The 57,671-nt window shown below is 44.6% G+C and carries 51 protein-coding genes and 3 tRNA genes (1 of these 54 running past the window's edge); 32 read left to right on the forward strand and 22 right to left on the reverse strand.

The window, feature by feature from the left end:
- The first annotated feature begins 6 nt into the window (after positions 1–6).
- The 4 genes from AB4558_RS00740 (at position 7) to AB4558_RS00755 (ending at position 1,563) form a co-directional block, all read left to right on the forward strand.
- Positions 7–91: transfer RNA gene (locus AB4558_RS00740), tRNA-Leu, on the forward strand.
- A gap of 50 nt (positions 92–141) precedes the next feature.
- Positions 142–218, forward strand: a tRNA-Met gene (locus AB4558_RS00745).
- Positions 219–273: 55 nt separating this feature from the next.
- Positions 274–358 (forward strand) — tRNA-Leu (locus AB4558_RS00750).
- Positions 359–516: 158 nt separating this feature from the next.
- The gene (locus tag AB4558_RS00755; RefSeq protein WP_372157673.1) at positions 517–1,563 is read left to right on the forward strand and encodes a lactonase family protein; all 1,047 of its coding nucleotides are present in this window, start codon (positions 517–519) and stop codon (positions 1,561–1,563) included.
- A 68-nt stretch (positions 1,564–1,631) separates the two neighbouring features.
- Here AB4558_RS00755 and AB4558_RS00760 read toward each other — a convergent pair whose 3' ends face one another.
- A complete protein-coding gene (locus AB4558_RS00760; protein ID WP_017064167.1) occupies positions 1,632–2,807 on the reverse strand; it encodes a 2-octaprenyl-3-methyl-6-methoxy-1,4-benzoquinol hydroxylase in 1,176 nt (391 codons plus the stop codon).
- A gap of 308 nt (positions 2,808–3,115) precedes the next feature.
- Between AB4558_RS00760 and miaB the strand changes: the two genes are divergently transcribed.
- The 5 genes from miaB (at position 3,116) to lnt (ending at position 8,848) form a co-directional block, all read left to right on the forward strand.
- Positions 3,116–4,540, forward strand: coding sequence for a tRNA (N6-isopentenyl adenosine(37)-C2)-methylthiotransferase MiaB (gene miaB, locus AB4558_RS00765; protein WP_017062326.1), 1,425 nt, complete (start codon positions 3,116–3,118; stop codon positions 4,538–4,540).
- 163 nt (positions 4,541–4,703) lie between these two features.
- On the forward strand, positions 4,704–5,825 hold the full coding sequence (locus AB4558_RS00770; protein WP_017064169.1) for a PhoH family protein: 1,122 nt from the start codon (positions 4,704–4,706) through the stop codon (positions 5,823–5,825).
- Positions 5,826–6,287 carry an rRNA maturation RNase YbeY gene (gene ybeY, locus AB4558_RS00775; protein ID WP_372157675.1) on the forward strand — a complete coding sequence of 154 codons (462 nt, stop codon included), beginning with the start codon at positions 5,826–5,828 and terminating at the stop codon, positions 6,285–6,287.
- A gap of 120 nt (positions 6,288–6,407) precedes the next feature.
- Complete coding sequence (corC, locus tag AB4558_RS00780; protein ID WP_012603382.1) at positions 6,408–7,298, forward strand: CNNM family magnesium/cobalt transport protein CorC; 891 nt, start codon at positions 6,408–6,410, stop codon at positions 7,296–7,298.
- 32 nt (positions 7,299–7,330) lie between these two features.
- Positions 7,331–8,848, forward strand: coding sequence for an apolipoprotein N-acyltransferase (lnt, locus tag AB4558_RS00785; RefSeq protein ID WP_372098219.1), 1,518 nt, complete (start codon positions 7,331–7,333; stop codon positions 8,846–8,848).
- A gap of 90 nt (positions 8,849–8,938) precedes the next feature.
- On the opposite strand, the gene AB4558_RS00790 is transcribed toward lnt, so the two are convergent.
- A complete protein-coding gene (locus AB4558_RS00790) occupies positions 8,939–9,409 on the reverse strand; it encodes a zinc ribbon-containing protein (RefSeq protein WP_017062329.1) in 471 nt (156 codons plus the stop codon).
- Positions 9,410–9,672: 263 nt separating this feature from the next.
- Here AB4558_RS00790 and leuS point away from each other — a divergent pair, with 263 nt between their 5' ends.
- The 12 genes from leuS (at position 9,673) to lipA (ending at position 22,423) form a co-directional block, all read left to right on the forward strand.
- Positions 9,673–12,249, forward strand: coding sequence for a leucine--tRNA ligase (gene leuS / locus AB4558_RS00795; protein WP_137002402.1), 2,577 nt, complete (start codon positions 9,673–9,675; stop codon positions 12,247–12,249).
- Between the two features lie 165 nt (positions 12,250–12,414).
- On the forward strand, positions 12,415–13,053 hold the full coding sequence (gene lptE / locus AB4558_RS00800) for an LPS assembly lipoprotein LptE (RefSeq protein ID WP_137002403.1): 639 nt from the start codon (positions 12,415–12,417) through the stop codon (positions 13,051–13,053).
- A gap of 12 nt (positions 13,054–13,065) precedes the next feature.
- Positions 13,066–14,091 carry a DNA polymerase III subunit delta gene (gene holA / locus AB4558_RS00805; protein ID WP_017068505.1) on the forward strand — a complete coding sequence of 342 codons (1,026 nt, stop codon included), beginning with the start codon at positions 13,066–13,068 and terminating at the stop codon, positions 14,089–14,091.
- A gap of 66 nt (positions 14,092–14,157) precedes the next feature.
- Positions 14,158–14,475 (forward strand): ribosome silencing factor, encoded by a 318-nt coding sequence (rsfS, locus tag AB4558_RS00810; RefSeq protein ID WP_004735247.1) that lies wholly within the window; start codon positions 14,158–14,160, stop codon positions 14,473–14,475.
- A gap of 3 nt (positions 14,476–14,478) precedes the next feature.
- On the forward strand, positions 14,479–14,949 hold the full coding sequence (gene rlmH / locus AB4558_RS00815) for a 23S rRNA (pseudouridine(1915)-N(3))-methyltransferase RlmH (protein ID WP_017068506.1): 471 nt from the start codon (positions 14,479–14,481) through the stop codon (positions 14,947–14,949).
- 6 nt (positions 14,950–14,955) lie between these two features.
- A complete protein-coding gene (gene mrdA, locus AB4558_RS00820; protein WP_017068507.1) occupies positions 14,956–16,848 on the forward strand; it encodes a penicillin-binding protein 2 in 1,893 nt (630 codons plus the stop codon).
- Positions 16,848–17,969: a rod shape-determining protein RodA gene (gene rodA / locus AB4558_RS00825; RefSeq protein ID WP_017062334.1), complete on the forward strand. Its 1,122-nt coding sequence runs from the start codon at positions 16,848–16,850 to the stop codon at positions 17,967–17,969. The genes mrdA and rodA overlap by 1 nt, the downstream gene beginning before the upstream one ends.
- Before the next feature lie 3 nt (positions 17,970–17,972).
- Complete coding sequence (locus AB4558_RS00830) at positions 17,973–18,812, forward strand: septal ring lytic transglycosylase RlpA family protein (protein ID WP_136974115.1); 840 nt, start codon at positions 17,973–17,975, stop codon at positions 18,810–18,812.
- A gap of 93 nt (positions 18,813–18,905) precedes the next feature.
- Positions 18,906–20,087, forward strand: coding sequence for a serine hydrolase (locus AB4558_RS00835; RefSeq protein ID WP_017068508.1), 1,182 nt, complete (start codon positions 18,906–18,908; stop codon positions 20,085–20,087).
- A gap of 232 nt (positions 20,088–20,319) precedes the next feature.
- The gene (ybeD, locus tag AB4558_RS00840; RefSeq protein ID WP_026084358.1) at positions 20,320–20,598 is read left to right on the forward strand and encodes a DUF493 family protein YbeD; all 279 of its coding nucleotides are present in this window, start codon (positions 20,320–20,322) and stop codon (positions 20,596–20,598) included.
- A gap of 195 nt (positions 20,599–20,793) precedes the next feature.
- On the forward strand, positions 20,794–21,453 hold the full coding sequence (lipB, locus tag AB4558_RS00845; RefSeq protein ID WP_004737632.1) for a lipoyl(octanoyl) transferase LipB: 660 nt from the start codon (positions 20,794–20,796) through the stop codon (positions 21,451–21,453).
- A gap of 4 nt (positions 21,454–21,457) precedes the next feature.
- On the forward strand, positions 21,458–22,423 hold the full coding sequence (lipA, locus tag AB4558_RS00850) for a lipoyl synthase (protein WP_372157678.1): 966 nt from the start codon (positions 21,458–21,460) through the stop codon (positions 22,421–22,423).
- 204 nt (positions 22,424–22,627) lie between these two features.
- On the opposite strand, the gene AB4558_RS00855 is transcribed toward lipA, so the two are convergent.
- The 3 genes from AB4558_RS00855 to AB4558_RS00865 form a co-directional block, all read right to left on the reverse strand.
- A complete protein-coding gene (locus AB4558_RS00855) occupies positions 22,628–23,989 on the reverse strand; it encodes a sodium-dependent transporter (protein WP_017059919.1) in 1,362 nt (453 codons plus the stop codon).
- A gap of 289 nt (positions 23,990–24,278) precedes the next feature.
- On the reverse strand, positions 24,279–25,055 hold the full coding sequence (locus AB4558_RS00860; RefSeq protein ID WP_137001977.1) for a YggN family protein: 777 nt from the start codon (positions 25,053–25,055) through the stop codon (positions 24,279–24,281).
- A gap of 88 nt (positions 25,056–25,143) precedes the next feature.
- Positions 25,144–25,617 carry a GreA/GreB family elongation factor gene (locus tag AB4558_RS00865; RefSeq protein WP_372157680.1) on the reverse strand — a complete coding sequence of 158 codons (474 nt, stop codon included), beginning with the start codon at positions 25,615–25,617 and terminating at the stop codon, positions 25,144–25,146.
- A gap of 145 nt (positions 25,618–25,762) precedes the next feature.
- Between AB4558_RS00865 and AB4558_RS00870 the strand changes: the two genes are divergently transcribed.
- A complete protein-coding gene (locus AB4558_RS00870) occupies positions 25,763–27,697 on the forward strand; it encodes an ATP-dependent DNA helicase RecQ (RefSeq protein WP_017059916.1) in 1,935 nt (644 codons plus the stop codon).
- A 64-nt stretch (positions 27,698–27,761) separates the two neighbouring features.
- Here the strand turns inward: AB4558_RS00870 and dinB are convergent, their stop codons facing one another.
- A complete protein-coding gene (dinB, locus tag AB4558_RS00875) occupies positions 27,762–28,838 on the reverse strand; it encodes a DNA polymerase IV (RefSeq protein ID WP_372157683.1) in 1,077 nt (358 codons plus the stop codon).
- Between the two features lie 164 nt (positions 28,839–29,002).
- Here dinB and AB4558_RS00880 point away from each other — a divergent pair, with 164 nt between their 5' ends.
- Positions 29,003–30,241 (forward strand): response regulator, encoded by a 1,239-nt coding sequence (locus AB4558_RS00880; protein ID WP_102333772.1) that lies wholly within the window; start codon positions 29,003–29,005, stop codon positions 30,239–30,241.
- A 135-nt stretch (positions 30,242–30,376) separates the two neighbouring features.
- Here AB4558_RS00880 and nqrM read toward each other — a convergent pair whose 3' ends face one another.
- The 9 genes from nqrM to bolA form a co-directional block, all read right to left on the reverse strand.
- Positions 30,377–30,631 carry a (Na+)-NQR maturation NqrM gene (gene nqrM, locus AB4558_RS00885; protein ID WP_009848378.1) on the reverse strand — a complete coding sequence of 85 codons (255 nt, stop codon included), beginning with the start codon at positions 30,629–30,631 and terminating at the stop codon, positions 30,377–30,379.
- Positions 30,632–30,647: 16 nt separating this feature from the next.
- Positions 30,648–31,652, reverse strand: coding sequence for an FAD:protein FMN transferase (locus AB4558_RS00890; protein WP_017059913.1), 1,005 nt, complete (start codon positions 31,650–31,652; stop codon positions 30,648–30,650).
- A 174-nt stretch (positions 31,653–31,826) separates the two neighbouring features.
- Positions 31,827–33,053, reverse strand: coding sequence for an NADH:ubiquinone reductase (Na(+)-transporting) subunit F (gene nqrF / locus AB4558_RS00895; protein ID WP_017059912.1), 1,227 nt, complete (start codon positions 33,051–33,053; stop codon positions 31,827–31,829).
- A 29-nt stretch (positions 33,054–33,082) separates the two neighbouring features.
- Positions 33,083–33,679, reverse strand: a complete 597-nt coding sequence (gene nqrE, locus AB4558_RS00900) for an NADH:ubiquinone reductase (Na(+)-transporting) subunit E (RefSeq protein WP_009848375.1) — start codon at positions 33,677–33,679, stop codon at positions 33,083–33,085.
- Between the two features lie 7 nt (positions 33,680–33,686).
- On the reverse strand, positions 33,687–34,319 hold the full coding sequence (locus AB4558_RS00905; protein WP_008223083.1) for an NADH:ubiquinone reductase (Na(+)-transporting) subunit D: 633 nt from the start codon (positions 34,317–34,319) through the stop codon (positions 33,687–33,689).
- Positions 34,319–35,086 (reverse strand): Na(+)-translocating NADH-quinone reductase subunit C, encoded by a 768-nt coding sequence (locus tag AB4558_RS00910; protein ID WP_017059911.1) that lies wholly within the window; start codon positions 35,084–35,086, stop codon positions 34,319–34,321. Before AB4558_RS00910 ends, AB4558_RS00905 begins: the two co-directional genes overlap by 1 nt.
- A complete protein-coding gene (locus AB4558_RS00915; protein WP_017110204.1) occupies positions 35,076–36,320 on the reverse strand; it encodes an NADH:ubiquinone reductase (Na(+)-transporting) subunit B in 1,245 nt (414 codons plus the stop codon). The genes AB4558_RS00910 and AB4558_RS00915 overlap by 11 nt, the downstream gene beginning before the upstream one ends.
- Before the next feature lie 5 nt (positions 36,321–36,325).
- Positions 36,326–37,666 carry a Na(+)-translocating NADH-quinone reductase subunit A gene (locus tag AB4558_RS00920; RefSeq protein ID WP_017080319.1) on the reverse strand — a complete coding sequence of 447 codons (1,341 nt, stop codon included), beginning with the start codon at positions 37,664–37,666 and terminating at the stop codon, positions 36,326–36,328.
- Positions 37,667–38,187: 521 nt separating this feature from the next.
- Entirely contained in the window at positions 38,188–38,496 is a 309-nt protein-coding gene (gene bolA, locus AB4558_RS00925) for a transcriptional regulator BolA (RefSeq protein WP_017064186.1), read from the reverse strand.
- Between the two features lie 174 nt (positions 38,497–38,670).
- Between bolA and AB4558_RS00930 the strand changes: the two genes are divergently transcribed.
- The 4 genes from AB4558_RS00930 (at position 38,671) to AB4558_RS00945 (ending at position 42,418) form a co-directional block, all read left to right on the forward strand.
- Entirely contained in the window at positions 38,671–39,822 is a 1,152-nt protein-coding gene (locus AB4558_RS00930) for a methyltransferase (protein WP_017068516.1), read from the forward strand.
- Between the two features lie 66 nt (positions 39,823–39,888).
- Entirely contained in the window at positions 39,889–40,458 is a 570-nt protein-coding gene (locus AB4558_RS00935; RefSeq protein WP_017059907.1) for a YajG family lipoprotein, read from the forward strand.
- Positions 40,458–41,006 carry a peptidylprolyl isomerase gene (locus AB4558_RS00940; protein ID WP_372157687.1) on the forward strand — a complete coding sequence of 183 codons (549 nt, stop codon included), beginning with the start codon at positions 40,458–40,460 and terminating at the stop codon, positions 41,004–41,006. The genes AB4558_RS00935 and AB4558_RS00940 overlap by 1 nt, the downstream gene beginning before the upstream one ends.
- 53 nt (positions 41,007–41,059) lie before the next feature.
- A complete protein-coding gene (locus AB4558_RS00945) occupies positions 41,060–42,418 on the forward strand; it encodes an AmpG family muropeptide MFS transporter (protein ID WP_372157689.1) in 1,359 nt (452 codons plus the stop codon).
- A 66-nt stretch (positions 42,419–42,484) separates the two neighbouring features.
- On the opposite strand, the gene AB4558_RS00950 is transcribed toward AB4558_RS00945, so the two are convergent.
- The gene (locus AB4558_RS00950) at positions 42,485–43,831 is read right to left on the reverse strand and encodes a DUF4397 domain-containing protein (protein WP_372157692.1); all 1,347 of its coding nucleotides are present in this window, start codon (positions 43,829–43,831) and stop codon (positions 42,485–42,487) included.
- Between the two features lie 586 nt (positions 43,832–44,417).
- Between AB4558_RS00950 and AB4558_RS00955 the strand changes: the two genes are divergently transcribed.
- From AB4558_RS00955 to csdA, 3 genes are all read left to right on the forward strand, one after another.
- On the forward strand, positions 44,418–45,233 hold the full coding sequence (locus tag AB4558_RS00955) for an outer membrane protein OmpK (RefSeq protein ID WP_102320250.1): 816 nt from the start codon (positions 44,418–44,420) through the stop codon (positions 45,231–45,233).
- Between the two features lie 110 nt (positions 45,234–45,343).
- Positions 45,344–46,237, forward strand: a complete 894-nt coding sequence (panE, locus tag AB4558_RS00960; RefSeq protein WP_102333770.1) for a 2-dehydropantoate 2-reductase — start codon at positions 45,344–45,346, stop codon at positions 46,235–46,237.
- Positions 46,238–46,324: 87 nt separating this feature from the next.
- Positions 46,325–47,536, forward strand: coding sequence for a cysteine desulfurase CsdA (csdA, locus tag AB4558_RS00965; RefSeq protein ID WP_372157695.1), 1,212 nt, complete (start codon positions 46,325–46,327; stop codon positions 47,534–47,536).
- A 69-nt stretch (positions 47,537–47,605) separates the two neighbouring features.
- Here the strand turns inward: csdA and csdE are convergent, their stop codons facing one another.
- The 4 genes from csdE to AB4558_RS00985 all read right to left on the reverse strand — a co-directional run bounded on the left by csdE (position 47,606) and on the right by AB4558_RS00985 (position 50,666).
- Entirely contained in the window at positions 47,606–48,034 is a 429-nt protein-coding gene (csdE, locus tag AB4558_RS00970; protein WP_229647796.1) for a cysteine desulfurase sulfur acceptor subunit CsdE, read from the reverse strand.
- A gap of 41 nt (positions 48,035–48,075) precedes the next feature.
- Positions 48,076–48,885 carry a tRNA cyclic N6-threonylcarbamoyladenosine(37) synthase TcdA gene (gene tcdA, locus AB4558_RS00975; RefSeq protein WP_016768337.1) on the reverse strand — a complete coding sequence of 270 codons (810 nt, stop codon included), beginning with the start codon at positions 48,883–48,885 and terminating at the stop codon, positions 48,076–48,078.
- 113 nt (positions 48,886–48,998) lie between these two features.
- A complete protein-coding gene (gene mltA, locus AB4558_RS00980; RefSeq protein WP_372131423.1) occupies positions 48,999–50,111 on the reverse strand; it encodes a murein transglycosylase A in 1,113 nt (370 codons plus the stop codon).
- An 81-nt stretch (positions 50,112–50,192) separates the two neighbouring features.
- The gene (locus AB4558_RS00985) at positions 50,193–50,666 is read right to left on the reverse strand and encodes a DUF2850 domain-containing protein (protein WP_017064193.1); all 474 of its coding nucleotides are present in this window, start codon (positions 50,664–50,666) and stop codon (positions 50,193–50,195) included.
- A gap of 161 nt (positions 50,667–50,827) precedes the next feature.
- Here AB4558_RS00985 and argA point away from each other — a divergent pair, with 161 nt between their 5' ends.
- Positions 50,828–52,165, forward strand: coding sequence for an amino-acid N-acetyltransferase (gene argA / locus AB4558_RS00990; protein WP_017064194.1), 1,338 nt, complete (start codon positions 50,828–50,830; stop codon positions 52,163–52,165).
- 283 nt (positions 52,166–52,448) lie between these two features.
- Positions 52,449–52,640 (forward strand): hypothetical protein, encoded by a 192-nt coding sequence (locus tag AB4558_RS00995; RefSeq protein WP_004735192.1) that lies wholly within the window; start codon positions 52,449–52,451, stop codon positions 52,638–52,640.
- A 79-nt stretch (positions 52,641–52,719) separates the two neighbouring features.
- Here the strand turns inward: AB4558_RS00995 and recD are convergent, their stop codons facing one another.
- Positions 52,720–54,930, reverse strand: coding sequence for an exodeoxyribonuclease V subunit alpha (gene recD, locus AB4558_RS01000; protein ID WP_371714494.1), 2,211 nt, complete (start codon positions 54,928–54,930; stop codon positions 52,720–52,722).
- Positions 54,930–57,671, reverse strand: partial view of an exodeoxyribonuclease V subunit beta gene (recB, locus tag AB4558_RS01005; protein ID WP_372157699.1) — the 3' portion only. 933 nt of this gene lie beyond the right edge of the window; the window shows 2,742 of its 3,675 coding nt (coding positions 934–3,675); the start codon falls outside the window, past its right edge; it ends in the stop codon at positions 54,930–54,932. Before recB ends, recD begins: the two co-directional genes overlap by 1 nt.

Here is a 57,671-nt window from a genome sequence, read left to right on the forward strand (position 1 = left end):
TTTGCTGCGGTCGTGGCGGAATTGGTAGACGCACCAGATTTAGGTTCTGGCGCCGAGAGGTGTGAGAGTTCAAGTCTCTCCGACCGCACCATTATTTCTCTTTCATTAGAGAACAAATAGTGAATCGATTAGATTTATTATGGCTACTTAGCTCAGTTGGTTAGAGCACATCACTCATAATGATGGGGTCGCAGGTTCAAATCCCGCAGTAGCCACCACTTATACAACGTCTTATTGAAGCACCAATATTCGATATGACTATAAAGATTTGCTGCGGTCGTGGCGGAATTGGTAGACGCACCAGATTTAGGTTCTGGCGCCGAGAGGTGTGAGAGTTCAAGTCTCTCCGACCGCACCATCATTAAATAGAACCCAGCTTTTTAGCTGGGTTTTGTTTTATCTGGAATATGCAAATCTGCTAGCCAAGTCACCAAGTATTCTCTTCTATAACCTCACTTTTAATACGATTTTATAAGACAATGTCAGCTCCATTTTCTAATTGAGTATGACTAGCCTATGAAACCCCTCCCCTTAACGATCGGTTGCTACACAGATACACCAAGTAAAAGCCAAGGTGTTTATCAAACTCAGTTAGATCTAGAAACAGGAAAACTATTACCTCTAGAGCTGATCATCAAATGTACTAACCCCTCTTTTATTACTGTAACAAAGACTGGGATCTATACTGCATCGGAAGTGGACCAGCAAAAACAGCCCCAGCTCATTCATATACCTAATGTTGATTCACAGCTAACACACAATACAAGCCTCATCTCGGGAGATCACCCTTGTCACGTCGCGATAGATCCACACAATAAGTTTGCTATCACGTCGCAATACTCATCAGGCACATTCGATATTTTTAGCTTAAGTATCAACGGCAGCATCGATAAACGACTCAAAACAATCCAGATGGTTGGTTCCGGGCCAAACAAAGAGAGACAAACTAGCCCACACGCCCATCAATGCCTGTTCTTACAAAACTCACCACAGTTTGTGACTGTCGATCTCGGCACCGATCGCATCAACTTCTATTGCTTTGATGAAGAGCAAGAAGAGTTCCTTGATGAGCCAATGCAGTCTATTAAGGTGCCCGCCGGCAATGGACCTCGCCATTTAATCTTTAACAAAGCTGAAGACAGAGCCTATGTGGTCTGTGAACTCTCTGAAACGTTGCTGACTTTGGAAAAGGTTTTAGGCATTTGGAATGTAGTGGAAGAGATTGATGCATTGCCTAATATGGAGAAGGGAGAAGCCGCAGCTGCGATTAAGCTATCGCCTGATGAGCAATTCCTTTATGTGTCATGTCGACACCAATCAAGAATCAGTAGCTTCAAAATCGACTCTGAGACTCAAAGGCTGACTTTCATTGATAGCTACGACACTGAAGGCAAATTCCCAAGAGACTTCCATATAACGAACGATGGGAAATGGCTTATCGCCACAAACCAGCACACTAATAACATCACGTCATTCAAGCGAAATACAGAAGACGGATCTCTGGTTTACACAGGCTACTCATTAGAGCTAGATGCGCCAGTTTGTGTGACACAGCAGCGATAGACATCATCGAATACAAAAAAGGAGAGCATTCGCTCTCCTTCTTTTCATAAGCAGTCTTAAACGCTCAATTAGAGACCCAAAGCGTATTTCAATACTTGAGCTTTAATCGGGCCTGAATTTTCAGCTAGTTTTAGAGCAGCATTACGTACAAATTTCAGTGGGCCAATGTCGTTGCTGAATGTCTTGTAGAAGAAATCCATGCCACTTTGCATCATTAGATTGTCGCCTCTTCTTATCACTTCATAGCGTCTTGCTACAGACTGGTTCAATTCACCCTTTTCTTTGGTGACATCCAGCAGTACTGATACATCTTTGAAGCCTAAGTTAACACCCTGCCCAGCCAAAGGGTTGATGGTATGCGCAGAGTCTCCGACCAAAATACAGTTATTCTTCGAGTATGATTGAGCATGACGTCGTGTCAGAGGAAAAGAACCCGAATTCAAGACTTTGATATCACCTAACTCTTTAGGAAAGTGAGTAAGTACTTCGTTACGTAGTTTTTCAGGGGCCATTGCTGACAGTTGCTTAATACGCAGTGGAGAATCATACCAAACTAACGAGCCCAGCCCGACTTCTTGACCGTCAGAGGTTAGAGAACACAAAGGCAAAAATGAACGAGGGCCACTTGGTAGAAATTGCTGCCAAGTAATATCTTGCTGAGGTTGTTCTGTTTCTACATTGATAAGCATACAGTGTTGTCGATAATCCCAAGCCGTGATGCCAATTCCAGCTTGTTGGCGAACGGCTGAATTCGCACCATCAGCACCAACCACCCACTTCGCAGACAACTCAGCCCCTGATTGAAGCTTTACGATATTGATTTCACCAAACTCAATCACATCGAGCTTTTCTGGGCATAACAGTTCGAGATTGTCGTAGGCATCAAATTGAGACCATAAACCTAATTGAATGAGTCTGTTCTCAACGATATAGCCCAAACGAGGAAGGTCTAGTGAGGCAGCATCAAATCGAGTACGACACTCTGGGTGCTCCCACGTCTCTAAACGTTTATAAGAACACACTCGCATTGCTGCAATACTTTGCCATGCACCAAGATCTTCAAGCAAATCGACCGATGCTTGAGAAATCGCTGACACACGAATGTCCATCGCTTGCGATTCATCAAAAGCTTGTGGGGCAAAACCTTCGATCACCGCAACACTCAGACCTTGCTTTGCAAAACCGATTGCTGTTGCTGCGCCAACCATGCCGCCACCGACTACTACAATATCGTAACTGTTCATATTTCGTACTTATCAGTTTGATTCTTTGACTGTTTTTGATTGTACTTTTTCATAACTAACTTGTAACCAAAAACCTTATTCGAAAAAAGGGTTATCCCTTATGGCATATGGCGTTAACGATAATAAAAACCACTACATAAGAGATTTGTTCAGACTACTAGTCAGTCGGTTTTGAAACCAGTACAATACGCCGCTTGCCGCTAGAGCCTGTCATAAAATTGAATACCGAATTATGACAAACGGGGCTAGCGGATAAATAATGGGCGATTTGCTCCCTTAAATTAAACTAACGATCGAGCGAACATATAATGAGTAAGAAACTGCTAATTAAAACTTGGGGCTGTCAGATGAATGAATATGATTCATCAAAAATGGCCGACCTGCTTAACGCTGCAAATGGCTATGAGCTAACTGAAGTACCTGAGGAAGCAGACGTACTACTATTGAATACTTGTTCTATCCGCGAAAAAGCGCAAGAAAAAGTATTCCACCAGCTTGGTCGTTGGAAAACGCTTAAAGATAAAAAAGAAGGTGTGGTGATCGGTGTGGGTGGCTGTGTAGCGACTCAAGAAGGTGATCACATTCGTCAACGTGCACCTTACGTAGACGTTATCTTTGGCCCACAAACATTACACCGTTTGCCAGAGATGATTAAATCATCACTGTCTAACGAAAAGCCAGTAATGGATATCTCTTTCCCAGAGATCGAAAAGTTCGATAACCTGCCAGAGCCAAAAGCTGAAGGCGCGACGGCGTTCGTTTCTATCATGGAAGGTTGTTCTAAATACTGTACTTACTGCGTTGTACCATACACACGTGGCGAAGAAGTTAGCCGTCCAATGGATGATGTACTTTTCGAAGTTGCTCAACTTGCAGAGCAAGGCGTACGTGAAGTTAACCTGCTAGGTCAAAACGTAAACGCATACCGCGGTCCAACACACGAAGGCGATATCTGTTCATTCGCAGAACTGCTTCGTCTTGTTGCTTCTATCGACGGTATCGACCGTATTCGTTTCACAACAAGCCACCCGCTTGAGTTTGGTGACGACATCATTGAAGTTTACAAAGACACACCAGAGCTAGTGAGCTTCCTTCACCTACCAGTACAAAGTGGTAGTGACCGTATTCTTACGATGATGAAGCGCCCACATACGGCTATCGAGTACAAATCTATTATCCGTAAACTGCGTAAAGCTCGCCCTGACATTCAAATCAGCTCTGACTTTATTGTTGGTTTCCCTGGTGAGTCTAAGCAAGACTTCGAAGATACAATGAAGCTAATTAAAGACGTTGATTTCGATATGAGCTTCAGCTTTGTTTTCTCTCCACGTCCAGGTACGCCAGCGGCAGATTACCCATGTGATGTACCAGCACAAGAGAAGAAAGATCGTCTGTACGAACTGCAGCAAACGGTAAACACACAAGCTATGCGTTTCTCTCGTCTAATGTTAGGCACAGAGCAACGTATCCTTGTTGAAGGCCCATCAAGAAAGAACCTAATGGAACTTCGCGGCCGTACAGAAAACAGCCGTGTTGTGAACTTCGAAGGTTCTGCAGACCTAATCGGTCAATTCGTAGATGTGAAGATCACTGAGGTTTACACCAACTCACTACGTGGTGAGCTAGTTCGCACAGAAAAAGACATGGGTCTACGCGTTGTTATGACTCCAGCAGAAATGATGGAAAAAACAAAACGTGAAGACGAGCTAGGTGTAGCGACATTTACGCCATAGGCAATACAACTGTTTGAGCACAAAGCGCAAACACAAAGCTTGAAATTACCTAACTAAGTGACCATCTTAGAAATAGGGATATCACCATCAGAAGCCCGGTCTAAATCGGGCTTTTTGCTCTTTGTTTTATTTAAGAGTGAGTGGCACAAAATGAGAGGCTAATTTGAGCAATAAAATCGTTACCTTAGAGATAAATCTAGAACCAGCAGACAACAAGCGCTTGGCAAGTTTATGCGGACCATTTGACGACAACATCAAGCATCTTGAGCGTCGTCTGGGCGTTGAGATTAATTACCGTAGCAACTTTTTCACCATTGTTGGTAAGCCTCACACTACAGCCGCAGCTTTAGACATCATCAAACACCTCTATGTTGAAACGGCTCCAGTTAAAGGCAACATAATCGATATCGAACCAGAGCAAATACATCTGGCGATCACCGAGTCAGGCATTTTGGAGCAACACGTCGAGTCTGAAATTGACTACGGCAAAGAAGTGACCATTAAGACTAAAAAAGGCGTCATCAAACCTCGAACGCCAAACCAAGCACAGTACCTAATGAACATGGTGACTCATGACATCACCTTTGGTATTGGGCCAGCAGGTACAGGTAAAACCTACTTAGCCGTTGCTGCAGCAGTTGATGCACTTGAACGCCAAGAGGTTCGCCGAATCCTACTGACTCGTCCTGCTGTTGAAGCCGGTGAGAAGCTTGGTTTCCTACCGGGTGATTTAAGCCAAAAAGTAGACCCATATTTACGTCCACTTTACGATGCGCTGTTTGAGATGCTTGGCTTTGAGCGAGTTGAGAAGCTGATTGAACGTAACGTAATTGAAGTTGCGCCACTGGCTTACATGCGTGGTCGTACATTGAATGATGCGTTTATCATTCTTGATGAGAGCCAAAACACCACGGTAGAACAGATGAAGATGTTCTTAACCCGTATCGGTTTTAACTCACGCGCTGTGATCACAGGTGATATTACGCAAATCGATTTACCTCGTGGTGCAAAATCAGGCTTACGCCATGCGACTGAAGTGCTCAATGAAGTCGACGACATTAGCTTTAACTTCTTCATGTCTGAAGACGTCGTTCGTCACCCTGTAGTTGCTCGTATCGTCAACGCATACGAGAAGTGGGAAGCAAAAGACCAGAAAGAGCGCAAAGAGTTTGAAAAGCGTAAACGTGAAGAGCGTGAAGCCAAACTTCTTGAGGCTCAGCAGGTAGTTACGACACAATTAGCAACACAAAATAGCTCTGTAATTGCAGAACAAGGTGATAAATAGATGTCTATTGAACTAGACCTGCAATTAGCGGTCGAAAATGAGCAAGGTCTTCCAACTGAGCAAGATATTCAGCTTTGGTTGGACAAGACAATTCCTCAGTTTCAAGAGAACGCTGAGTTGACGGTTCGTATCGTTGATACACAAGAAAGCCACAAGCTCAATCATGAATATCGTGGCAAAGATAAGCCAACTAACGTGTTGTCTTTTCCATTCGAGGCTCCTCCAGGGATCGAGTTAGATCTACTGGGCGACCTCATTATCTGCCGCCAAGTTGTCGAAAAAGAAGCAGAAGAGCAAAGTAAGCCTCTGCTAGCACACTGGGCTCATATGGTTGTACATGGCAGTCTGCATCTGCTAGGTTATGATCATATCGAAGATGATGAAGCTGAAGAGATGGAGTCACTCGAGACAGAAATCATGCAATCTATGGGGTTTGAAGACCCTTACATTCTAGAAAAGTAAATTGATTCTAGTAAAGTAGGTTGCAGAGAAACAATAACTCATCGAACCTGTGATTTTCACAGGAATCTGAGTTGTAACGTGTGCTATCACACTTCTGATAGCGTTATTTTTTGAGAAATCATGAACGAAGGTAACCCCCCCACTTCTGAGGGAAGTAAAAAATCTGAAGGTCCGAGTAGAAAGTCCTTCTTTGAACGCCTAGGCCAACTATTTCAAGGTGAAGTAAAAGATCGCCAAGAGCTCGTAGATGTAATCCGCGACTCAGAAATTAATGACCTAATTGACCACGACACACGCGACATGCTCGAGGGTGTTATGGAAATTTCAGAGATGCGAGTACGCGATATTATGCTGCCTCGCTCTCAAATGGTTACAGTTGAACGCACAGATGATCTAGATACATTGATTGCGCTCATTACTGATGCTCAACACTCTCGCTACCCAGTGATCAGTGAAGATAAAGACCATGTTGAAGGCATTCTATTAGCGAAGGACCTACTTAAGTATTTGGGTTCAGAAAGTGCTCCATTTGATATCGAACAAGTGATTCGCCCTGTCGTGGTTGTTCCTGAAAGTAAGCGAGTTGATCGCCTGCTTAAGGAGTTCCAAGAAGAGCGTTACCACATGTCTATCGTTGTCGATGAGTTTGGTGGAGTTTCTGGCCTGGTAACCATTGAAGATATCCTCGAAGAAATCGTTGGTGAAATTGAAGACGAGTTCGACGATGAAGAAGAGCTAGATATTCGTAAGCTGAGTAAGCATACCTTCTCTGTAAAAGCTTTAACCACTATTGAAGAGTTCAACGATACGTTTAACACTGCCTTTAGTGACGACGAAGTGGATACGGTAGGCGGCATGGTTATGACAGCACTCGGCCACCTGCCGGTTCGTGGCGAAATTGTAGAAATCGAAAACTACCATTTCAAAATAACATCAGCAGATAACCGTCGTGTGATTCAGCTACAGGTAACCATTCCTGACGAACAGCCTCTTCCGACTATCGAAGAATAACAACTTCTCTCTAAAGAGATGACAGAAATTAGATGACTAATACCTTTATTCATCGCCTATTACGGCCGCTTGCGGCCGTTTTTGTTGGCGCTATAACCACCCTTTCATTCGCTCCATACTCTATATGGCCTCTTGCTATTCTCAGCCCAGCTTTGTTGCTGTTACTGATCCACAACCGCTCTCCTAAAAGTGCGCTTTGGATTGGCTACGCATGGGGTTTAGGTCAATTCACCACAGGTATCAGCTGGGTATACGTCAGCATTGATGGTTTTGGCGGCATGCCACTGGCAGCCAACCTATTTTTGATGGCATTGCTTGTTGGCTACCTAGCCGTTTATTCAGGGCTATTTACCTGGGGTTTGAATAAATTCTTCCCTGCCAATAACCTAAGCCGCTTTTTCCTCGCAGCTCCTGCATTGTGGTTAGTCAGCGATTGGCTGCGTGGATGGGTAATGACGGGCTTCCCTTGGCTTTGGTTAGGCTACAGCCAAATCGATTCGCCATTAGGTTCATTTGCACCGATTGGCGGCGTAGATCTAGTAACTTTAGCGATCATTGTTTCAGCCTCTGCATTCACTTATGCGATTGTTAACCGAGCTTGGAGCATCGCTCTCATTCCCGCCGTCGTATTTAGTGCAGGCTTTGGTATTCGCAACATCGACTGGGTCACGCCGAACCCTGAAAAAACCACGTCAGTCGTCTTAATCCAAGGCAACGTCGATCAAGACAGCAAATGGCTGCCGAGTCATCGCTGGCCGACCATGATGAAGTACACCGACCTAAGCAGAGAAAACTGGGGAGCGGATATCATCATCTGGCCTGAAGCGGCTATTCCAGCATTCGAAGTTGAGATCCCATCTTTCCTACGTAACTTGGATAGCGCAGCGAAGATGAACAACAGTTCGATCATTACCGGTGTGCTGAATCAGTCTGAAGATAAGAAATACTACAACAGTGTTCTTTCTCTCGGTGTGAATCCATACGGTGAGTACAGCTACGATCCAGACGAACGCTACCATAAACACCACCTGTTACCATTTGGTGAGTTTGTGCCGTTTGAAGATATCTTGCGTCCATTAGCACCTTTCTTTAACTTGCCAATGTCATCATTTAGCCGTGGCGACTTTGTTCAACCAAACATAGTGGCAAATGGTCGTCACTTAGCGCCGGCACTGTGTTATGAGATCATCTTTAATGATCAAGTTAGACAGAACGTAACCGACGAGACTGACTTTATTTTAACGCTCTCTAACGATGCGTGGTTTGGTCGTTCGATTGGCCCTCTGCAACATATGGAAATTGCACAGATGCGTGCTCTGGAGCTTGGTAAGCCGGTTATTCGCTCGACCAACAACGGTGTGACGGCAGTTACTGATTACAAAGGCAATATAATCAAGCAAGTGCCTCAGTTTGAAACGGCAGTGTTAAAAGCTGAACTCATTTCAACGGATGGTCAAACGCCTTATCACACAGTAGGTACTTGGCCACTGTATATCTGGGCGATGCTCAGCTTGGTGATTGGTTGGGTAATTAGAAAGCCAAAAAGCTAGATTCGACGAAAAGTGATTTGAGGGTTGACTGATCGGGTCAACCCTTTTTCATTGCTGTGGTTTTGCGTTGATACGCTATGGTTCAGAAGCTTACGGTTTAAGGGCTTTACGACTAAACCCTTTAGAACCACATTTAATGCATGGAATGATATTGGTTGGGTGGTTATATTCGGTTTGGTGACCACACTCGTCACATACTAAGGTTCCCAAGCCAATGACTTCACCCGCTTGATACAAGCCTTGGTGTTCTAAGTCTTGGAACAGTTCAACCCATTCCACCTTAGTACGATCAGTAATATCCAACAGCCCTTGCCAAATAGAGTCCGCAATCATCAAATAGAATGGACCGCTTTTACTCTCTTCATAGCTTTCGGAAAACTCTTTTAAGTCCGACTTCACGTAGGCAGAGATCAATGAAAGCTCATCTTTAGTCATATCATTAGCTGCTTTCGCAAACTTGCCCGACGTTTCGATTTTGTTGTTGAGCTCTTCAGGGCTATGCTTCAGCGTTTCAATCACCTCTTCGACGACTTCTTCATAGAGCGCTTTTTTCTTCGGCATAACAACCTCCTTAAGATAACCAACCTTTTAGTGAGCAAACGGATGCGCTGCAATGCACTCCCGCTTACAAACAAATGCAATTCATACTCTTAAGTATAGTTGCCCTGCGAAATTCAGTGAAAATTACACAATCTACTAAGCGGCAACTGCAAGTATGAAGGGTATAACTATTGTTGTACTCAGCTCCTTTAGGTATTCTATGACGATCTGTAAGATTCTGTTCTAACCGAACTCACAAATTCCAAGATAACCGGATACCATCGATGCAAGAACAATATAACCCGCAAGAGATTGAACAAAAGGTTCAACAACACTGGGATAACAGCGAGACTTTCGTTGTAAGTGAAGACCCAAACAAAGAAAAATTCTACTGTCTTTCTATGTTCCCTTACCCAAGTGGCCGACTGCACATGGGTCACGTGCGTAACTACACCATCGGTGATGTGGTATCTCGTTTCCAACGTCTACAAGGCAAAAACGTAATGCAGCCAATTGGTTGGGATGCATTCGGCCTACCTGCAGAAAACGCCGCTGTTAAAAACAATACAGCACCTGCACCATGGACTTACGAAAACATTGAGTACATGAAGAACCAGCTTAAGCTTCTAGGCTTTGGTTACGACTGGAACCGTGAATTCGCAACGTGTACTCCAGAGTACTACCGTTGGGAACAAGAGTTCTTCACTAAGCTTTACGAAAAAGGCCTGGTTTACAAGAAGACATCTTCAGTGAACTGGTGTCCAAACGACCAAACAGTACTGGCAAATGAGCAAGTAGAAGACGGTTGTTGCTGGCGTTGTGACACTCCAGTAGAGCAAAAGAAAATTCCACAGTGGTTTATTAAAATCACTGAGTACGCTCAAGAGCTACTAGACGATCTAGACAACCTTGAAGGTTGGCCTGAAATGGTTAAGACCATGCAGCGCAACTGGATCGGCCGCTCTGAAGGTGTTGAGCTATCTTTCGCTGTTAACGGCGAAGAAGCACCATTAGAAGTGTACACAACACGTCCAGATACACTAATGGGTGTTTCTTACGTTGGTATCGCTGCAGGTCACCCTCTTGCAGAGAAAGCATCGAAGAACAACCCAGAGCTTGCTGCATTCGTTGAAGAGTGTCGTAACACTAAAGTTGCTGAAGCTGAACTCGCAACGATGGAAAAGAAAGGTATGGATACTGGCCTAACGGCTATCCACCCTCTTAACGGTCGTGTTGTTCCTGTATACGTAGCAAACTTCGTACTTATGGATTACGGCACAGGTGCGGTAATGGCGGTTCCTGCTCACGATCAACGTGACTACGAATTCGCAACTAAGTACGGCATCGACATCATCCCAGTAATCAAGCCTGAAGACGGTTCTGAGCTAGACGTTTCTGAAGCGGCTTACACAGAGAAAGGTGTATTGTTCGATTCTGGTGAATTCGATGGTCTTGCTTTCCAAGAAGCATTCGATGCAATTGCTGCGAAGCTAGAAGCTGAAGGCAAAGGTAAGAAGACAGTAAACTTCCGTCTACGTGACTGGGGTGTATCTCGTCAACGTTACTGGGGTGCACCAATCCCAATGGTTACCACTGAAGACGGTGAAGTTCACCCAGTACCAGCAGACCAGCTACCAGTCATTCTTCCAGAAGACGTGGTAATGGATGGTGTGACCAGCCCAATCAAGGCAGACAAGTCTTGGGCAGAAACAACATTCAACGGCGAACCTGCTCTACGTGAGACAGATACATTCGATACGTTCATGGAGTCTTCTTGGTACTACGCTCGTTACTGTTCACCACAAGCTGACGATATTCTAGACCCAGAGAAAGCAAACTACTGGCTACCAGTAGACCAGTACATCGGTGGTATCGAGCACGCTTGTATGCACCTATTGTACTCTCGTTTCTTCCATAAATTGCTACGTGATGCAGGTTACGTAACGTCTGACGAACCATTCAAGCAACTACTATGTCAAGGTATGGTTCTAGCTGACGCGTTCTTCCACACGAATGAAAAAGGCACCAAAGAGTGGATTGCTCCTACTGACGTGACTATCGATCGTGACGGTAAAGGCCGTATCGAAAAAGCTGTCGACAACCAAGGCCGCGAAGTTGAACACTCAGGCATGATCAAGATGTCTAAGTCGAAAAACAACGGTATCGACCCACAAGAGATGGTAGACAAGTACGGTGCTGACACAGTACGTCTATTCATGATGTTTGCATCTCCTGCAGACATGACACTTGAGTGGCAAGAGTCTGGCGTTGAAGGCGCAAACCGCTTCCTTAAGCGTGTTTGGAAACTGGTTCACGCTCACTCTTCTAAAGGCGCTGCTGAATCTGTTGATGCTTCTGCTCTGTCTGGTGACCAAAAAGCACTTCGCCGTGATATCCACAAGACTATCGCGAAAGTAACGGACGATATCGGCCGTCGCCAAACGTTCAACACAGCAATCGCTGCGATCATGGAATTGATGAACAAGCTAGCGAAAGCACCTCAAGAGTCTGTACAAGATCGTGCAATCCTTGATGAAGCGCTAAAAGCTGTTGTTCGCATGCTTTACCCAATGACGCCACACATCTCTTACGAAATGTGGATTGCACTTGGTGAATCAAACGTAGACTCAGCAACATGGCCAACTTTCGATGAGAAAGCGCTAGTTGAAGACGAGAAAACTATCGTTGTTATGATCAACGGTAAGCTACGTGCGAAACTAACCGTTGCTGCTGATGCAACAGAAGAGCAGGTTCGTGAGCTTGGTCTGAACGATGAGAACGCTAAGAAGTTCCTAGATGGCTTAACGATTCGTAAAGTTATCTTCGTACCAGGTAAGCTTCTAAACATTGTTGCTAACTAATCTTAGTAGACTAAAACGAACTTAATTCGTTTTTTGCAGTCTTTAGACAGGGTAATGACATTGCCCTGTCTACTTATTTAAACGCTTTACTTTCAGTGACTAACCTCACTTCAACAAGCTAAAGCCTTTAAATAAGTATTCTACCTTCATGAGAGCCATCAAATAATGCGCCTGATTTCACTATCTTCATTGAAAGTTACTATTGTTGTTCTAACCGTGAGTCTACTCAGTGCCTGTGGTTTTCACCTGCGCGGTGACTACTCGGTACCAGAAGAACTCAATAAGATCTCGGTAACCAGTTACGACCAATACAGTACGTTTACACGTATGATGAAAGGCCAACTGCGCATGAATGATGTAGAAATTGTGCCACCAGCTGAAAATACCCCTAACCTGCACATCATTAGCGAGAGTGTTGGTGAGCGTACTTTATCGCTATACCAAAATACTCGTGCCGCCGAAATTGAACTAACATTTAACGCTTCATACCGAGTAACGATCCCAGATCTTGGCTCAAAGACGTTCTCAACCAGCGTAACCCGTAGTTACCTAGATAACCCGCTAACTGCACTTGCGAAGTCGGTTGAACGAGACATGATCGAAGATGAGATGCGTAAGTTGGCAACAAGCCAAATCCTTCGTCAGATGGCTCGACTAAAAGCGAACATTGCAGCTGATAGCATGGACCTAGATGCACTAGAGCACGTTCAAGTGAAAGAACTCGAAAAGCAATACAACATCAAGAATGTTGAGATCGTACCAGCTTCAGAAGAACAACCAACACTTAGCGATTCGGCTGAGTAATAGGTTTATTTGATGCGTATTTTTGCTGACCGCTTATCAGAGCAACTTATTAAACAGTTGAGTAATGTTTACCTAATTTTTGGTAACGAACCGCTACTGTTGCAAGAGAGCCGAGAAGCGATTCAAAAGGCTGCAAAACAGCAAGGCTTTGAAGAACGTCACCGCTTTGCGATTGATAGCAGTCTCGACTGGAATCAAGTCTACGACTGCACTCAAGCACTGAGCCTATTCTCTAGCCGTCAGGTCATCGAGCTTGAACTGCCAGAGTCAGGCGTCAATGCTGCAATAGCGAAAGAGCTACTCGCAATCTCCGAGCATATCCACAGTGATATCTTGTTAATCTTGGTGGGCACTAAGCTCACCAAAGCTCAAGAAAGCGCTAAGTGGTTTAAGGCTCTTTCGAATCAGGGTCACTGGGTCAGTTGCCTAACGCCAGATGTCAGTCGGTTACCTCAGTTTGTCCAAGCGCGTTGCCGTCAAATCGGTTTAACGCCAGACCCTGAAGCGATTCAAATGCTGGCGCAATGGCATGAGGGTAATCTATTTGCTCTCACCCAAAGCCTAGAAAAACTGGCTCTCCAATACCCAGATGGAAAACTCACGTTAGTACGCTTAGAAGAATCGCTGAGTCGACACAACCATTTTACTCCATTCCATTGGAGTGATGCGTTATTGGCAGGCAAAGGTAACCGAGCACAACGAATCCTGCGTCAGCTAGAAGCTGAAGGTGTCGAACCCGTCATTTTATTACGTAGCATACAACGAGAGCTTGCTCTGCTATTACAAATGCAGCAACAAATGAAACAGATGCCGATTGGTCAGGTCTTCGAAAAACACCGTATCTGGCAATCTAAAAAGCCTCTTTATAACGCCGCGCTAACAAGAGTTTCGATTTCTCAATTACACTCTTTGTTCGCGTTGCTCACTCAAGCTGAATTGATGACAAAAACTCAATATGAGCAGTCGCCTTGGCCACTAATTCATCAGTTAAGCGTAGAGTTTTGTATCCCTTCAGCTTCAATACCATTCCACGCATAAAAGCGTGTTATATTCTAGGGTCAACAAGCCCTAAACAAAGCTAAATTCAGATTAAAGGAACACCCAGTGTTACGTGAAGAACTAAAAGATTTTCTTGCAGACAAAGCCGACGACATGAAAGCAGAATCGATTGTAACTATCGATGTAGAAGGCAAATCAAGCGTTACTGATTACATGATTGTTTGTACTGGCACCTCTAAACGCCATGTTGCCTCTATTGCACAGCATGTTGCTGATGAAGTGCGTAAAGCGGGTATGCAACCTCTAGGTATGGACGGTCAGCAAGAAGGTGAATGGGTTGTTCTAGATATGGGCACAAGCATGCTTCACGTTATGCAAGAAGAGCATCGTGAGCTGTACCAACTAGAAAAACTTTGGGGCTAAGCTTTGAAGATCCAGTTAATCGCAGTTGGCACAAAAATGCCAAAGTGGGTTGAAGAAGGGTTTCAAGAATACAAACGCCGCTTCCCTCACGATATGCCATTAGAGCTCATTGAAATTACTGCAGGAAAGCGCGGTAAAAATGCAGATATTGCACGCATTCTTCAAAAAGAAGGTGAAGCGATGCTGGCTGCAGTTCCAAAAGGCAACCGTATTGTCACGCTCGATATCCCAGGTAGAAAGTGGGATACACCTCAACTTGCTGAGCAATTAGAAAGTTGGAAGCTGGATGGACGTGACGTATCTATCCTAATTGGCGGGCCTGAAGGATTAGCACCTGCATGTAAAGCGGCCGCAGACCAAAGTTGGTCTCTGTCTGCGCTTACTCTCCCTCACCCATTAGTACGCGTTATCATGGCTGAAAGCTTGTATCGAGCTTGGAGCATCACTGCTAACCACCCTTATCATCGAGAATAAGCGTTAATGTTACGTAAACGTAGCCAAATCCGCGATTACAAAGCAGAAGCACGACTATTTACTAGCCGTGCTTTTGTTGCGTTTGCGGGGATCATAGTCATGATGTCGATGTTGGTTGTTAACCTGTACAACATTCAGGTCAATCAATACCAAGACTATAAAACTCGTTCTAACGACAACCGTATCAAGGTCGTTCCGATCGCCCCTAACCGTGGTTTGATTTACGATCGCAACGGTATACTTCTTGCCGAAAACCGTCCTGTTTTCAATCTAGAAATCATACCCGAAAAAATTAAAGATATGGATGACACGCTTGCTCGTCTGCAAGCATTAATTGAGATCCCGCCAGAGCGTATCGAGCGCTTTAATCGTGATCGTCGTAATTCACGACGCTTTAAATCAGTACCTATTCTTAATCAACTGTCTGAAGAACAAGTTGCCGTCTTCTCTGTAAACCAACACAAATTCCCAGGTGTTGAAGTTACGGGAACTTTGAAGCGTTTCTACCCTTACGGTGATGTGCTCACTCACGTAATAGGCTATGTATCGCGCATCAATGACCGTGATATGCAGCGCTTGATGCGAGAAGAAAAAGACGCCAATTACCAAGCTACACGTGATATCGGTAAGTTGGGTATTGAGCGTTATTACGAAGATATGTTGCACGGTACAGCTGGCTACCAAGAAGTCGAAGTTAACAGTCGTGGACGAGTGATTCGTACCCTTAAATTTGTCCCTTCGGTTCCAGGCAAAGATATCGTACTTAACTTAGATATCAAGCTACAGCTATACGTACATAAGTTACTTGATGGCCGCCGTGGTTCAGCTATCGTTCTCGATCCGAAAGACAATGGCGTGTTAGCCATGGTATCGAGCCCAAGCTACGACCCAAACGCATTCGTGCATGGTATCTCGTCTAAAGGCTATAACGCGCTACTTCAAGACAAAAACCGCCCTTTGGTTAACCGTGCCACGCTAGGGATTTACCCACCAGCATCGACGATCAAACCCTTCATTGCTGTTGCTGCTCTGCAAGAAGGTGTTATTACACCAAACACTACGCGCAATGACCCAGGCTATTGGAAGATACCAAACTCAAAAACGAGACCATTCCGTGACTGGTTGCGTTGGGGACACGGTGTCGTTGATATAGAGAAAGCGATTGAAGAGTCAGTGGATACTTTCTTTTACCAAATTGCTTATGATCTCGGCATTGATCGCATATCCAAATGGATGATGATGTTCGGCTTTGGTGACTATACAGGCATCGATATTTATGAAGAAAGCAAAGCCAATATGCCAACTCGTGATTGGAAGATGGCAAGACACCGTGTGCCTTGGTACCAAGGTGACACCATCCCAGTTGGTATTGGCCAAGGCTACTGGACTGCAACACCCATGCAGATTGCAAAAGCCACATCAGTTTTGGTCAATGAAGGTGAAGTAACCGCACCTCACCTACTTCGTTCAACCATTGATAACGGTCGTCCATTCGATGAACAAATCATGTCGGACATTGAAACTTACCCACCGCTAACCGGGGTTAAGAAGAAGTATTGGGATATCGCTCAGGAAGGTATGAGGCTGGCTAACCACGGTAAGAAAGGTACGGCAAGACGTTCATTCCAGAAGATGTCTTACCAAACCGCTGGTAAATCGGGTACCGCACAGGTATTCGGCTTAAAAGAAGATGAAGAGTACAACGCGGATGAAATCGCAGAGCACTTACGCGATCACGCCCTCTTTACGGGTTACGCGCCTTTTGAAGATCCTGAAGCCGTCGTGACTATCGTTCTAGAGAACGCAGGTGGCGGTTCTTCTAACGGCGGCCCAGTAGTAAGAAGGATTTTAGACCATATTATCCTTGCAGAAGATTATCAAAGTGAGCCAATTAAATAATGAAACTTGATCCTTCAACTGGACGAAATAGAGCCCTATTCGAAAGGCTGCATATCGACCTGCCGCTTTTGCTTGGCATTCTGGTTTTAATGGGCTTTGCCCTGCTGATCATGTACAGCGCAAGCGGACAAAGCCTTGCGATGATGGACCGCCAGGCGATGCGCATGGCTCTGTCTTTAGGTGTGATGATCTTCCTAGCGCAAATCTCACCTCGTACTTATGAAACCTTGGCACCACTGCTATTTGTAGGTGGTGTCATCTTGCTATTGGGCGTGTTGTTCTTTGGTGAAGCCTCTAAAGGCGCCCAGCGTTGGTTAAACTTCGGCTTTGTTCGATTCCAACCGTCAGAGCTATTAAAGCTCGCGGTGCCTTTGATGCTGGCACGATTTATCGGTAAGCGCTCACTTCCACCAACATTCCAAACATTAGCGATCTCGCTAGTGATGGTGTTTGTACCGACGATTCTAATCGCAAAGCAGCCTGACCTAGGTACATCTATCCTTATCGCCGCATCTGGTATCTTCGTGATATTCCTGGCTGGTATCAGTTGGAAAATCATTGCTAGCGCCGCAATCGCATTAGGGGCATTTATCCCAATCCTATGGTTCTTCTTGATGCGTGAATATCAAAAAGTGCGTGTTAGAACCCTTTTTGATCCTGAATCAGATCCATTAGGTGCGGGTTACCACATCATTCAAAGTAAGATTGCGATAGGTTCGGGTGGTATATCAGGAAAAGGTTGGCTGCAAGGCACTCAATCTCAATTAGAATTCATTCCAGAGCGCCACACCGACTTCATTTTTGCGGTCATCGCCGAAGAGTGGGGCATGATTGGTATCTTGTTCTTGCTTGCTATCTACCTGTTTATTATTGGACGTGGCTTAGTGCTTGCGAGCCAAGCTCAAACCGCATTCGGTCGAATGATGGGCGGCAGTATTGTACTGAGCTTCTTCGTTTATATTTTTGTAAACATTGGCATGGTAAGTGGCATTCTACCTGTGGTTGGTGTTCCTCTTCCTTTAGTCAGTTATGGTGGTACTTCAATGGTTACCCTTATGGCTGGTTTTGGTATTTTAATGTCGATCCATACACACAGAAAAGCATTCTCAAAGGCGACCTAATCGATGTCTATTACAACGTTTCCAAAAAAAGCATCCTTGGTTGATGAGCTGCCAATCAAAAAAATAGCCTCTATCTTAGGGCTAGCGATTTTAATCAATGGTTGTTCTTCAAAGCAGCCAACAGGCCGCTACGATATTGATTCAGATATTGCACCAGACGCACCTATCTCAGTAGAGCATCTCGAGGATGCTCACCCTCAGTATGAACCTTATAGTTTAGGTGGTAACACGGATTACACTTTACGTGGCGAAGACTACAAGATCGTAAAGAAGACCGAAGGGTTTACTGAGAAAGGCAAAGCCTCTTGGTACGGTAAGAAATTTCATGGTCACTTAACGTCTAACGGCGAGATCTATGACATGTATTCGATGTCTGCGGCGCACAAAACATTGCCAATTCCAAGCTATGTAAAAGTGACGAATACCGACAATAACAAAACGACGATTGTTCGTATCAATGACCGCGGCCCATTCCATGAAGGCCGAATCATTGACCTTAGTTATGCGGCAGCTTACAAGCTCGATGTGTTGAGAACCGGCACGGCAAATGTTGAGATTGAAGTCATTACTGTGGCTATGCCAACCGACGCAAATAAAAAGGCTGCTTTACCGCAATTTATTATTCAAGTCGCAACATCTCCACATGAAGATAGAACAGAGAAGTTAGCGAAAGATCTAGCCGAAAAGCTAGAAGTAGCAACGTTCTTGCAGCCAAATGATGACAACTACCGTCTGATGATTGGGCCATTTCATGACTATGCTCTGACTCAAGAGAAATTAGAACAAGTTAAGCTAATGGGTTACCCGTCAGCTTATATAAAAAAACACACCCTAACTCGCTAATTAATCTAACAGTTACTTCTGGTAATCAGCGCTCTGGTGTGACAGAGTGATTCTGTTAATATATGAATAGTTCACCAAATAATTGCATTCAAAATGATTAAATCTAATAAACTTGTTAAATCGATTTTTGCTACTTCTGTTGCTCTTTCTGCAACGATAGCTACATCGTCATTCGCCGCTCCTATTGTTGTTCCTGATGCTCCTCAAATCGCCGCTAAAGGTTTTGTTCTGATGGATTACCATTCAGGCAAAGTACTAGCAGAGAAAGAGATGAATACTCAGCTTTCTCCAGCAAGTTTAACCAAGATGATGACGAGCTACGTGATCGGCCAAGAGCTCGACCGTGGCAACATCAACCTAAACGACGATGTTGTAATCAGTGAAAATGCTTGGGCTAAAAACTTCCCAGATTCATCTAAGATGTTCGTTGAAGTGGGCACTACGGTTAAAGTTGAAGAATTAAACCGCGGTATCATCATTCAATCAGGTAACGACGCATGTGTTGCTATGGCTGAACACATCGCTGGCTCTGAAGATGCATTCGTTGACCTAATGAACGCTTGGGCAAGCTCTATCGGCATGAAAGACACGCACTTTGCTAACGTGCACGGTCTAGACAACCCGAACCTATACTCAACGCCTTACGATATGGCGCTACTTGGTCAGGCGCTGATTCGCGACGTACCAGACGAGTACCGTATCTACTCAGAGAAGAAATTCACATACAACGGCATCACCCAATACAACCGTAACGGTCTGTTATGGGATAAGAGCATGAACGTTGATGGCATCAAAACGGGCCACACAAGCAATGCAGGTTACAGCCTAGTAAGCTCAGCGACAGAAGGCAAAATGCGCCTAGTGGCTGTAGTTATGGGCACCAAGAATGCGAATGCTCGTAAAACAGAAAGCAAAAAACTGCTTAGCTACGGCTTCCGCTTCTTTGAAACAGTGGCACCACACACAGCCGGTGAAACCTTCGTAGAAGAGAAGATCTGGATGGGTAGCAAGGACACAGTTGCACTGGGTGTCGACGAAGATACTTTCGTAACGCTACCTCGTGGTCAAGCTAAGAACCTGAAGGCAAGCTTCGTTCTTGAGAAAGAGCTAGAAGCGCCAATCAGCAAAGGCGATGTAGTTGGTAAACTATTCTACCAAGTAGACGGTGAAGACGTTGCTGAATACCCACTACTAGCACTTGAAGATGTAGACCAAGGCAGCCTATTCAGCCGTCTATGGGACTACCTAGTTCTTCTGTTCAAGGGTTTATTCTAAACAAGCAAAAGGTTTGTTCTAGGTAAAACCCAAGCTTGTTGTATAGCTAACCTAATGAGTAAGTTCATGATTTACTCATTAGCGAACCAAAAGCCGCCATGTGCGGCTTTTGTTGATCTTGAGTTCGGTGATATTTACACGTAATATTCCGCCTTATTACTCGTGTCTGTTGACCGAACACGCTTTTTATCGACATTTCGCCAATTTGCGAGAGTCTAGCCTTTTGGAGCTAATCATGAACATCAATTCTGATGCAAAACTAAAAGACCTCTTAGAGTTCCCTTGTTCATTCACTTACAAAGTAATGGGCCACGCTAAGCCAGAACTGACTGAGCTAGTACTAGAAGTGATCCAGCGTCATGCTCCTGGTGACTACAGCCCAACGCTAAAACCAAGTGCGAAAGGTAACTACCACTCTGTTTCTATCAATATTACTGCGACTTCAATTGAGCAAGTAGAAACTCTTTATAAAGAACTGGGCGAGATCGAAATCGTTCGTATGGTTCTGTAATCTCCGATTACACATGAAAAACAGCGGCTTATTGCCGCTGTTTTTGTTTAAAGCACCCTATCTAGCTCAAATTCATTCAACTTAATTTTCAATAAATACAAAGAAAGTTGAAAAACCTTGCAGTCCGTCTGTAGTTAGAATCATGTTTCGCGTTTATAATGCGTTCACTTTATTAATCCTTGAGGGAGTGCAGCTTTGCAAAATAAGCTAATCGTAAAAAAATTAGGCCGTCAGGATTACGAACCTGTATGGAAAGCCATGCATAAGTTCACAGACGAACGCACGGAAGAAGACGTAGACCAAGTTTGGTTGGTTGAACACAACCCTGTCTTCACTCAAGGACAAGCAGGCAAAGCTGAGCATGTATTAAATGCTGGTGATATCCCTGTAATACAAAGCGATCGCGGTGGCCAAGTGACTTATCACGGCCCAGGCCAATTAGTGGCTTACTTTCTGATTAACATCCGCCGCAAGAAATTCGGAGTACGTGATTTGGTTACTCATATCGAGAACCTCGTAATCAATACTCTGAAAGCTTACAATATAGATTCAGCTGCCCGACCTGACGCTCCTGGTGTTTATGTCGATGGCAAGAAAATCTGTTCACTCGGATTACGTATTCGACGTGGCTGCTCGTTCCACGGGCTAGCACTCAACGTCGATATGGACCTGTCTCCATTCCTACGTATTAACCCATGTGGTTACCAAGGTATGGAAATGGCGCAGGTAAGCCAACTCGGCGGACCAAGTGAACTAGAAAACGTTGAGCAACAGTTAATACAAGAGCTCGTAGAGCTACTCGGCTATGACCAAGTAGACATTCAAGCCACCAGTAACATTACAGCAGAAGCATAAAATCATGAGCAAACCAATCCAAATGGAAAAAGGCGTTAAATATCGTGACGCTGACAAAATGGCATTAATTCCCGTAAAGAATATGCCTGCTGAACAGAAAGAAGTTCTACGTAAGCCTGAATGGATGAAGATTAAACTTCCTTCAGACAGCCATCGTATTCAAGAAATCAAATCAGCAATGCGCAAAAACAACCTGCACTCAGTTTGTGAAGAAGCGTCTTGTCCTAACCTAGCCGAGTGTTTCAACCACGGTACGGCAACGTTTATGATTCTTGGCGCTATCTGTACTCGTCGCTGCCCGTTCTGTGATGTTGCCCATGGTCGTCCTGTTGCTCCTGAAGCTGAAGAGCCGAAGAAACTGGCTAAAACAATTCAAGACATGAAACTGAAGTACGTTGTAATCACTTCAGTTGACCGTGATGACTTGCGTGACGGCGGTGCTCAGCACTTTGCTGACTGTAACCGTGAGATTCGCGAACTCAACCCAAATATTCGTATCGAAACACTGGTTCCAGACTTCCGCGGTCGTATGGACGTTGCGCTTGACCTAATGAAAGACAACCCGCCAGATGTTTTCAACCACAACCTAGAGACAGCGCCACGTCTATACCGTAAAGCGCGTCCAGGTGCGAACTACAAGTGGTCTCTTGATCTACTGAAGAAATTCAAAGAGCAGCACCCTGATATCCCAACAAAATCAGGTGTGATGATGGGTCTTGGCGAGACAAAAGAAGAGATCGTTCAAGTACTGAAAGACCTTCGCGAACATGGTGTGACTATGCTGACACTAGGTCAATACCTAGCACCAAGCCGTCACCACTTACCAGTAGAACGCTACGTGCCGCCTTCTGAGTTCGATGAGCTAAAAGAGATTGCTCTAGAGCTAGGCTTTACTCACGCAGCGTGTGGCCCGTTTGTACGTTCTTCTTACCATGCGGACTTGCAAGCTCAAGGTATGGCAATTAAGTAATCACGATTGCTTAACGAACAATGCAAAGGCGCTGAATATTATGTTCAGCGCCTTTTTTCTATCTTGTTCGTGCCGCTATAGCTTTATATTTCGTGCCACTAAGCTTTATATAAAAACAACAAAGCCACTCTTTATGAGTGGCTTTGTGCTTAATATTTCAAGTTCAGAGGAGGTAATTTCAAAAAGCCCAGATAGGGTTCTGCATTAACCGAAAGATGCCCAGATAACCGTTGCTACCAAAATTGGGCACACAAACTTCACATACATTGGCCAAACCTTACCAAACCAACCAAGTTGAAAATCAGGACTGCCTTGTTCAAGCTCTTTCACTTTTGAAGCTCGGCTCCATACCCAACCACCAAACACACAGAACATCAGTGCAGCGACTGGTTGAAGATACTGAGTTGCAATCATCGCTACCATGCCAAACATCGCAGCAAAGTTGTAAACAATCACCACACTAAACAGCGCGATAGCACCACCAATCACCCAGCTTGTTGGCGTTCGTCTAGTATTGAAACGCTCACTCACTAGCGCAACCGGGCCTTCAAGCATCGAAATCGAAGAAGTCAGTGCAGCAATCGTTAGTAGTAAAAAGAACACAATCGCAAAGATCTGTCCAAGCACACCTAAACTATCAAACATCAACGGCAAAACCGTGAATACTAGAGTGTCAGAGCTTAATAGTGAGCCGTCTTCAGCGTAGATTTGAACGCCTTTTTGCATCGCAACAAACATTGCTGGCATCACCACTAATCCAGCAATAAAAGCGACAGCAGTATCCACCAGAGTTACGTTCATCGCCATTTTTGGTAGGTTCTCTTTCTTGCTTAAGTAAGAGCCATAAACCAACATCGAGCAACCGCCAATAGTGAGTGAGAAGAACCCCTGTCCCATTGCCGCCAGAATCAGTTTTCTATCCCACACTTTCTCAAAGTCTGGAATAAGGTAATGTTTTAGGCCTTCCATCGCGCCAGATTGCGTCATGATGTAAACAAACAATAAGCCAAATAAAACAAACAGCGCAGGCATCAAACGAGTCGACCATTTCTCGATGCCTTGCTTAACACCGCCCTGCACAATCAAGATAGTCAGTACATAGAACGCGACGGTACCAAATACGTTGCGCTCAACACTGAAGCCCTTAAACCAATCAGCAATCGCTTCTAGGCCGATAAGATCCGCGACCGCACCAATTAGGAAACAGATCAACCAGCCACCAACAATACTGTAAAACGCCAACACTGCGCTTGGTACACTCAGTCCAACCCAACCGACAAACTCACCGACTTTCTTACCCAAAGGGTTTGTCGTCAAAGATCGCATGCTATCAACTGGGTTTGCTTGGCCGTGACGGCCGATAGCCATCTCTACCACCAGCATAGGGAAAGCAACCACGAAGATCATGATCAAATAGACCAAAAGGAAAGCACCGCCACCGTTGCTGGCAACTTGAGTCGGGAAACCCCAAATATTACCCAAGCCAACCGCTGCACCAGCCGCTGCTAAAATAAAACCTAAACGAGAGCTAAAGTGCTCTCTTGAAGAGGAAGATTGTTGGTCCATATCGCCCGCATTAAAAATCAGTGAACTAGTTGAGAAGTACAGTAATAAAAAGCAATGATAGGCACAACCAATAAATGAACAATTCTCTGATTTTTACAATCAATGCGCTATTTAGAACAACAAAATTAACAAAAAACCAGTCTTATCGTTCAATTATAAGCAACAAAGCGAAGCAGTAGGCTTAAGAAGGAAATGGATTGAATTGAGATAAATACTCGCCGTGTGGTTCCATTGATACAAACAAAAAGAGCACCAACCGGTGCTCTTACTATTCATCACTAGACTCGAATTAAATTGTGAAGACTTGGTAATCTTTTAAGTTCGGAATGATTTCATGCAGTTCTTGCTCTTGTTCTGCCATCTCATCAAGTGAATCACAGAACTCATTCGCTTCCTCCTGTACTTGTTGAGAGTGTTCTTTCATTCGCTCTTCAACTTTCAGCTTTAATTCAGCCATACTGTCAGCCAGTTCAGTCAGGTTTAGGCCACCGTCTTGTTTCATTTTTTCTGACATCGCATTAAAAGCGCTAGAGATAAATTCTTGGTTAAAGATTTCTTTCGCCTTCTCGAAATCTTCAGACCAGCCATTGGCCATCGAATCAAAGCTTTCTGCAGGCAACACTAATTCGCCATCTTTGTAGTAACGCGCTTCCAGTTCTGCAAAGTAGGTTTTCATTGATTCTTTTACATTATCAAATGACTCAGGTGAATCCAGGCTAGCCGCGATATCATCAATCACGTCATTGGCTAACGCTAAGCTATCGTTGGCCATTTGTTTCGCTCGAGGTAAGTACTCACTCATGTTTTCGCGATATTTCTCAATCGCCGCTTGTTGGTCGGCATCAAGCTCAACCTTCTCACCATGAATATAGAGGTCGTTGTTATCATCAAAAACGGCCGTATCACCATTCACTTGATGGATTTCGACTTTTTGGTCATCAATTCGTAGTTCATTCTTCAAATCAACTCGACACTGAGCAGCAAACGTTGGCAAGCTCACAACAGCGATAACCGCTGTTAGTGATGCAATTAATACACTGTTTTTCATAAATACATTGTTTTTCATAACATCCTCTCATCAATCTGACAGATTACTATACCCTTGGTATATGCTCCTTTGTCAGAGAAACGTTTTATATCTATTAGTCAGTTAGTTAGTCGATAGAGATAACTTCGTAGCAAAACTGTTTATCTGCGACCTTAAACTCAATCTCATCACCAACTTCTTTACCCATTAGAGCCTGGCCAAAAGGTGCATTTGCCGTCACGATGGCAATCTCATTCTCATTCCACGTGACAGAAAGTCCTCCGACTCTTGGCCCAATGAAAAAGTGTTTACATTCATCATTTTCGTCAATAACCACAACATAGCTGCTTACTGCAATCTTTTCACTGTCTCGTAAGACGAGATTCCGGTAGCACTGGATATCATCTTCACACTCCTGCACTCGCATCGCTTGACCATGGGCAAGATATGAAGCTTCTAGTGCCAATGTATCGTACTTATGCTCAGGTACTGTCTCTTCATCTGTCGCAGCGTCAATGGCGCGTTGAGTCGCAGATTGTGCGATACGTAATCGGGATTCAAGTTGCTCTATGATTATTTGTAGAAGCTCAGACTTATTCATACTTTTGAAGTGCTTTTCTATAGGAGCTACAGAATAGAATTAGGTACAATCAGGTGCAAGACATTTGATTCATAAAGCAGCGCTATCATCGAGAGGTGACCGCTTTAGCATCAATACGACACTTAATAACTCAGGTAGAACATAAATGATTGAGCAGAAGTTAAAACAAGTATTCGGATTCGACTCACTGCGCAATGGGCAAAAGCAAGTCATTGATAACGTTCTATCTGGTCACTCGACTGCCGCGATATTCCCGACAGGCTCAGGTAAATCGCTGTGCTATCAATTACCAGCATTAGAGTTACCGCACTTAACCTTGGTGATATCGCCACTGTTAGCCTTGATGAAAGACCAACTCGCTTTCCTGCACAGTAAAGGCATTAGCGCAGCGGCAATCGAATCAAGCCAAGACCGACAAACCACACAACAGGTTATGCAGTCAGTGCGTAACGGTGACACCAAGATCCTCATGATCTCCGTCGAGCGCTTGAAGAACGAACGCTTTCGTCAGTTTATCTCCCAAGTGTCGATCTCACTGCTTGTGGTCGATGAAGCGCACTGTATTTCAGAATGGGGACACAACTTCAGACCCGACTACCTGAAGCTTCCTCAATACCAAAAACAGCTCAATATTCCTCAGGTTCTACTACTGACAGCCACTGCGACTACAGCGGTTATCCAAGATATGAAGTCAAAGTTTGAAATTGATGAGGAGCGCGTTGTGGTTACGGGTTTCTATCGTCAAAATCTCGATCTGTCGATTCAACCTTGTGAACAAACCAGTAAGCTAGAAACCTTGTGCAATGTGGTTAACCAAGCTTCTCTCGCTCCGACTATTGTTTATGTCACCCTTCAACAAACGGCAGAGATGGTGGCTCAGCAGCTTCGCAATGCTGGCGTTAATGCAGTGGCTTACCATGCGGGTCTTAAGCCTGAAAATAGAGATGCTATTCAACACCAATTCATGAATGATGACGTGAGCTGTATCGTCGCAACTATCGCGTTTGGTATGGGCGTGGATAAGTCCAACATTCGCCGAGTGATTCACTTTGACTTACCAAAATCGATCGAAAACTACTCACAAGAGATCGGCAGAGCTGGTCGAGATGGGCAAGCGTCTGAATGTATTTTACTGGCTAACAAACACGGTTTAAGCACACTCGAGAACTTCGTTTTTGGTGATACGCCAGACAACATATCGATCCAAGCGGTATTAAAAGAGATCTACGAAAATCAAAACATTGGCGCTTCTGGCTCGAATCAATGGGAGATCATGCTTAATCAACTATCACGTGAATCCAACATTCGTCAGTTACCGCTAAAAACACTACTGGTGTATCTCGAAATTGAAGGTGTGATTGAGCCCAAGTACAGCTACTTCGCAGACTACAAATTTAAGTTCATTCGTCCGAAACAGCAGATCACAGAGCAATTTCAAAGTGAACGTCGTCAATTTGTCGAAGCGATTTTCCAATGCTCTCCTCAAGCAAGAGTGTGGTGCCAAGTCGACTTCGATGCGCTTTGGACACACTTCCAAGCCGATCGTCAGCGTGTGATTGCGGCTATCGACTACTTCAATGAACAAGGTTGGATTGAACTAGAAAGCAAGCAGATCACCGATGTCTACGCGATCCACAATACTTCTGAAGATATGATGCAACTGTCAGAGCGTCTAACTGAGTTGTTTAAAGCAAAAGAAAACAGCGAGATAAACCGCCTTAACCAAATGCTGAATTTCTTTGAGGCGGATACTTGCCTAAGCTCACGCCTTGCGAGTTATTTTGCCGATGATAAAGCACCAACAAACTGCGGTCACTGCTCTGTATGTCGAGGAGAAGTGGCAATCTTACCAACCGTTGATGTTGAACCTATCGATGATGAGACGGTGATGACATGGATACATGAGTTTATTTCGGCTAGCCAACAACTGATTACCGACGAGGCAATTACTCGCTTCTTATGTGGAATCGCCACCCCGCTTTCAACCAAACTCAAAGCCAGTAAAATGGTCGGTTACGGCAAGCTAGAGCAGCAACCGTTCAGTGATACCTTAGCGCGAGTAAAACAACTTCCTAGGTAATTCTTACTTATAAAAAACCGACTAGGCTATGAAGCGTAGTCGGTATTCATCTCACTCATTATCTTTAAAAGAAGCTCAACTGACGCATTTGGTCTTTAGGTTGCAGCATTACGCTTAAACCAAGCAGGCGTATTTCTCGCCCCTGTTGTCTTTTCAGTATTTCACTAAGCAGCTCTTTGAAGTGTTCACGATCGAGAGAGGCATGGATGTGTTCAATCGTGGTTTGTTGAAAGTCGGCGAACTTGAGCTTAATGCCCTGCTTGATGATCGCTTTACTTGGGCTAGCCTTTTCTAAGCGAGTTTCGAGTTCAGGAAATAGCTTATCTTCGATTACCTGCCAACATTCTGCGTAGCTTGAAATGTTTTGGGTAAAGGTGCGCTCTACACCTACCGATTTTCGCTCGCGCTCGATGATAACTTCTCGATCATCAATGCCATGACTGCGCTTCCAGAGTGATGCACCTTGACGGCCAAACTTGAGTAGCAGGTCTCGATAGTCAGACTCTTTGATATCCTTACAAGTAAAGAAACCCGCTTGGTGCAGCTTTTCTATGCTCACTTTGCCGACACCGGGAATCTTTTCAAGTGGTAGCTCATCGATCACTGATTGCACGTCTTGTGGAGAGATAACAAACTGACCATTGGGCTTATTCAGATCTGAGGCCACTTTCGCCAAGAATTTAATCGGTGCAATTCCTGCAGAAGCTGTCAGGTTCAGTTCGTTCCAAATATCACGGCGAATAGACTCGGCAATAAGTGTTGCTGAACCGTGACACCGCTTAGAATCGGTGACATCAAGGAAAGCTTCATCCAAGGAAAGTGGTTCAATGATTGATGTGTATCGAGAGAAGATTTCACGGATCTTTTTAGATATCTCGACATAGACCGACATTCTTCCCGGCACAACCAATAGATTAGGACAAAGCTGCAGGGCTTTTCCGGTCGGCATTGCAGAGCGAACACCAAACTTGCGGGCTTCGTAATTACAGGTACTCAAAACACCACGTTGCTTTTCATGCCCACCAACAGCTAACGGGCGATTTCGGTAAGCAGGGTTATCACGCATTTCTACAGCAGCGTAAAAACAATCCATATCAACATGAATTATTTTTCTTACTTTCTCTTCACCCGCACTACACATCTAGGAATCACTCGACCTTACAACTGTATCTATAAACAGTATAATCCAATTATTATCAGATTTAAAACGATCTCGAGTCCAGCTAAAGAGGTTTCTCTTCAATAGCCATGAGCTCTTCTGATACTATTGTTAACGAGTATTTAGTCTATAAGTAGGGATAGCTTTTGAGTGAAAAAATACTAGTGGTAGAGGATAGTCGCGCATTCAGAAACTATCTTTACCAACAATTTAAGAACGATGGCTATGAAGTTGCGTTGGCGGAATCTGTAGAAGAAGCCAAAGCGATCTTAGAGCAAGAAACGGATTTCTTGTGTGCAGTCCTCGACTACTGTTTACCTGACGGCCAAGACGGCGAGATCATTGATCTCGTCTTAGGCTATCAACAGAAAATCATTGTCCTGACCGGGATGTTCGACAATCAACTGCGAGAGCAAGTCCTAGCCAAAGGCGTTATCGATTACATACTTAAAGACAGTATGTCATCAGTAAGCTACCTACTTCCCCTGGTTCAAAGAATTTCGAATAATCGCCATCACAAAGCATTGGTTGTCGATGATTCAGCGGTCGTTCGCCGTTACATAGCTCAACTTCTAGAACACCAATATATCCAAACTATCCAAGCCGAAGATGGCGAACAAGCATTAAAGCTCCTTCATAACGATCCCGATATTACGTTCGTTGTTACAGACCATGATATGCCGAAGAAAGACGGTATAGCGATGATCCGTGAGATACGACGCGATCACGACAGAAACCAGTTGGCTATTCTAGGGTTATCAGGCAGCGATGATCGCACCATGACAGCTCGATTCCTTAAAGCGGGGGCTAACGACTTCCTTTACAAGCCTTTTAACCAAGAAGAATTTTTTTGCCGTATCCATCAACTGCTTGATATGAAAGAAGCGGCCAACGAGCTATTTCGACATGCCAACGAGGATGCTCTTACTGGCTTATGGAACCGTCGTTACCTGTTCAATCAAACATGTAAAGGTTGTGAGCAGCGCAGTATAGCCATGATGGATATCGACTTCTTCAAGAAAGTGAACGACACCTACGGTCACGATGGTGGTGATGCAGTCCTCGTGGAAGTCGGCAAGATCATCAAAGACCATTTTAAAGATGATGTTGCTGTACGCTTCGGTGGCGAAGAATTTTGTATTCAGTCGTGTGGTTCGTTTGAGAGCTTTGTTGACAACTTAGAGTCCATGAGAGAAGCCATTGAAAGCCATGTTGTTGAGCATGACTCTCAAAGAATCAAGGTCAGTATCAGTATCGGCGTAACCGATTTAGACGCGAAGCTAGATGAGCAGATCAAAGCCGCTGATGAGCTTCTTTATACGGCAAAAGAGCAAGGTAGAAACCAACTAGTGTTTGCGCGTAACAGCATGCAAATCGAACAATAGTCATTCGCCTCTGTTTCCATTTTTGGTATACCAAGATTAATTGCTAGACCTCAAAACTAAAAAAGCTCAAGACGATAATCTTGAGCTTTTCAATTTGAGGGCATAGATAACTCTATCCCCTATGACTGTCACCAATTAAGCGATACGGTCTTTACTCCAAGCCGCTTCTTTTTGTTGACGCTCAGCCAGCTTCTCTTCACGGTAAGCTTCACGTGCTTCACGCTTCTTACGCGCGTCACAAGGTTCAGGGCAGTTACATACTTTATCAATACCAACAGCACCTAAACCGCCACAGCTACCTTTCACAACTTTCTTTTGGATAATGTAGCCAATTGACATCGCTGCGATTACTGCAAGAAAAACACCAAATGTAATCAGAAATGTATTCATAATTATCTCGCTTACCTTATTTACCTAAGTATGGCTTAAATGCTTCAGAAGCAATTTCTTTAAAGCCATCTGCTGTTTTTACCACCATGAACACTGGGATGTTATGTTGGTTTGCGACTTCCATTCCTTTTTCCTCACCTAAGACCATAAGGCCCGTAGATAAGCCGTCTGCAGTCATTGAAGACGGGTTTAAAACAGTCACAGAAACCACTTTATGGTGAAGAGGTTTTCCTGTTTCAGGGTTGATGATGTGTGAGTAACGAACACCATCACGTTCAAAATAGTTACGGTAATCACCAGAGGTTGCGATAGCCATATCACCCGGCTCGATGATCTCTTGGATATTACGCTCATCAACGCTTGGTTTCTCAATCGCGATACGCCAGCCCACGTTCTCACGGTTTAAACCTTTCAGACGAATTTCGCCACCGACTTCAACCATGTAGTTGTGAATACCGATAGAATCAAGGTAGTCAGCGACGACGTCAACACCCCAACCTTTTGCAATCGTGGATAGATCGACATACAGGTTAGGTAGGTCTTTCTTCAACATGTTGCCTTCAACACTAAGATGATGGATACCAATCTTAGCCTTGCGAGCCGCCAGCTCTTCATCTGATGGCACAACTTCAGGACGAGCTTCAGGACCAAAACCCCATAAGTTAACTAACGGACCAACCGTTACATCCAGAGCTCCTTCAGTAAGACCGTTCAAACGAATCGCTTCTTTCACAACCGTCGCTGTTTGCTCAGATACTTCGAACGCATCCGCACCTTTATGCTGGTTGAAACGGCTTAATTCGGAATCTTCACGGTAAGTCGACATCTGGTCGTTTACTTCTTCAAGTAGACGATCGATCTCTGTATGAACTTCATTAGACTCAGGAAATTCATCACCATTGATGTATTTAATATTGTAACTCGTGCCCATCGTTGGGCCACTCAAATGCACTTGCTCTCTTGACTGCTCACAGCCCGCAAGAAAAATCAAAGAAGTTAATGCAACAAGCCAAATTCTCACTTGCTTACTCCTGTCTAATGTTGAGGATTTATATAAGGAAAAATAAGAGTAAAAAATAGGTATTTTGAATGCCTTACTCTTTCTTATATAAGCCAGTATGTTGTCAAAAGCTGTCTTAGAAAAACAAATGGCTGACTCGTAGGAGTCAGCCATAATATCAATCACTTAAGTGGATTAACCACCGAAGTCATCTAGTAGGATGTTTTCATCTTCTACACCAAGATCTTTCAGCATGCCGATAACAGCAGCGTTCATCATCGGTGGACCACACATGTAGTACTCACAATCTTCAGGAGCTTCGTGATCCTTCAGGTAGTTTTCGTACAGTACGTTGTGGATGAAACCAGTGTAACCGTCCCAGTTGTCCTCTGGTTGAGGATCAGACAGTGCACAGTGCCACACGAAGTTTTCGTTTGCAGCCGCTAGGCCATCGAAATCTTCAATGTAGAACATCTCACGCTTAGAACGCGCGCCATACCAGTAAGACATCTTACGAGTAGACTTAAGACGCTTAAGTTGGTCGAAGATATGAGAACGCATAGGCGCCATACCTGCACCACCACCGATAAATACCATTTCATTGTCTGTGTCTTTAGCAAAGAACTCACCAAATGGACCAGAAATAGTACATTTGTCGCCTTCTTTAAGAGACCAGATGTATGAAGACATAACACCAGGAGCTACGTCAGGGTTGTTTGGCGGCGGAGTTGCGATACGCACGTTAAGCTTGATGATGCCTTTCTCTTCTGGGTATGAAGCCATAGAGTAAGCACGGATCGAATGCTCTTTAACGATAGACTCATAACGGAACAAGTTGAACTTATCCCAGTCACCACGGTATTCCTCAGGAATATCGTAATCTGCGTATTTCACGTGATGTGGTTCAGCTTCAATCTGAATGTAACCACCCGCGCGGAACGGAACTTCTTCACCTTCAGGGATCGCTAGAGCAAGTTCTTTGATGAAAGTAGCTTCGTTGTTATTCGAGATAACAGTACATTCCCACTTTTTAACACCAAAGATATCTTCGTCTAGTTCAATCTCCATGTCAGTTTTCATAGCAACTTGACATGCAAGACGTTCGCCTTCGCGAGCTTCACCTTTTGTGATGTGATCAAGTTCAGTTGGAAGGATGTCGCCACCACCAGACTTAACTTTTACACGACACTGACCACAAGAGCCACCGCCACCACAAGCAGAAGATACGAAGATACCAGCGCCAGCCAGGGCACCAAGTAGCTTGCTACCAGGTTGAGTAACGATCGCCTTTTCAGGGTCGCCGTTTACTGAAATAGTGATGTCACCTGATGGTACTAACTTAGACTTAGCGAAAAGAATCACTAGTACTAGAGCCAGTACAATAATGGTAAACATCGCTACGCCAAGAATAATACTAAACATTTGTTATTCCTTATTACTGGGTGCTTACCCTACAGTTGAACACCAGAGAAAGACATAAAGCCTAACGCCATCAGACCAACAGTAATGAACGTGATACCAAGGCCACGAAGACCTGGAGGTACGTCAGAGTACTTCATCTTCTCACGGATACCCGCAAGAGCAACGATAGCTAACATCCAACCCACACCAGAACCGAAGCCGTAAACAACAGATTCAGCAAAGTTGTAGTCACGAGTTACCATGAAAGATACACCACCAAAGATTGCACAGTTAACTGTGATCAGTGGAAGGAAGATACCTAGTGCGTTGTACAAAGGTGGGAAGAAACGGTCTAGAACCATCTCTAGGATTTGTACAAGTGCCGCGATAACACCGATGAATGCGATGAAGTTAAGGAAACTTAAATCGACACCTTCAACAAGCGCGTTTTCTTTCAGGATGTGTGTGTAAACAAGGTTGTTTACAGGAACAGCGATTGTAAGTACTACAACTACCGCAACACCAAGACCAAAAGAAGTTTTAACTTTCTTAGATACCGCTAGGAATGTACACATACCTAGGAAGAAAGAAAGCGCCATGTTTTCGATGAAAATCGATTTAACTAGCAGACTAATATAATGTTCCATGACTACCTTACCCCTTCGCTTCTACTTGTTCTGGTTTGAACACACGAATTGCCCAAATCAAGAAACCAATTAGGAAGAATGCAGAAGGTGCTAGAAGCATCAAGCCGTTTGGCTGATACCAACCACCGTTGCTCACTAGAGGTAGTACTTCCATACCAAATAGTTTGCCAGAGCCTAGAAGCTCACGGAAGAAACCAACAGTGATAAGAACGAAACCGTAACCAAGACCGTTACCAAGACCATCGATTAGAGATGGGATTGGCGCAGACTTCATTGCGAATGCTTCAGCACGACCCATTACAATACAGTTAGTAATGATTAGGCCTACGAATACAGATAGCTGCTTAGAGATATCGTATAGGTATGCTTTAAGCACTTGGTCTACCACGATTACTAGTGATGCGATAATTGCCATCTGAACGATGATACGCACACTGTTAGGAATGTGGTTACGGATCAAAGAAACGAAGAAGTTAGACAGAGCAGTAACGAACATTACCGCGATAGTCATAACAAATGCTGTTTCTAGCTTAGTGGTTACCGCAAGAGCAGAACACACACCAAGAACCTGTAGCGCGATTGGGTTGTTGTCCAACACCGGCGCTAAGATGCTCTTTTTAATTTCTTTTGCACTAGACATTAGTTCAGACCTCCGTCACGAACTTTTGCTAGGAACGGACCAAAGCCCATATCACCTAACCAGAAGTCAAATGTATGTTGAACACCAACGCTAGTCAGTGTTGCACCAGAAAGGCCATCTACACCGTGCTCAGAACCTTGAGGAGCGCCACCTTTAACAACCTGAATAGCAGGTTTGTGGTTTTCGTCGAATAATTTCTTACCAACGAATTGAGCGCGCCAAGATGGGTTCTCAACTTCACCACCAAGTCCAGGAGTTTCACCTTGCTCGTAGTAAGTGATACCAGAAACTGTGTTGCCATCAGTTTCTACCGCAACGAATGCGTACATCATTGACCATAGACCGTTACCGTGAACAGGGATGATAACTTTAGAAGTTTCAGCGCCATCTTTCACAAGGTATACAGTACCCGTGTTAGCACGACGAAGGATCTTAGCGATGTCATCTTCAGCTGAAAGCTTGATTGACTGAGCTGGATCTTTTGCCGCTTTACGTTGGTCGTATGCAGCAGCATCGCCGTCAACGAAATCGCCAGTAGCGAAATCAACTAGACGAGGTTCAATGTTCTCTGCGTACAGTTCAGGGATATTACCCGCAAGTTCAATGCCCGCAACTTCAAGGATCTTAGTTTGCTGATCTAGAACCGCGTTAGCTTGTTGCTTAGGTTTAAGAACAACTGCAGCTGTTGAAACGATGATTGAGCACACTAGGCTCAATGCGATAACAACAAACAGCGTCTTTTTAATGCTATCGTTATTACTTGCCATAGCGCGCTAGTCTCCGCTTAATGTTCTTCTCGATTACAACGTGGTCAAACAGAGGAGCAAATAGGTTTGCGAATAGAATCGCAAGCATCATGCCTTCTGGGTATGCAGGGTTAACTACACGAATCATTACACACATTGCGCCGATTAGGATGCCGTACCACCACTTACCTTTGTTGGTAAATGAAGCTGATACTGGGTCAGTCGCCATGAAGAACATACCGAATGCGAAGCCACCTAGAACTAGGTGCCAGTGCCAAGGCATGCTGAACATTGCGTTAGTATCAGAACCGATCACGTTAAACAGCGTAGACACAGCAATCATACCGATCATTACACCCGCAATGATGCGCCATGAAGCAATGCCCATGTAAACAATCATTGCTGCACCAATCATAAGTGCAAGCGTTGAAACTTCACCGATAGAACCTGGAATGTTACCAATGAATGCGTCCATCCAAGTGATTGCTTCACCTGATGTTACGTTCATTAGTGCACTACCGCCGCCTTGAGCCCATTGGCTAAGAGCAGTTGCACCAGAGAAGCCATCTGCAGCAGTCCAAACTACGTCACCTGAAATCTGTGCAGGGTATGCAAAGAACAGGAACGCACGACCAGCAAGAGCAGGGTTCAAGAAGTTACGACCCGTACCACCGAAGATCTCTTTCGCAACAACAACACCAAAGGTAATACCTAGTGCTGCTTGCCATAGAGGAAGCGTTGGCGGAACGATAAGCGCAAATAAAATAGAAGTAACAAAGAAACCTTCGTTGACTTCGTGCTTACGCACCATACAGAACAGTACTTCCCAGAAACCACCAACGATAAATACCGTTGCGTAGATAGGTAAGAAGTAAGTCGCACCCAAGAGCATCTTACTGCCCCAACCTGCATCGGCCCCTAAGGAGGCTCCAAGCATTTCGGTTAGCCAGTAATGCCAGTTACCATCAATGATAGAAACTAGTTCTGCACCTGAATACATGTGGTTTAGTGCTGCGATAGCCTGACCACCTGCGTTGTACATACCCCAGAACATTGCTGGGAATACCGCAAGCCAAACCATGATCATGATACGTTTTAAATCAACGCTATCACGGACATGCGAGCTTTTCTTTGTAACAGTACCTGGTGTGTAGAAAAGTGTTGCTGCTGCTTCGTAAAGCGCAAACCACGTTTCGTGTTTACCACCTGGTTCAAAATGATGCTCGATGTCTTCAATAAACTTTTTAAGGCCCATGAAAATTACCCTTCCTTCACAATTGTATCTAGGCATTCACGAAGTAACTGACCGTACTCGTACTTACCAGGACATACAAAGGTACACAGTGCTAAATCTTCTTCATCTAGCTCTAGCGCACCAAGTGCTTGTGCACTATCAACGTCGCCAGCGCATAGATCGCGAAGCAGCAAAGTAGGCTCCATATCTAATGGCATTACTTTCTCGTAGTTACCAATTGGAACCATAGAGCGATCACTACCGTTCGTTGTCGTTGTCATGTTGAACAACTGACCTTTAAACACGTGACCAAGGAATGAACGAGTAACAGAGAACTTGTTCTTACCAGGCATAGCCCAGCCGAATAGCTCTTTATCACGACCTTCACGAAGAACCGAAACTTGTTGATGGTAACGGCCAAGGTAAGCATGTGGACCTGAAGCGTGAACACCAGATAGCACTGAACCTGAGATCAGGCGAACTTCACCTGGCATCAACTCGCTGTCCGTCAACTCTTCAAGGCTAGCACCAATTTGAGTACGAACTAGACGAGGGTTGTTAACTACTGGACCAGCCAGAGAAACAACGCGCTCAGAGTAAATCTCACCAGTAAGGAAAAGCTTACCGAATGCGATCACGTCTTGGTAGTTAATGCTCCACGCTACATTTTGTGCATTTACCGGATACAGGTAATGCATATGCGTGCCTGCAAGACCTGCAGGGTGTGGGCCATCAAAAACATGTTCTTCAACGTTAGACTGAGCTGAACGAGGTAAGCTAGTACCTTTTTTACAAACGTACACTTTACCGTTAGTCAGAGTTGAAAGAAGATCTAAACCAGCAACGAAAGCATCAGACTGCTCGTTAATGATTAATTCTGGCTCAGCTGCTAGCGGATTAGTATCCATAGCAGTAACAAAAATAGCCTGAGTTTCAGAATCAACTGCTGGAACCTTGCTGAACGGACGAGTTCGCAAAGCGGTCCATGCGCCAGACTCAACTAATTGAGCTTTAACCGTTTCACGGTCAAGGCCTACTAGTTGGTTAGCTTCATAGCTATTGAACGTGATTTGCTCATTGCCTGCTACTTCAATCACTACTGATTGAAGAACACGCTTAGCACCACGGTTCACTTCAATAACTTTACCGCTTGCTGGAGAAGTAAATACAACACCTGGGTTCTTTTTATCTGCAAAAAGAACTTGGCCTTTCTTCACTTCATCACCAACGCGAGCATGCATCGTAGGACGCATACCAACGTACTCTTCGCCAAGCAAGGCGACTTTAGTGATGGACTTACCATCATTAATCACCTGGGATGGAGTTCCTGCGATAGGAAGATCCAAACCCTTCTTTATTGTAATCATACGCACTTGCACTACTTTATCGGGAAAAAGATTCTTTTAATTGCGTAAATTCGGGACGTTTTAAAATCGCCCTTAGACACGACATTACAGTGTCCGGTTTTGGTAAATTTGAGATACCAAAATCGCAACATTACATTAATAAACTCATCACAAAGATTATGTGAGATTTATCAGGTGCCGTATTCTAGCATTTTTTGACAACTTGATGCCATGACCAATAACTTGAATACGGCCTTTATTTGGTGAGATTTGAAGCATATGGACTCTCAAATATGTATAAATTTGACGAGCCGCACAGATAAAATGGCTTTTGAAACGTGTTTTAAACAAGAGATTAATACTCTGTCACAAACTATTATTTTAAGATTTATGTTGAAACACTGTTAATAAAAACATTACTCATTGTAGGTATATTTAGTCGTTCAAATTGCCATCAGTTTGAGTGATATAACAACGAAAAACACATAGGTTTGGCGACAAAAAAGGCGGCATAGCCACCTCTTCTATATTCGTAAGCTTTCTTACTTACCGCCACCCATGCACATCGGGCTATCTGGCACGTTATCGAGCTGCTTCATCCATTCATCTTTTGTATAAGTGTGAATGGACAGTGCGTGAATATTGTTCGCTAACTCTTCTGAAAGAGCTTTATTTACCGCTCGATGACGAGCAATAAGACGCAATCCTTCAAACACATCACTGACAACAATCACTTTAAAATGACTCTCAGAACCGGCCGGAACATTGTGCATATAGCTCTCATTAACCACGTTTAAATGACTTGGTGAAAACTCATTGTGCAATTTTGTTTCGATAACTTCTTGGATCATTGTGATTCCTTAATAACGTATTGGCATTATCCGTGGGATGAGTATAAACCCTAAGCGGTCGACTGTCTGAGTATTTGATAGCGAATGGCGTAGGTTTGCTTGAGTTTTTTCTATCTTGTTCAGCCTGCATTTGAGACAATATCTTTGTTATTTCTTACATAAGTATCTCAAGCAATGAAAACCGAACTTACCCTTCACGATAGAACTTTAACCTTACATCGTTTCCCGAAACGTTCAAATGAAACCCTTCAAGCTTGGGATGCGGGCGACGAATACCTGATCAGTCATGTTGAAGAGATGAACCTCGAACCTGGCAAACACATCCTGATCATGAACGACAGCTTCGGTGCCCTATCCGCTTGGTTCTCGAAAGATCATGATGTCACTATGATGAGCGACTCATTTATCTCTCACCGTGGTGCCCTGAAAAACTTGCAGCGCAATCAAAGTAACCGAGTGAACTTCTTGAACACGATGGATGATATCCCACACGGTATCGATCTTGTGATCATGCAGCTGCCAAAAACAAATCGTCACCTAATCTGGCAATTGAGTCAGCTACGCCAAGCATTGCCTGAAGGCTGCCAAGTGATCGGCGTCAACAAGGTAAAAGAGATTCACACCTCTACGCTTAACCTGTTCGAAAAATACCTAGGCGAAACCAAAACATCACTAGCGAAGAAAAAACACCGCTTAGTCTTCTCATCTCCAAACTGCCAGCCAATTCAAACGGTAGAGCCTTTTGTTGAATGGGATGTAGACGGTGAAGATATCCGCCTGAAAAATTTACCAAATGTTTACTCAGGGGAAGCACTCGATCAAGGCGCTCGCTATATGCTAGAGCACATCCCACAAGATCCTGAGCTACGTCATATCATCGATCTTGGTTGTGGCAACGGTGTATTGAGTGTAAAGGCAGGGCAATTGAACCCACAAGCCCGTATCACCTGTGTGGATGAAAGCTTTATGGCGGTGGAATCGGCGCGCCAAAACGTCAAAGATAACCTTGGTGAAGAAGGCAACTTCCAGTTCATCGCCAACAACTGTTTAGATGGCTTCAAGAAAAACAGCACCTACTTAGTGATGTGTAATCCTCCATTCCATCAGCAACAAGCGATTACGGATCACATTGCGTGGCAAATGTTCTGTGATGCAAAGCATGTTCTAAGCAATGGAGGCAAATTAATTGTTATTGGCAACCGACACCTCGGATACGATGTCAAACTAGCAAGACTATTTGGTGAAGCTAACGTTGAAACGCTTGAACTAAACCAAAAATTTGAGATATTACAAGCAACAAGAGAACCTGCGAATTTTAATAAATGAGCAGAAACGACTTCACAAGAATTTAAGATACCGAGCTTCTGGTGTGAATTTAGAAAGGATAAAGGAATGAAAAAACTGATTTTGGCTGCTTCTATTATGGCTTTGACAGCATGTTCAGCCCCTCAGCAAGAACAGATCAATGTAATGCCAGAAGCTTCACTAAGCTCAAGCAACCTTGTACAAGGCAAAACATACACACTAACCAGTAAAGATGTTCGTGCCGCTCAATATGTTGCATTGGTTGATAGTGGCCGTTCAAACATTCAGCCAATTCACGCTAAGCAAAACATGCGTATTTCTCTAGAAAATGCTGTTGCACAGCAGTTAGAGTCTCAAGGTTTTCGTGCGAGCGTAAACAGTGAAAACTCGATTGTTTTAGAGATTCAAGAAGCACTCGTTACCGTAGAGCACACCATTATGGAAAACAAAATGGACGGTAAAGTAACGCTTGAAGTTACCGCTGAAACGCCTGAAGGCAAACTAGTTAAAACATTCAACGGCACTGCAACACGCACTGGTGCATTGAGTGCATCTAACGACGACATCTCTATGGTTCTTAATGACGTGATCAACTTGGTTCTTACTGAGATCGCTAACGACCAAGAGCTACAAACTTACATGAAGGAACGTTTCTAATGGGTCGTATTTTATCTTCTATCGCATTAATGCTAGTGAGCGTGAGCGTTTGGGCTGGTCCTAAAGTAAACGTGGAAACAACATTAGGCGACTTCACTATTGAGCTAAACCAAGAACAAGCACCGGTTAGCGCGGAGAACTTCCTAAAATACGTTGCAGACGGCAGCTACGAAAGCACTATCTTCCACCGTGTTATCCCTGGTTTCATGGCACAAGGTGGCGGCTTCGATCAAGACATGAATCAACAAGCGACTTATGCTCCTATCAAGAATGAAGGCAGCAACGGCCTGAAGAACGATACAGCAACAATCGCTATGGCTCGTACTAATGCGCCAGATTCTGCAACTCGCCAGTTCTTCATTAACTTCTCTGATAATGATTTCTTGAACGAAAAAGGTGGTAACCCAGGCTACGCTGTATTTGGCAAAGTAACTGAAGGTTTTGATGTTGTTCAAAAGATGGCAACGATTCCAACCAAGCGAATGGGCCGCATGTCAGACATCCCAGTCGACCCAATCGTCATCACTAAAGTGACCCTTCTTAAGTAATCCAATGTAACGCCCTTATTTCTTAAGGGCGTTTTTCTATACAAGGACGCCCTATGTCATCAGGCACTCCCTCTCTTTCTTGGATGCAGACTTTTCGCAGCTACCTAGATAAACGTCTACTTTGGGTGTTTATGCTCGGCTGTTCGAGTGGCTTCCCATGGGTTCTTATTGGATCCAACATGTCTGGCTGGCTAAAAGATGCAGGTTTAACGCGTGCTGCCATTGGCTACTTTGGTAGTGTGTTTGCCGTGTATGCGATTAACTTTTTATGGGCACCATTGGTAGACCGAGTAAAACTGCCGGTGCTTCACGCAATACTCGGCCAGCGCCGCAGTTGGATCTTTTTCTGCCAAACCATTGTTTTAATCGGTACCTTATTCATCGCAGGCGTCAATCCCGCAGAGAACTTGGCGTTTACTTCAATGTTGGCGCTCGCTATTGCCATTGCCTCAGCCACGCAAGACATCGCGATTGATGCATTTCGTATTGATACCTTCCCAAAATCCGAAGCATCAAAACTGCCGCAAGCTTCTGCAATGGCCGTAATTGGTTGGTGGACGGGGTATTCTCTACCAGGCTACCTTGCCTTTATTAACGCAGACTCAATCGGTTGGAATGGCGTGTATTACGGAATGGCAGGCGTCGTTGTCGTACTAATGCTGTTTACTCTTTTTGTCGGAGAGCCAAATACACAACGCGAAGCCCTGCAAGAACAGGCTCAGCAACGCCACAATAAGGTTGTCGGTTCGAAAGTCGTGGCTTGGTTCAGTGTTACCGTGTTAGAACCGTTTTATGACTTCTTCAAACGAAACGGAGTTCAAGTTGCCATCACCCTACTGCTGTTCGTATTCCTATTTAAGATAGGTGAAGCCTTCCTAGGTCGCATGTCGATCACCTTCTATAAAGAGATAGGTTTCAGTAACGAACAGATCGGCCACTATTCGAAGTTAATTGGTTGGGGCGCAACCATATTCTTCACTTTGGTAGGCAGCGTCTTCAATGTAAAATTCGGCATTGTACGCGGACTGATGATTGGCGGTGTTGCCATGGCAGCCAGTAATCTAATGTTTGCATGGATCGCTCAAGCAGGCCCAAGTGAAACACTGTTCTTGGCAACGATTATTGTCGATAACTTCACGACCGCCTTTTCAACAGTAGCTTTTGTCTCTTTCTTAACGTTATTAACTGGGCAGGCCTTCTCTGCAACCCAATATGCATTACTCGCATCCTTGGGTAACTTCGGTCGAACAACACTGGCTTCATTTAGTGGTGAATTGGTCGATTACCTCAATGATTGGTCAACCTTCTTTATACTGACCGCACTTATGGTGATTCCAAGTTTGATCATGCTCTACTCGTTACGCCACTTTTTCACGGATTTATTAGAGAAAGCCAAAACTAACCAAGAATAGAGTCAAAGAAAACAAATAAGAAGAGGGTAGCATTGATCTACCCTCTTCTACGTTCTGTCTTCAGATCTAGTCTGTTGTTTCACTGACAATTAGGTTAAAACCCGTACCCATCGAATCATCAATCGCCACGACTTGATACACCACACCATCAGCTAAGGTTGCGGGCGCAGAGTCGATAGCCACAACTGACGGCTGACCCGCTACAGTAATCGTCACAAAGTAAGACCCCGCCGCAACATAAATGCCATTCGCATAATCTCTGAATTTCACATCACTTAGCGCCGGAGTGCTACCAGAGATCCCCGCGTTTTCTGTTAAGTAGATATCCACCGATGCCGCAATTGGGTTAGCAGCGGCGTGGGTAATGTTTAACACCGCACTGGTCGCAACCGGACGACGGTTTTCAGGAACAACCAAAGGTTCCAAATTCAGTGGACTTACTGTCCCTACCGCATAGATGCTGTAATCCATACCAGCAAATACCGCGACTCCATCTGCATCAATCAGTGCATTGGTTGTAGTGCCATCAGCAAAGATGTCAATATCATAACTGTCTGCTGCTAAATCTAAGAAACCGCGAATTTCTTTAAACATTAAACCATCAAGAGGAGCAAACTTAGCAGAATTAACAAATACATCTACAGCTGGTGCGCCATCGACCAAATGCCCGACTCTTACTTCGGCAGTTTCTGCCATGTCGTATATTAACGATGATCCACTACCGTCCATCACCATCAACTTCACCGGAGATACACTGTTTGAGTCAGCTCTTGATACCGCTGCAATAGTTAGCTCGCTACCGCCAGCCAGAGTTATTTCTCCGGAGTCAAAAGCAATAGCATTGCCGCTCACGGTTTCTAATCTCACTCGGTATTGCCCTGCTGGAATATTGAGTACGTCAGTAAAGTCTTTATAACCGAGAGTGCCAAGCGGAGCACCCAATGGATCATTCGGCGCCGTTACGTATAAGTTCACATCTCCAACCCCTGTTGCCGCGTGAACAACTTGCACATCTAAACTTGAACTCGTTGCCGTTCCTGCAGCAGGGCGAGTAACAACCAAAGCCTCTACAGGATTGTTGGATCCATCGGCGTCGCCTACAACCATCACGGTGTAATCTAATTCACCGCTTAAATCGAATTGGCTTGGAGAAATAACAGTAGCAACAGCGTCACCTGGGAGTTGAACATCGACTTGAAGAGTTGTCTGTCCTTGATCTACTGAGGCGTATCCGGATGCCTGAGCATAATCGACACCGCTCCAACGAGCCTGGCTATTGACTAAAACGTTAGCTAAAGGCGCATCTGGCGATGCATGTACAGCTTGTAGTTGAGTTGTTGGTTCATCGTCATCATCACACCCAACAATGAAAAGGGCTGATATCGCTACAGCGAGTATAGGTGAATATTTCATCGGTCTTCTCTCCAAAAAAGTTAGACCAGTTCGTCACACAAATGATTAGTCCAATAACTAATCTTTAAAAAGTATTTCAAAATCTAGTGCAGTGAACTGTCTTTAATTCTCCGTGATTCAAAAAGTAGCTAGGTTCAAATCCCTAGGCAGTCATCACATGAGTTGTCCATCAATTGATTCCAACTCCACTACGCTGTTGGTCAAAAATAGATCAAAGACGAGATTAAGAGGTGGTTTGAATGAGTCATTTTTTAAGAGAAAACGCTTAGAAAAGAATACTGTTGATTTTGATATGCATATCACTCTAATTAGTAGAATCGTTTGCTTAGCGCAGTATTTCACCTATTTATCCACAAAATAATCGAATTTCACAAAATCAATAGAATTAGAGGTGCATCAAAATGCATTACCACCGTAAAGTTCCATCATTTAGATCATTAGTGTGATCAACCTCACCTTAATAATTGTAATTTTCACTCTGTCTCACTTTTATTTGAGAACAAAATCGCTATTATGCTCGGCATTCGGACATCATAAACACGCACGGATTAGCGGGTTACTTATTTCAAACATAGAGAGTTCCATTATGCGTAAATCACTTTTAACTCTTGGCCTACTTGCAGCAACTTCTGCTCCAGTAATGGCAGCGGATTATTCTGACGGCGACATCCATAAAAACGATTACAAATGGATGCAGTTCAACATCATGGGTGCAATCAACGAGAAAGGTCCTTACGAATCTACTCATGATTACCTAGAGATGGAATTTGGTGGTCGCTCTGGAATCTTCGACCTTTACGGCTATGTTGATGTATTTAACCTAACATCAGACTCAAGCAGCGACAAAGCAGACAAAGATGGCAAAATCTTCATGAAGTTTGCTCCTCGTATGTCTCTTGACGGCCTAACTGGTAAAGACCTTTCTTTCGGTCCAGTTGAAGAACTATACCTTTCAACTCTTTTCGAGTGGGATGGTAACAACGGTGGTGTTAACACTCAGAAAGTTGGTCTAGGTTCTGACGTAATGGTTCCATGGTTCGGTAAAATGGGTCTAAACCTTTACGGTACATACGACTCAAACCAAAAAGATTGGAACGGTTTCCAAATCTCGACTAACTGGTTCAAGCCATTCTACTTCTTCGAGAACGGTTCATTCATCTCTTACCAAGGTTACATTGATTACCAATTCGGTATGAAAGATGAGTACGCTCAAGTAAGCAACGGCGGCGCAATGTTCAACGGTATCTACTGGCACTCAGATCGTTTTGCAGTTGGTTACGGCCTGAAACTATACAGCGATGTATACGGCTTTAAAGATGGTGCAGACCTACCATGGGACGCTTCTTCACAAGCTGATTCTTCTGGCGTAGGTCACTACGTTGCAGTAACTTACAAGTTCTAATCGAACTTCTAAGAAAAGTTTCCAAAATGGCACCCTCGGTGCCATTTTTTATTGCTTTCATTTATGGCCTCGTTATCCTTGCAGCATCATTTTCTTATCTCGGTATTGCTGTGAATATCACGATTGTAGGGCCTGGTGCTATCGGCTCTTTATGGGCAATAAAACTGCTTCAAGCTGGTCATAATGTCTCTTTGTGGAGCCGTTCTTCCGACCACTCCATTGAGCTATCACTTGATGGACAACCCTCTCTCCCTATCAGTAACAACAATATCGAACGATTAGCCGCGAGTGATCTGGTTATCTTCACCGTCAAGGCTTGGCAAGTCGAAACCGCAACCACTCCGCTCCTCCAACATCTCGACCCAGACACCATTCTCATGTTCATGCACAATGGAATGGGCGCGGTCGATAATATTGCTACTCAAATTAATGCTCACCCGATAGTATTGGCAACCACGACCCAAGCCGCATTCAAACCTGATCGTAATAGTGTATCTCATACAGGAATAGGACAAACCCAGTTGGGTGCTTTTAACCAAACGGGTCAACAGTGCACGTTTTTGGTTGATGTATTGGATGATGCTCTCCCCACTGTGAGTTGGAACCCACAAATAGAAACCGCGCTTTGGGCTAAACTCGCCATCAATTGTGCTATCAATCCACTTACTGGGTTGGAACAAATCAAGAATGGTGAACTTGCAGACCAAAGGTTTGAGGGTATTTTAAGTTCTATCGTTGAAGAGCTCACACAAGTTATGCAGGCCGAAGAGATCGCTTGTTCATTCGACGGATTAGAAGCAAGTGTCAAGCAGGTCATCCAAGCCACGGCGCAGAACAACTCATCCATGAAGCAGGATATGTTTTACCAACGCAAGACAGAGATCGACTTCATCACTGGACACCTAATAAAAACAGCGCTTAAACATCAGATAGAAGTTCCTGTTAACCAAAAGCTGTTCAATCAGGTCAAAGAGCAAGAAAATAGCTGGAATCATCAAGATTAGTCAGCAACGGTCAACAAGTCGCGATAAAATAACAATACCGCTAAGCATAACGCTGGCACCAATTTCCAAGATTTTAGGTAAGAATAGATGCTTGATATCAATCACATCCGAGAGCAGTTTCCTGCGCTATCACAAACCATCAATCAACAACCATTGATTTACTTAGACAGCGCGGCAACGACACAGAAGCCTCAGGTGGTTATTGATGCCATTAGCCAATATTACTCGAAGCAGAATGCCAATGTGCACCGTGGTAGCCATAGCTTAACAGCGAACGCGACCAGTCAGTTTGAAGCTGCCAGAGATAAGGTCGCTCAGTTTATCGGTGCAAGCTCTTCAAAAGAGATCATCTGGACTCGCGGTGCAACCGAAGCGCTCAATTTAATTGCTCAAACTTACGCAAGAAGTATTCTTCAGCCTGGCGATGAGATCTTAGTGAGTGAAATGGAGCATCACGCTAACATAGTTCCTTGGCAAATTGTGGCAGAACAAACCGGGGCTAAAGTCGTTAAAGTACCAATGACATCGGATTGCGAATTTGACCTAGTCGCGTTTGATACGCTTTTAAATGAACGAACCAAGATTGTTGCATTAGCTCAGATAACCAACGTCACGGGCTCACGTCAGCCGATTGAGCAAGTGATCGAAAAAGCCCACCAGATGAATGCGATTGTGGTGGTGGATGGTGCACAAGGTATCGTTCATGAACCCGTAGATGTTTCATCTTTAGGTGCGGATTTCTACGTATTCTCTGGACACAAGCTCTATGCCCCTGCGGGCATCGGTGTGCTTTACGGCAAGCTTGAATTGTTAGAAGCGATGCCACCTTGGCATGGTGGTGGCAAAATGGTCGAGCGCGTCTCTTTCTCTGGCACTACTTTTTCAGAACTGCCTGGCAAATTCGAAGCGGGCACGCCAAATGTGGCAGGAGCCATAGCACTAAGCACCGCAATAGAATGGTTAAGTGGTTTTGTACAACAAGATGTCGAAAATCATATCCACCAACTACAACACGAGACTTATCTTGCTCTCAGTAAACTGGATGACATTCAGATTTTAGGGTATCAACCTAACGCAAGTGTGATTACTTTTGTGATGGATGGTGTTCACCATCAAGATATAGCGACTCTACTGGATCAGCAAGGTATCGCAGTACGTGCAGGACATCATTGTGCTCACCCATTAATGGATGCACTTAATGTGAAAGGAACGGTGCGAATTTCATTTGGTATTTACAACACCATGGAGGATGTTGAAAAACTCATCGCGGCAATAGAAAAAGCCGTTGATATGCTTTAGGGAGTAGCGAAATTACTTAGGGTTGGCGTTTAACGTCAACCCTTTTTGCTTCTGTGTATCAAGGAGATATTAAGCACTTAGCTCTTGGATTTGAGCAACAATCGCTTTTAATCCATTACCGCGAGATGGGCTAAGGTGGGTAATTAGACCGATTTGTTCAAAGTAACCATCAATATCGAACGCTTGAACCTGCTCTGATGTTTTTCCATCATACGCAGCCATTACTAATGCAATCAGACCGCGAACGATACGCGCATCAGAATCAGCACAAAAGTGCCAAACACCGTCGATATTCTGAGAAACCAACCACACTTGGCTTTCACAGCCAGAGACAACCACCTGCTCACTTTTCAGTTCATCAGGCATCGTTGGCAGTTTCTTGCCCCATTGAATCACTTGACGATAACGGTCTTCCCAACCGCTGAAAGTCTGCATCTTTGCGACAATATCATCACTGGTAATTTCTTGGCCGAATGGAGAACTTGGAAATGACGTCATTTTTATATCCAGTAAATTCTTAGTAAGCTCAAAGTAACGAGTTACTTAGTATGCTTTTGAACGATCTTTTCTACGATACGTGAAACCGCCACAAAACCAAACGTAGCCGTTACCACCGTTGCTGCGCCAAAACCTGTCGCACAATCCATTCGTTTTGGCCCTTCTGCGGTCGCTTTCGCAGCACATACACTGCCGTCAGCTTGAGGATATTTAAGTTGCTCAGTCGAGAACACACAATCGATGCCAAACTTACGTGCTGGGTTCTTAGGGAAATTGTGATGACGACGTAATGTGTCTTTCAATTTCTTCGCTAACGGGTCTTGAATCGTCTTAGTCAGATCAGCCACTTTGATTTGAGTTGGGTCGACTTGGCCACCCGCACCACCCGTGGTGATCACTTTGATTTTGTTACTACGACAATACGCCAACAGCGAAGCCTTAGCTTTCATGCTATCAATCGCATCGAGAACAAAATCGAACTCTTTCGACAAATACTCAGCCTGATTGTCAGGACCAATAAAGTCATCAATCAGGTTCACTTTACACTCAGGGTTAATCAACTTAACGCGCTCAGCCATCACTTCGATTTTGCTCTTGCCAACCGTACCCGACATAGCGTGGATCTGACGGTTAATGTTAGTCACGCACACGTCATCCATATCGATCAACGTTAGCTCACCTAAACCAGTACGTGCAAGCGCTTCAACCGCCCATGAACCGACGCCACCAATACCGATCACACACACATGTGCCGCTCTAAGTATGTCGACTTCACTATTGCCATACAGACGGCGAGTGCCACCAAATCGTTGGTCATAGTTTTCTGAAGCTGGTGTGGTCAATTCACGCATTATTGCCGCCAATTTATTTCTGAGAAAAAGAAAAGAGTGCGTTTTATACGCACTCTTGAATTAAAAGTCTAGGGGATTAGCGATTCGCTTTCAATGCTCTATTTTATCGTCGTTTACTCAACCTTCTCAGGAGGCAAAGCCCAAGGCGTTTCGGTTGCAGAGCCATCTAGGCCAAGTTTCCATACACGACCAAAGTGCTTGTAATGGCCCGCTTCTGTACCCGCTCGAGGGCCCATGCCGTGGTAAAGGTCCAAATGGTTTTGCTTAACCGCGCCGCCCGTATCCAAAACCAATAGCAGTCTTAGTTGATGAGCGCCGCTCCAAGTACCATCAGCATTCAGTAGTGGAACCTCAGCAAGAATCGGTGTTCCCATAGGTAAGATAGAGCGATCGCCCGCTACCGCCGCCATCGGTAATAGAGGAATGCCCGCGCTGCCCATTACCGATAGGTCGTCTCTCGCTTCAAAGAAAACGAAAGAAGGGTTTTGCTCAAGCAGCTCTTTCACTACTTCAGGATCGTTTGCCAATACCCACTCTTTGATTGCTTTTAGCGACATTTTTTCGCGTGGAACTAAGCCTCGTTCAATCAGAACACGGCCAATGCTCACATAAGCTTTATTATTCTTACCCGCGTAGGCGAAATACTGCAGCGTGTCATCATCACCGAAGTGCACAAATCCACTGCCCTGCACTTCCATCATAAATGGGTCGATGCGGTTTGCTGAATAACCTAACTCAAGGCCTTGACCTTCTAATGCGCCGTTGTAAATCTCTTCGCGTGTTGGACACTCTTTGCCACACTCAGGAAGCCCGTAAACAGGGTAACGATATTCTTCATTCGCTTCGTGGCGCAGCTCCATCACAGGAGAAAAGTAGCCCGTGAACAAAACATTGCCTTGTTTATCACCACCACCTAGTTGAGCGGTTTGAACGCCAAAATTCGCTAGCTCGCTTGGATCTCCACTCAGCATCGCCCACTCATTGAGTTGTTGATAAAGCGGCTCATAGATTTTAGCCATCGAAGGGGATTTAGAAACCACCATCTCAGCTTGTTCTGCAAATGCGGTGTAGTCTCTTGGTTTATTGGATTCAACCTGATCGACCTTATTCAAGGTGCGAGGAAATTCGTCATCAAGGTGTTGCTGAGCAAGATCAGTGGGTTGAGCACAGCCAAATAACAAAGAGGCAGCGACAAGGGGAAGCCATTTTTTAATCACAAGAGTCATCCTAAAAATTCTATGCATCGAGGATGACAAAAACAGTCAGATAACACAATCTTAGATTGTAAGAGTTTACAAGAAGATAACCTATCGGACGGAGTTATCGATATGGCCCTTAAGGCGGAAAATGGGATTGTAGTGACTGTCAGAATCGAGCACCATTTCTGTATTGTCAGAATTGGTCATGCGGAAGCGATAGGTTTTATCACCCGCCTTGTATTCAAAGTAGTTTCCATCAAAGTCAAAGCTCGTCGAAACAACAGACCCACGAACTGACACACCATTAGCATTCAGAACAAACTCATCGGTCGCATAATGTGCAACATCTTGCTCTATCCAAGTGCCGTATATCAGATTGTCGGGCGTCGCCGCATTTTGCACTCGGGAAAGCACATCGCCGAACAAAGAAACCACCGCAAACGAACCCACTAAGGCTAGAACCATTAAACAGCGTTCAATGATCTTACGCTTCAACTTAGATTGATTGCGCTGATCAGCTTCGCTGTAGAGACCTTTGGTTATCTCATCGATTTTGTTCTTTGTTGCTGGAGCTTGTTGCATTCGGTGACTACTCATAAGGATGCTATGCGCATTCTACACTGAGACAGTTTATATATTGAAGCCTAGATAAGAATAGTTTGCGCTTTATTCCAAAAAGGTGTTGTTTACATTTGAATTTAAATGCTAAATTATCGAATAAATAAACAAAATGGACTTGTTCTGTGAAATTAAGAAGTACAGCGCTAGTAAAAGGTTTCAGACAATCAACCCCTTACGTAAATGCTCACCGTGGCAAAACCATGGTCATTATGCTGGGAGGCGAAGCCGTTGCCGACAGGAACTTTGGTAACATTATTAGTGATATAGCCTTGCTCCACAGCCTTGGAGTAAAGATTGTTCTCGTTCACGGGGCAAGACCGCAGATCAACCAATTGCTCGCCAAGCAAGATTGCCATACGCCTTATCACAAGAATATTAGGGTCACTGATGAATATTCTTTGGGCGTCGCTATGCAGGCTGCTGGACAGCTTCAACTTGCCATCACCGCACGCCTCTCAATGAGCTTAAACAACACGCCGATGGCAGGCACTCAACTCAATGTTATGAGTGGTAACTTCATTACGGCTCAACCGCTTGGCGTGGATGACGGTACGGATTATTGCCACAGCGGGCGTATTCGTCGAATCGATATCGAAGGGATCAATCGCACGCTTGACCAAGGTTCAATTGTACTGCTTGGCCCTATTGCCAGCTCCGTGACAGGCGAAAGCTTTAACCTACTTTCTGAAGAGGTCGCTACCCAAGTTGCTATTCGTCTAAAGGCCGACAAGCTGATTGGCTTCTGCTCCGAACAAGGGGTAACAGATGAACGCGGTAACGTGCTCGCCGAACTCTTCCCTAAAGATGCCAAGCAAATTCTAGAACGATTAACGGAATCTCAAAATCCTGCCGAAGACATGAGCACAGGAACACTGCGCTTCTTGAAAGGAGCGATCTCCGCTTGTCGAGCTGGTGTGCCTCGTTGTCATCTAATCAGCTACAAGGTAGATGGCGCATTAATCCAAGAGTTGTTCTCTTTCGATGGTATTGGAACCCAAGTAGTGATGGCGAGCGCCGAGCAAGTAAGACAAGCTCAGATCGACGATATTGGCGGCATCTTTGACCTTATTCGCCCTCTTGAAGAACAAGGCATCTTAGTGCGCCGCTCTCGAGAACAGCTAGAGCAAGAAATCCACCGATTTACCATTATTGAAAAAGACGGGCTGATTATCGGTTGCGCAGCGCTTTACGCATACCCGGAAGATCATATGGCGGAGATGGCGTGCGTGGCTATTCATCCTGATTATCGTGATGGCAACCGCGGGCAAATATTACTGGACTACATGCGTCATCAATCGAAGTCTCGTGATATCGACCAAATTTTCGTTTTAACCACACATAGCCTGCATTGGTTCCGTGAACAAGGGTTTTACGAGATCGGAGTTGATGAGCTACCGATGGAAAAACAGGGGCTGTACAACTATCAACGTAACTCAAAAATCTTAGCGTTAAATGTGTAAATAAAGTTTTGGACTAAAATCTCACTTCAAAGGAAAAATAATTGCAAATGTAATCGTTTTCTATATGAGATTTATTAACTATGCACTTTCACTCACACGTATAATTGTATAGAATTTAGACGCTTTAATAATCTTAACAAATGTTTTTATTGGAATTGCCATCTCGATAGTCATGTCGAACTCATTGAGGTGGTCACTGCACGGATTGCTATACCCGTTGACGGCCAGCACGCTAACATTAGCTCTGCTCGTTAATATAAACAGCAAAAAGAGCAATATTGATATGAGAACCATTGTTTGTAACTCGCTGCAAAGTTTTTGGGATATGGCTGATAACCAATTCTTAGAAGGGCTAGACGTACACTGCGTGTTCCCTGTGAGCGAGAATCTAAAAGAGTTTATTTTGAATTGCCAAGCAAAATACAAGATAAACCACATATCGTTTACTCGAGCGTTTTTAAGCAAAGAGTCTTAATAACGTTCAAAGCAACCAGGGATGGTTGCTTTGTGTTTATCTAGCTTAAGTTCAAGTCCTTTCTAACAGTAATTAACAACTAATTCGTTAAGCGACTGCCTAAACCACTCACTCGCTCTGTTTTCACCTTAATCCCACGCTTCAACACATTTGTGTCGCTGAACATCATCAGTCGTTTCTTGGCACGTGTAATACCGGTATAGATAAGCTCTCGCGTTAAAATAGGGCTGAAATCCGGCGGCAAGATCATTAAGGTCAGATCAAATTCACTACCCTGAGATTTATGTATCGTCATCGCATAAGCTGTTTCATGATCGGGCACTCGGCTTGGTAGCACAGCTTTCACGCTGCCATCGGGCAACTCAAAATAGACCTTCAAGCGAGGAGTTGAATCAGGTTGGCTTGAATCCGCCTCAAGCATACAAATACCAATATCACCATTGTATAATCCCAAGCCATGATCATTTCGCGTCACCATGACAGGTCGCCCGTGATACCACAGCTCGTCGTTGTGTGGGTTCACTAAACGTCTTGCGGCAAGCGCTCTTTCAATTCGGTGGTTGAGGCCTTTAACACCAAAATCACCTTCACGAATAGAACACAACAGTCGGCATTGACTGAACAAATCGAGTACCGATTTGGCTCTCGCGTCTTGAGTCTCTAACTCTTCCAATGGCACATTCATTCGGTTGAGATACGCACCATACTCATTAACCAAGGTACGTAGCATCAAGTTATAGCTGTCGCTCGATAGAGGATGGTTCTCAATATCGCCAAATCCTTTGCCGAACACTTGGTCGACTTGATTTGCAGAGCCGTTATTGATTGCTTTTGCCAACTGCCCAATACCAGAACGCGCATCGAAACGGTAACTCTTCTGCAGCATACACAGACTATCTGCAATCGCCGGAGAATTAACGGCTCCCGCTTTTGCCTGCTGTGTATTGGCTATCGCATCAAAACCCGTCATCTCCGCAATCAAGTTGCCTTGTGCACTGCTGTAACCCGCAGAGTTGAATGAACAGATATCACCTAACACCGCACCGGCTTCAACGGAAGCGAGTTGGTCTTTATCCCCCAGCAAGATAAGCCTTGCATGCTCAGGAAGCGCATCCACCAGCTTATACATCATCGACAGATCGACCATCGATGCTTCATCCACCACCAAGATATCAAGGTGAAGTGGATTGCGTCGGTTGTGTCTAAACTCAGCCCGGTTAGGAATCGCACCAAGCAATCGGTGCAAAGTGCTCGATTCCGTTGGTATGTTGGCTTTTACTTCAGGCGCTAAAGGCAGTTGCTCAATCGCTTTACCAATCGACTCAGTTAAACGCGCCGCCGCTTTACCCGTTGGTGCCACTAGCTTAATCGTTGGGGTTTTACCTTGGCTGAGTGATTGCTCGACCATCGCCGACAATAACTTGGTTACCGTGGTTGTTTTACCAGTACCCGGTCCACCAGAAATCACCGCAAAGCGACGACTCAGAGCTACTGCTGCTGCCACTTTTTGCCAGTTCAAACATGCCGATAGCGGTACCAAACTGTCTAGAACACCTAAGTCCGCTACCTGCTTAGCTTGGACGATCGCTTGATCGATTGCGCCCCAATTCAGAGATTGATCATCGACGATATCAAGATGATCACATACCAGCTGTTGACGCAGTACCTGAGACGTTTGTTGGTTTGCTTCAGCCTTGGCTAAAGCGTTAAACAGAAAGTGATAACTACGTGCAAAGAGCTGATTGAGTGTTTCCGTCAGCGCCTTTTTCTGTTCAGTATTAAACTCTACCGGCTTACTTAAACGGTTTAACGTGTTTGCCAGTACCACCTCGTAGTTCCAATAACGCTGTAAGTAGACACGCTGTCCATCAAACATCAGCGGCTTAACGCAGTCATTAGTTGTTCCAACTAGGTTAGATGATTGCAGAACAGTCGCCCAGTCAATACCTAACAATTTCTGGTTCAGTTGCAGTGCCGTTTCACCATACAACCCAAGTAATTGGGCTAGATCTACCGTTTGCTCAAGGTCTACCGTATGTATCTGTATAAGCTGAGTACAGATATGCCCCTTGCCTAATTCATGACTCACCACCCCAGCGAGAAAGCCGACCTCTTGAGGGTGACTTGTCGCTTGCTGAGCAATAAAACGAGCAAATTGATAATCCAACTGACGAATAGAACCCTTATCCGCAAGAAACTGGAGTACATCCACAAGTTGCTCAGGGATAAGTGAAACTGGCTTTGCTGTGTTCGCAGTCTCTATGCTGGTATTAGTGGTCGTTGTTGTCATTATAAGAGCCCCATCTGTCCAGTTTCATCGTCATTCAATTGTGCTGAACGTCGGTCTATCACTTTACCGTCAATCAATTGATCCATTTCATCAAGTAAAGCCAATGTTGGTTTCGCCGAGAAAATCCCTTGCTGAGATTGGCCGTCCATGCCTCGTAAGAACAAGTAATAAACACCACCAAAATGTTGTTCGTAGCTGTAATTGGCAACACGACTACGTAAAAAGCGGTGCAGAGCCAATGCATAGATTTGATATTGCAGATCATAGCGGTGGTCGGCCATCGCTGATTTCAATGCTTCGCCATGGTAGACAGCAACATCATCACCTAAATGGTTCGATTTCCAGTCGAGTACATAGTATTTACCTTGGTGCTCAAACACCAAATCGATGAAGCCTTTTAGCATACCTTGCACGGTTTGGAAACCTAGGTCGCCGGCTTTAGCCGATAACGGGTCGTGATATTGAATGGTTTGATTCAGTTCAGATGCGGCCAACACTTCGATAGGCAACAAGAACTCCATTTCGACTAATCGTTGAGTCGAGTCTTTCTCACTTAGCTTTAGATTTTTGCCATCCAACGCGGTGTTCAGCACCGTGTCGACCAATTGCTGAAGCACAGGTAGCCACTCTAATTCATATTGCTCTGATTCTAATAAGTGAGTGATTACTTGCGTGTTATGCTCACTGGTTGCTGGTTCGGTAAATTCAACCTCCTCAAACAAGGTGTGCAAGAAAGTACCTGGGCGAGCACCACGTGGGAACGTAAAGATAGATCGTTCAGGTTCAATCAACTCAGATTCATCCTGCTCATCAGCCGAGTCAATATCAAAGCCAGATACCTCAATGGTCGCGTCATGACTCGCACCGTGACTGCCTTGCTTTACAAGCCCCGAGTAACTGGTGATACGCCAAGCCCTGTCGATTGAAGCCTTTAGCTCGTTCGCATGTAAGTCTTCGCTCACTTGCTCTGTCTGTACAAACACTTGCTCGTGCGCGGTTGGAGTTTCGGCTAGCAGCACACTTGAGTTCTTGCCCTCAATGGCTGCAAGAGCCTGATGCAATTCGGCAATACCTTGCTCTTGACCGTTTTGAACCAAATAGCCCATCGCACTCAAATGCACGCCGGTCGGCTCTTTGGTTGAACGCCCTTTACGCAGTGGTGCCATGCCAATGAAACAGCCATAAACCGCACGAGTCAGCGCTACATAAATCAAACGCAAGTCTTCCGCGAGTCGCTCTTTATCGGCTTGAGCTAAGGCACTATCACTACCTGTAATATCCAACACCGTGGTGTCTGAATCATGGTCGTAGAATTTGCCCTCGCTCGCTTCTCGATAACTCGCAACAAATGGCAGGAATACTAAGTCATATTCCAAACCTTTCGACTTGTGAATGGTAACGATTTGAACCAAGTTTCTCTCCGATTCAAGACGCTGAATGTCATCTTCACTCCCGCCTAAACCATTTTGAGCATCGGAAATCGCTTCTGCTAGCCAACGCAGCAAGCCATAGTCGCTATCAAGCTCTTGCCTTGCCTGTTGCAGCAATTCGCCTATGTGCATCAAGTCGGTGAGTGAGCGCTCACCATTTTCTTCTTCCAGTAAGCGTTCCGCGAGATGTCGCTTGCTGATCACACTGCGCAGCATTGGTAGCACGCCACGCTGTAGCCACAACTTACGATACTCACGAAATTCGTTAACGACATTTTCCCAAACCACTTCATCATTGTTGAGTTCATCCAATGAAGCCGCATCCAGAGCGAACAACTCAGAGGCTAAACTCGCGCGCAATGCACGATCGTTTTCTGGTGTCAGCACCGCTTGCAATAGGCGTTGAATATCTTGTGCGACCAAGCTAATGAACACACTGTCTCTGTTCGACAAGTAGACACTCGCAATGCCTTGCTCAGACAGCGCGTTCTTGATCAGACGACCTTCACTACCGGTTCGAACCAAAACAGCAATATCACCCGCATTCACGGCATGTTGTTTTTTGCCGTTATCAAAATAGGCTTGTTGATTTTGAGAAGCGGTCAGAATGGTTTGAATTTGACTCGCTGTCGCCTCGGCCATGGCTTTGTGATATTCGCCCTTTGGTAACGGCTTGTCTTCAGCCTCTTGTAGCCAAAAGGTGAGTGCGTGCTGAGTTTCTCCGTTCATCACCCATTGGCGCTTATCAGCCGATGGACTGGCTGCAACAGGCAAAAATGGAATGTCTTGATCATAGATAAACGGACTGTCTGAATTCATAAACACTTGGTTTACTGCACTGACCATATCCGCACTTGAACGCCAGTTGGTGCCTAAAGTGTAGTGAGCACTAACTTGGTTTCTCGCTTTGATATAGGTAAAGATATCTGCGCCACGGAAGCCATAAATCGCCTGCTTCGGGTCACCGATCATAAACAAACCGCACTGCGGATTATCGAGATAGATTCGGCTAAAAATACTGTATTGCAGTGGATCGGTATCTTGGAATTCATCGATCATCGCTACCGGGTATAAGGTGCGAATTCTTTCCACCAGCAAGGATTGCTCATCGACATCGATCGACGCGGATAACTGAGTCAGTAAGTCATCAAACGACAACCACTGCTTCTGCTGTTTAGCCTTGGCTAGCATAGTTCGACAATGGGTAATCGCATGCGCCAATAACGGAGCTTTCAAGTCGGCAGGGTTATTTAAGAAATCTTCAATCGCTTCGAAAACGGCGTGCTGCGGTGCGGTGCCTTTCGGTGTTTT

Source organism: Vibrio sp. 10N.222.51.C5, assembly GCF_041474575.1.
Lineage (GTDB): Bacteria > Pseudomonadota > Gammaproteobacteria > Enterobacterales > Vibrionaceae > Vibrio > Vibrio crassostreae_C.

Excerpts from the sequence above, each read along its gene's own strand:
- mltA (WP_372131423.1), bottom strand. The coding sequence starts at position 50,111 with ATGACTCTTGTGATTAAAAAATGGCTTCCCCTTGTCGCTGCCTCTTTG.
- bolA (WP_017064186.1), bottom strand. The coding sequence starts at position 38,496 with ATGATCCAAGAAGTTATCGAAACAAAATTGCACAATGAGTTTTCACCA.
- AB4558_RS00910 (WP_017059911.1), bottom strand. The coding sequence starts at position 35,086 with ATGGCAAGTAATAACGATAGCATTAAAAAGACGCTGTTTGTTGTTATC.
- AB4558_RS00830 (WP_136974115.1), top strand. The coding sequence starts at position 17,973 with ATGTCTATTACAACGTTTCCAAAAAAAGCATCCTTGGTTGATGAGCTG.
- AB4558_RS00935 (WP_017059907.1), top strand. The coding sequence starts at position 39,889 with ATGAAAAAACTGATTTTGGCTGCTTCTATTATGGCTTTGACAGCATGT.
- AB4558_RS00755 (WP_372157673.1), top strand. The coding sequence starts at position 517 with ATGAAACCCCTCCCCTTAACGATCGGTTGCTACACAGATACACCAAGT.
- AB4558_RS00945 (WP_372157689.1), top strand. The coding sequence starts at position 41,060 with ATGTCATCAGGCACTCCCTCTCTTTCTTGGATGCAGACTTTTCGCAGC.
- nqrE (WP_009848375.1), bottom strand. The coding sequence starts at position 33,679 with ATGGAACATTATATTAGTCTGCTAGTTAAATCGATTTTCATCGAAAAC.
- AB4558_RS00835 (WP_017068508.1), top strand. The coding sequence starts at position 18,906 with ATGATTAAATCTAATAAACTTGTTAAATCGATTTTTGCTACTTCTGTT.
- rodA (WP_017062334.1), top strand. The coding sequence starts at position 16,848 with ATGAAACTTGATCCTTCAACTGGACGAAATAGAGCCCTATTCGAAAGG.
- leuS (WP_137002402.1), top strand. The coding sequence starts at position 9,673 with ATGCAAGAACAATATAACCCGCAAGAGATTGAACAAAAGGTTCAACAA.
- AB4558_RS00865 (WP_372157680.1), bottom strand. The coding sequence starts at position 25,617 with ATGAATAAGTCTGAGCTTCTACAAATAATCATAGAGCAACTTGAATCC.
- recD (WP_371714494.1), bottom strand. The coding sequence starts at position 54,930 with ATGACAACAACGACCACTAATACCAGCATAGAGACTGCGAACACAGCA.
- AB4558_RS00855 (WP_017059919.1), bottom strand. The coding sequence starts at position 23,989 with ATGGACCAACAATCTTCCTCTTCAAGAGAGCACTTTAGCTCTCGTTTA.
- AB4558_RS00930 (WP_017068516.1), top strand. The coding sequence starts at position 38,671 with ATGAAAACCGAACTTACCCTTCACGATAGAACTTTAACCTTACATCGT.
- AB4558_RS00915 (WP_017110204.1), bottom strand. The coding sequence starts at position 36,320 with ATGGGCCTTAAAAAGTTTATTGAAGACATCGAGCATCATTTTGAACCA.
- csdA (WP_372157695.1), top strand. The coding sequence starts at position 46,325 with ATGCTTGATATCAATCACATCCGAGAGCAGTTTCCTGCGCTATCACAA.
- AB4558_RS00955 (WP_102320250.1), top strand. The coding sequence starts at position 44,418 with ATGCGTAAATCACTTTTAACTCTTGGCCTACTTGCAGCAACTTCTGCT.
- miaB (WP_017062326.1), top strand. The coding sequence starts at position 3,116 with ATGAGTAAGAAACTGCTAATTAAAACTTGGGGCTGTCAGATGAATGAA.
- dinB (WP_372157683.1), bottom strand. The coding sequence starts at position 28,838 with ATGTGTAGTGCGGGTGAAGAGAAAGTAAGAAAAATAATTCATGTTGAT.
- AB4558_RS00905 (WP_008223083.1), bottom strand. The coding sequence starts at position 34,319 with ATGTCTAGTGCAAAAGAAATTAAAAAGAGCATCTTAGCGCCGGTGTTG.
- lnt (WP_372098219.1), top strand. The coding sequence starts at position 7,331 with ATGACTAATACCTTTATTCATCGCCTATTACGGCCGCTTGCGGCCGTT.
- lptE (WP_137002403.1), top strand. The coding sequence starts at position 12,415 with ATGCGCCTGATTTCACTATCTTCATTGAAAGTTACTATTGTTGTTCTA.
- AB4558_RS00950 (WP_372157692.1), bottom strand. The coding sequence starts at position 43,831 with ATGAAATATTCACCTATACTCGCTGTAGCGATATCAGCCCTTTTCATT.
- tcdA (WP_016768337.1), bottom strand. The coding sequence starts at position 48,885 with ATGCGTGAATTGACCACACCAGCTTCAGAAAACTATGACCAACGATTT.
- AB4558_RS00985 (WP_017064193.1), bottom strand. The coding sequence starts at position 50,666 with ATGCAACAAGCTCCAGCAACAAAGAACAAAATCGATGAGATAACCAAA.
- holA (WP_017068505.1), top strand. The coding sequence starts at position 13,066 with ATGCGTATTTTTGCTGACCGCTTATCAGAGCAACTTATTAAACAGTTG.
- mrdA (WP_017068507.1), top strand. The coding sequence starts at position 14,956 with ATGTTACGTAAACGTAGCCAAATCCGCGATTACAAAGCAGAAGCACGA.
- AB4558_RS00940 (WP_372157687.1), top strand. The coding sequence starts at position 40,458 with ATGGGTCGTATTTTATCTTCTATCGCATTAATGCTAGTGAGCGTGAGC.
- csdE (WP_229647796.1), bottom strand. The coding sequence starts at position 48,034 with ATGACGTCATTTCCAAGTTCTCCATTCGGCCAAGAAATTACCAGTGAT.
- nqrF (WP_017059912.1), bottom strand. The coding sequence starts at position 33,053 with ATGTTTAGTATTATTCTTGGCGTAGCGATGTTTACCATTATTGTACTG.
- corC (WP_012603382.1), top strand. The coding sequence starts at position 6,408 with ATGAACGAAGGTAACCCCCCCACTTCTGAGGGAAGTAAAAAATCTGAA.
- AB4558_RS00860 (WP_137001977.1), bottom strand. The coding sequence starts at position 25,055 with ATGAAAAACAATGTATTTATGAAAAACAGTGTATTAATTGCATCACTA.
- AB4558_RS00790 (WP_017062329.1), bottom strand. The coding sequence starts at position 9,409 with ATGCCGAAGAAAAAAGCGCTCTATGAAGAAGTCGTCGAAGAGGTGATT.
- AB4558_RS00870 (WP_017059916.1), top strand. The coding sequence starts at position 25,763 with ATGATTGAGCAGAAGTTAAAACAAGTATTCGGATTCGACTCACTGCGC.
- ybeY (WP_372157675.1), top strand. The coding sequence starts at position 5,826 with ATGTCTATTGAACTAGACCTGCAATTAGCGGTCGAAAATGAGCAAGGT.
- AB4558_RS00995 (WP_004735192.1), top strand. The coding sequence starts at position 52,449 with ATGAGAACCATTGTTTGTAACTCGCTGCAAAGTTTTTGGGATATGGCT.
- AB4558_RS00920 (WP_017080319.1), bottom strand. The coding sequence starts at position 37,666 with ATGATTACAATAAAGAAGGGTTTGGATCTTCCTATCGCAGGAACTCCA.
- nqrM (WP_009848378.1), bottom strand. The coding sequence starts at position 30,631 with ATGAATACATTTCTGATTACATTTGGTGTTTTTCTTGCAGTAATCGCA.
- lipA (WP_372157678.1), top strand. The coding sequence starts at position 21,458 with ATGAGCAAACCAATCCAAATGGAAAAAGGCGTTAAATATCGTGACGCT.
- AB4558_RS00760 (WP_017064167.1), bottom strand. The coding sequence starts at position 2,807 with ATGAACAGTTACGATATTGTAGTAGTCGGTGGCGGCATGGTTGGCGCA.